The sequence below is a fragment of the Streptomyces sp. MS06 genome, from assembly GCF_047200655.1.
Classification (GTDB): domain Bacteria; phylum Actinomycetota; class Actinomycetes; order Streptomycetales; family Streptomycetaceae; genus Streptomyces.
Map to the genome: position 1 here is coordinate 1 of NZ_JBJZOJ010000063.1, position 46624 is coordinate 46624.

34 protein-coding genes and 1 pseudogene are annotated in these 46624 nt (G+C 73.1%); 26 read left to right on the plus strand and 9 right to left on the minus strand.

All coding sequences use genetic code 11. The features are described 5' to 3' along the window. Nucleotides 1-1192 (minus strand): cytochrome b/b6 domain-containing protein (locus ACL02U_RS26905; protein WP_412793544.1); only part of this gene is annotated, 1192 nt, incomplete at its 3' end. 404 nt (nucleotides 1193-1596) lie between these two features. Between ACL02U_RS26905 and leuS the strand changes: the two genes are divergently transcribed. The 8 genes from leuS (at nucleotide 1597) to ACL02U_RS26945 (ending at nucleotide 13261) form a co-directional block, all read left to right on the plus strand. Continuing rightward, on the plus strand, nucleotides 1597-4518 hold the full coding sequence (leuS, locus tag ACL02U_RS26910) for a leucine--tRNA ligase (RefSeq protein WP_412793545.1): 2922 nt from the start codon (nucleotides 1597-1599) through the stop codon (nucleotides 4516-4518). Nucleotides 4519-4752: 234 nt separating this feature from the next. Beyond that, nucleotides 4753-5574, plus strand: a complete 822-nt coding sequence (locus ACL02U_RS26915) for a hypothetical protein (protein WP_412793546.1) — start codon at nucleotides 4753-4755, stop codon at nucleotides 5572-5574. A gap of 72 nt (nucleotides 5575-5646) precedes the next feature. Beyond that, nucleotides 5647-6492 carry a DegV family protein gene (locus ACL02U_RS26920; protein WP_412793547.1) on the plus strand — a complete coding sequence of 282 codons (846 nt, stop codon included), beginning with the start codon at nucleotides 5647-5649 and terminating at the stop codon, nucleotides 6490-6492. Nucleotides 6493-7383: 891 nt separating this feature from the next. Continuing rightward, nucleotides 7384-8328, plus strand: a complete 945-nt coding sequence (locus ACL02U_RS26925) for a helix-hairpin-helix domain-containing protein (protein ID WP_412793575.1) — start codon at nucleotides 7384-7386, stop codon at nucleotides 8326-8328. Between the two features lie 179 nt (nucleotides 8329-8507). After that, entirely contained in the window at nucleotides 8508-11165 is a 2658-nt protein-coding gene (locus tag ACL02U_RS26930) for a ComEC/Rec2 family competence protein (protein ID WP_412793576.1), read from the plus strand. 24 nt (nucleotides 11166-11189) lie between these two features. Continuing rightward, nucleotides 11190-11435 carry a hypothetical protein gene (locus ACL02U_RS26935; RefSeq protein WP_412793548.1) on the plus strand — a complete coding sequence of 82 codons (246 nt, stop codon included), beginning with the start codon at nucleotides 11190-11192 and terminating at the stop codon, nucleotides 11433-11435. A gap of 266 nt (nucleotides 11436-11701) precedes the next feature. Beyond that, nucleotides 11702-12691 carry a DNA polymerase III subunit delta gene (gene holA / locus ACL02U_RS26940; protein WP_412793549.1) on the plus strand — a complete coding sequence of 330 codons (990 nt, stop codon included), beginning with the start codon at nucleotides 11702-11704 and terminating at the stop codon, nucleotides 12689-12691. 174 nt (nucleotides 12692-12865) lie between these two features. Further along, the gene (locus ACL02U_RS26945) at nucleotides 12866-13261 is read left to right on the plus strand and encodes a nuclear transport factor 2 family protein (protein WP_412793550.1); all 396 of its coding nucleotides are present in this window, start codon (nucleotides 12866-12868) and stop codon (nucleotides 13259-13261) included. A 387-nt stretch (nucleotides 13262-13648) separates the two neighbouring features. Here ACL02U_RS26945 and rpsT read toward each other — a convergent pair whose 3' ends face one another. After that, complete coding sequence (rpsT, locus tag ACL02U_RS26950; RefSeq protein WP_412793551.1) at nucleotides 13649-13915, minus strand: 30S ribosomal protein S20; 267 nt, start codon at nucleotides 13913-13915, stop codon at nucleotides 13649-13651. 229 nt (nucleotides 13916-14144) lie between these two features. Between rpsT and lepA the strand changes: the two genes are divergently transcribed. From lepA to hemW, 4 genes are all read left to right on the plus strand, one after another. Beyond that, nucleotides 14145-16019 (plus strand): translation elongation factor 4, encoded by a 1875-nt coding sequence (gene lepA / locus ACL02U_RS26955; RefSeq protein WP_412793552.1) that lies wholly within the window; start codon nucleotides 14145-14147, stop codon nucleotides 16017-16019. 281 nt (nucleotides 16020-16300) lie between these two features. Further along, complete coding sequence (locus ACL02U_RS26960) at nucleotides 16301-18175, plus strand: AMP-dependent synthetase/ligase (protein ID WP_412793553.1); 1875 nt, start codon at nucleotides 16301-16303, stop codon at nucleotides 18173-18175. Nucleotides 18176-18438: 263 nt separating this feature from the next. Further along, nucleotides 18439-20493 (plus strand): SpoIIE family protein phosphatase, encoded by a 2055-nt coding sequence (locus ACL02U_RS26965; RefSeq protein WP_412793554.1) that lies wholly within the window; start codon nucleotides 18439-18441, stop codon nucleotides 20491-20493. 264 nt (nucleotides 20494-20757) lie between these two features. Beyond that, nucleotides 20758-21990, plus strand: a complete 1233-nt coding sequence (hemW, locus tag ACL02U_RS26970; protein ID WP_412793555.1) for a radical SAM family heme chaperone HemW — start codon at nucleotides 20758-20760, stop codon at nucleotides 21988-21990. 13 nt (nucleotides 21991-22003) lie between these two features. Here the strand turns inward: hemW and ACL02U_RS26975 are convergent, their stop codons facing one another. Together ACL02U_RS26975 and ACL02U_RS26980 are read right to left on the minus strand one after the other, a co-directional pair. Next, nucleotides 22004-22804, minus strand: coding sequence for a DUF3097 domain-containing protein (locus tag ACL02U_RS26975; protein WP_412793556.1), 801 nt, complete (start codon nucleotides 22802-22804; stop codon nucleotides 22004-22006). 153 nt (nucleotides 22805-22957) lie between these two features. After that, nucleotides 22958-23701 (minus strand): MBL fold metallo-hydrolase, encoded by a 744-nt coding sequence (locus ACL02U_RS26980; RefSeq protein ID WP_412793557.1) that lies wholly within the window; start codon nucleotides 23699-23701, stop codon nucleotides 22958-22960. Nucleotides 23702-23920: 219 nt separating this feature from the next. Between ACL02U_RS26980 and hrcA the strand changes: the two genes are divergently transcribed. From hrcA to ACL02U_RS27025, 9 genes are all read left to right on the plus strand, one after another. Further along, a complete protein-coding gene (gene hrcA / locus ACL02U_RS26985; protein ID WP_412793558.1) occupies nucleotides 23921-24937 on the plus strand; it encodes a heat-inducible transcriptional repressor HrcA in 1017 nt (338 codons plus the stop codon). Beyond that, nucleotides 24938-26080, plus strand: coding sequence for a molecular chaperone DnaJ (gene dnaJ / locus ACL02U_RS26990; protein WP_412793559.1), 1143 nt, complete (start codon nucleotides 24938-24940; stop codon nucleotides 26078-26080). Between the two features lie 318 nt (nucleotides 26081-26398). Further along, the gene (locus tag ACL02U_RS26995) at nucleotides 26399-27517 is read left to right on the plus strand and encodes a nitronate monooxygenase (RefSeq protein ID WP_412793560.1); all 1119 of its coding nucleotides are present in this window, start codon (nucleotides 26399-26401) and stop codon (nucleotides 27515-27517) included. After that, nucleotides 27514-28254, plus strand: coding sequence for a 16S rRNA (uracil(1498)-N(3))-methyltransferase (locus ACL02U_RS27000; RefSeq protein ID WP_412793561.1), 741 nt, complete (start codon nucleotides 27514-27516; stop codon nucleotides 28252-28254). The genes ACL02U_RS26995 and ACL02U_RS27000 overlap by 4 nt, the downstream gene beginning before the upstream one ends. Nucleotides 28255-28420: 166 nt before the next feature. Continuing rightward, nucleotides 28421-28957, plus strand: a complete 537-nt coding sequence (locus tag ACL02U_RS27005; protein ID WP_412793562.1) for a hypothetical protein — start codon at nucleotides 28421-28423, stop codon at nucleotides 28955-28957. Between the two features lie 83 nt (nucleotides 28958-29040). Further along, the gene (locus tag ACL02U_RS27010) at nucleotides 29041-32265 is read left to right on the plus strand and encodes a S41 family peptidase (protein ID WP_412793563.1); all 3225 of its coding nucleotides are present in this window, start codon (nucleotides 29041-29043) and stop codon (nucleotides 32263-32265) included. A 284-nt stretch (nucleotides 32266-32549) separates the two neighbouring features. Beyond that, nucleotides 32550-32903 carry a histidine triad nucleotide-binding protein gene (locus tag ACL02U_RS27015; protein ID WP_412793564.1) on the plus strand — a complete coding sequence of 118 codons (354 nt, stop codon included), beginning with the start codon at nucleotides 32550-32552 and terminating at the stop codon, nucleotides 32901-32903. A gap of 6 nt (nucleotides 32904-32909) precedes the next feature. Continuing rightward, nucleotides 32910-33815 (plus strand): ribonuclease Z, encoded by a 906-nt coding sequence (locus tag ACL02U_RS27020; protein WP_412793565.1) that lies wholly within the window; start codon nucleotides 32910-32912, stop codon nucleotides 33813-33815. A gap of 20 nt (nucleotides 33816-33835) precedes the next feature. After that, the gene (locus ACL02U_RS27025) at nucleotides 33836-34828 is read left to right on the plus strand and encodes an adenosine deaminase (RefSeq protein ID WP_412793566.1); all 993 of its coding nucleotides are present in this window, start codon (nucleotides 33836-33838) and stop codon (nucleotides 34826-34828) included. A gap of 98 nt (nucleotides 34829-34926) precedes the next feature. On the opposite strand, the gene ACL02U_RS27030 is transcribed toward ACL02U_RS27025, so the two are convergent. Further along, on the minus strand, nucleotides 34927-36168 hold the full coding sequence (locus tag ACL02U_RS27030) for an MFS transporter (RefSeq protein WP_412793567.1): 1242 nt from the start codon (nucleotides 36166-36168) through the stop codon (nucleotides 34927-34929). 252 nt (nucleotides 36169-36420) lie between these two features. Here ACL02U_RS27030 and ACL02U_RS27035 point away from each other — a divergent pair. Together ACL02U_RS27035 and ACL02U_RS27040 are read left to right on the plus strand one after the other, a co-directional pair. After that, a pseudogene (locus tag ACL02U_RS27035) lies at nucleotides 36421-36582 on the plus strand (glucarate dehydratase); the annotation flags it as partial. 332 nt (nucleotides 36583-36914) lie between these two features. Next, the gene (locus ACL02U_RS27040) at nucleotides 36915-37976 is read left to right on the plus strand and encodes a PfkB family carbohydrate kinase (RefSeq protein ID WP_412793577.1); all 1062 of its coding nucleotides are present in this window, start codon (nucleotides 36915-36917) and stop codon (nucleotides 37974-37976) included. A 105-nt stretch (nucleotides 37977-38081) separates the two neighbouring features. Here the strand turns inward: ACL02U_RS27040 and era are convergent, their stop codons facing one another. Next, nucleotides 38082-39077: a GTPase Era gene (gene era / locus ACL02U_RS27045; protein ID WP_412793568.1), complete on the minus strand. Its 996-nt coding sequence runs from the start codon at nucleotides 39075-39077 to the stop codon at nucleotides 38082-38084. Nucleotides 39078-39240: 163 nt separating this feature from the next. Here era and ACL02U_RS27050 point away from each other — a divergent pair, with 163 nt between their 5' ends. Continuing rightward, nucleotides 39241-40554: an ammonium transporter gene (locus tag ACL02U_RS27050; protein ID WP_412793569.1), complete on the plus strand. Its 1314-nt coding sequence runs from the start codon at nucleotides 39241-39243 to the stop codon at nucleotides 40552-40554. Continuing rightward, the gene (locus tag ACL02U_RS27055; protein ID WP_412793570.1) at nucleotides 40551-40889 is read left to right on the plus strand and encodes a P-II family nitrogen regulator; all 339 of its coding nucleotides are present in this window, start codon (nucleotides 40551-40553) and stop codon (nucleotides 40887-40889) included. Before ACL02U_RS27050 ends, ACL02U_RS27055 begins: the two co-directional genes overlap by 4 nt. A 291-nt stretch (nucleotides 40890-41180) precedes the next feature. Here the strand turns inward: ACL02U_RS27055 and ACL02U_RS27060 are convergent, their stop codons facing one another. The 3 genes from ACL02U_RS27060 to mycP form a co-directional block, all read right to left on the minus strand. Further along, nucleotides 41181-41534 carry a cytidine deaminase gene (locus ACL02U_RS27060; protein ID WP_412793571.1) on the minus strand — a complete coding sequence of 118 codons (354 nt, stop codon included), beginning with the start codon at nucleotides 41532-41534 and terminating at the stop codon, nucleotides 41181-41183. A gap of 165 nt (nucleotides 41535-41699) precedes the next feature. Next, nucleotides 41700-42233 (minus strand): hypothetical protein, encoded by a 534-nt coding sequence (locus ACL02U_RS27065; protein WP_412793572.1) that lies wholly within the window; start codon nucleotides 42231-42233, stop codon nucleotides 41700-41702. After that, nucleotides 42230-43540, minus strand: a complete 1311-nt coding sequence (gene mycP, locus ACL02U_RS27070) for a type VII secretion-associated serine protease mycosin (RefSeq protein WP_412793573.1) — start codon at nucleotides 43538-43540, stop codon at nucleotides 42230-42232. The genes ACL02U_RS27065 and mycP overlap by 4 nt, the downstream gene beginning before the upstream one ends. Before the next feature lie 1233 nt (nucleotides 43541-44773). Here mycP and ACL02U_RS27075 point away from each other — a divergent pair. Beyond that, on the plus strand, nucleotides 44774-46624 hold a 1851-nt coding region (locus ACL02U_RS27075), incomplete at its 3' end, for a DUF6531 domain-containing protein (protein ID WP_412793574.1).

The following is a 46624-nucleotide window of genomic DNA, read 5'->3' on the forward strand; positions in this document are numbered from 1 at the left end:
CGGTGTCGGTCAGTGGGTCGTAGGTGGGGGTGGTGTGTCCGGTGTCGGTCAGTGGGTCGTAGGCCGGAGTGGTGTGCGCGGTGTCCGTGAGCGGGTCGTAGGCCGACGGGCGCGCCTCGCCGACCGGGGGCGGGGACGGTATCGGCCAGGTGCCCGAGGTGCTGCCGCTGTCGTCGACGCGCGGCAGCGCCTCGGTGGCCTGGAGATTCCCGGACGGATCCAGGCGCCCGGTCTGCCCGGCCGTGTACGCCTGCCCGGGGGAGACGGCCCGGTAGGCCGCTGCGAAACCGCCCGCCTGCTCCTGACCGCTGCGCTGCCCGCCGGTGCCGTACGGCTCCCCGGCGTCGTACCGGGGAGCCCGGCCGGCTGCCCCGCCGCGGCGGCCCGCGCCGCCCCGCCCCGCGGACGCGGCCCCCGCCGCCCCGGCGCGGTCCGTCTCGGCGTACTCGCCCTCCTCACGGTCCTCGCGCACCTCGGTGCCCAGCAGCGCCGCCAACCGGTCGGCGACCTTCCGCTTGAACGGGCGCGGCGCGGCCCGCAGGGCGAGCGCCGCCACCACGGCGACCAGGCACAGCTCGTACGACACCATGAAGAAGGTCTTCGCCGCGCGCCCCGCGAACAGGCCGTGGACCAGCGCCGCGCACCAGGCCGGGTAGGCCAGCATGTGCATCGCCCGCCAGCGGGCGGCGACCGGCGCGGGGGAGGCGAAGTGGTTCCGCAGCGCGCCGGTGACACCCACGAAGATCATCAGCAGTGCGGCCAGGGAGCCGCAGCCGATCAGGAAGGCGCTGCCGCGCGCCGAGCCGGCCTGATAGTCGTCGCCGCCGGTCAGGACGAGCCAGAACGGGATCAGCGCGGCGCCCCAGCCGGTGTGGTCCAGCGCCAGTTTCACTCCGACGTGGACCAGCAGGAACGCGATCGACGCGACGGCTGTCACCCGGTGGATCCCCTGCGCCAGGATCCGCTGGCGGATGTTGAGCAGCAGTCGGTCCTGGGCGACGAGTCCCCAGATCACCGAGCAGCTGAGCGACACGAGCGACAGGACGCCCGCGCCGAAGTTCAGGAAGCCCTGCAGCCAGTTGCCCCCGAACACCACCACGAGGGGTATCAGGAGCAGGACGACGGCCGACGCCACCCCGTAGGCCGACCGGCCCGGCAGGGGAAGCGAAGTGTTACTACGACGAGGGTTCATGGGGGCAACTCCGAGCAGTTTCGGGAAAGCGGTCCCGCCGCCGCACTCTAGGTGGCGCCATACCGGTGGGTAGGCAGTTTCAGTTATTGCGTTGTTATCAACGGACTGTATAAGTGGCGTAATGTCCTTTAGCAGTCGGTACGCGAAGTAACCGTGGGTGGCCTCCGGTGTGCTTGCCGTGTCACCAAGGCGTACGGAAGAGCGTCGCGGCTTGCTCAAGTGCTGCGGTACCCTAGCGCCATGCGTGCCGTACGCCTTCTGCTTAGCGAGCCGCGCTGATCAGTGCCGACCACCGGTGAGATCGTGGTCGGAATCGGCGCGGCGTCCCCTCCTGTGCGAGGGGATTTTTCGTTTCTTGAGTGTCACAGCCGCTGGCAGAGACGACCGATGGAGCCTTGAGGATCATGAGCGAGACGAACCCCGCCGCCACCGCACCCACGCCGGCAGAGGTCGCGCCGCACCGCTACACGGCCGCCATGGCCGCCGACATCGAGGCGCGCTGGCAGGACTTCTGGGATGCGGAGGGCACCTACGCCGCTCCCAACCCCGAAGGGGATCTCGCCGGTGACCCGGAGACGGTCGCCAAGCCCAAGAAGTTCATCATGGACATGTTTCCGTACCCCTCCGGTGCGGGCCTGCACGTGGGCCATCCCCTGGGCTACATCGCCACCGACGTCTTCGCCCGCTTCCAGCGGATGACCGGCCACAACGTCCTGCACACCCTGGGCTTCGACGCCTTCGGCCTCCCCGCAGAGCAGTACGCGGTGCAGACCGGCACGCACCCGAGGGTGTCGACAGAGGCCAACATCGGCAACATGAAGTCCCAGCTGCGCCGGCTGGGCCTGGGCCACGACAAGCGCCGGTCGTTCGCCACGATCGACCCGGACTACTACAAGTGGACCCAGTGGATCTTCCTGCAGATCTTCAACTCCTGGTACGACGGCGAGGCGGACAGGGCACGACCGATCTCCGAGCTGATCGCCCAGTTCGCCTCGGGTGAGCGTGCGGTTCCGGGCACCACCCGCGCCTGGCACGAACTGGACGCCGCCGAGCGCGCCGGCGTGCTGGGCCGCTACCGCCTGGCCTACGCCTCCGACGCACCCGTCAACTGGTGCCCCGGCCTGGGCACGGTGCTGGCCAACGAGGAGGTCACCGCCGAGGGCCGCTCGGAACGCGGCAACTTCCCGGTCTTCAAGGCCGAGCTGCGCCAGTGGAACATGCGCATCACCGCCTACGCCGACCGGCTGCTGGAGGACCTGGAGGAGCTGGACTGGCCCGAGGCCATCAAGCTGCAGCAGCGCAACTGGATCGGGCGGTCCGAGGGCGCCCGGGTCGACTTCCCGATCGACGGCGAGCGCATCACGGTCTTCACCACCCGTCCCGACACCCTGTTCGGCGCGACCTACATGGTGCTGGCCCCGGAGCACCCGCTGGTCGAGAAGTTCACGCCGGCCGCCTGGCCCGAGGGCACCCACCCGGTGTGGACCGGCGGCCACGCGAGCCCCGCCGAGGCCGTCGCCGCCTACCGTGCCCAGGCCGCCGCCAAGTCCGACGTCGAGCGGCAGGCCGAGGCCAAGGACAAGACCGGTGTCTTCACCGGCGCGTTCGCCACCAACCCGGTCAACGGCGAGCAGATCCCGGTCTTCATCGCCGACTACGTCCTGATGGGCTACGGCACCGGCGCGATCATGGCGGTCCCGGCCCACGACAGCCGCGACTTCGCCTTCGCGCGCGCCTTCGAACTGCCGGTCCGCTGCGTCGTCGCACCCGCCGCGGCGTCCGACGGCGGCTCCGCCGACGGCGCTTCCACCGAAGGGCCCGGCACAGACGCGTCGACCTGGGACGACGCGTTCGTCTCCTACGACGGGAAGATCGTCAACTCGGTCGGCGAGGGCGTCACCCTGGACGGCCTCGGCGTCGTCGAGGCCAAGACGCGCATCACCGAGTGGCTGGAGCGCGAGGGCATCGGCGAGGGCACCGTCAACTTCCGCCTGCGCGACTGGCTGTTCAGCCGCCAGCGCTACTGGGGCGAGCCCTTCCCGATCGTCTACGACGAGGACGGCGTGGCCCACGCCCTGCCCGAGTCGATGCTGCCGCTGGAACTGCCGGAGGTCGAGGACTACTCGCCGCGCACCTTCGACCCGGACGACGCCGACACCCGGCCCGAGACACCCCTGTCGCGCAACGAGGACTGGGTCAACGTCACCCTGGACCTGGGCGACGGCCCGAAGAAGTACCGCCGCGAGACCAACACCATGCCCAACTGGGCCGGTTCCTGCTGGTACGAGCTGCGCTACCTGGACCCGCACAACAGCGAGCGGCTGGTCGACCCCGAGATCGAGCGCTACTGGATGGGACCGCGCGAAGGCCTGCCGCACGGCGGCGTCGACCTGTACGTCGGCGGCGCCGAGCACGCCGTGCTGCACCTGCTGTACGCGCGCTTCTGGTCCAAGGTGCTGTACGACCTGGGGCACGTCTCCTCCGCGGAGCCGTTCCACAAGCTGTTCAACCAGGGCATGATCCAGGCCTACGTCTACCGCGACAGCCGCGGCATCGCGGTGCCCGCCGCCGAGGTGCAGGAGCACGAGGGCACCTTCACCTACCAGGGCGAGAAGGTCACCCGCCTGCTGGGCAAGATGGGCAAGTCGCTGAAGAACGCGGTGACCCCGGACGAGATCTGCGCCGAGTACGGCGCCGACACCCTGCGCCTGTACGAGATGGCCATGGGCCCGCTGGACGTGTCCCGGCCGTGGGACACGCGTGCGGTGGTCGGCCAGTTCCGGCTGCTGCAGCGGCTGTGGCGGAACATCGTCGACGAGGCGACCGGCGAGGCCACCGTCGTCGACACCGCGCCCGACGAGGCGACGCTCCGCGCGCTGCACAAGGCCGTCGACGGGGTACGCCAGGACCTCGAGGGGATGCGGTTCAACACCGCCATCGCCAAGATCACCGAGCTGAACAACCAGCTCACCAAGGCCGCGGGCCCCCTGCCCCGATCCGTGGCGGAAGCACTGGTGCTGCTGATCGCGCCGCTGGCCCCGCACATCGCCGAGGAGCTGTGGAGCAAGCTGGGCCACAGCGGCACCGTCGTCCACCGGGACTTCCCGGTCGCCGACCCCGCGTATGTCGTCGACGAGACCGTTACCTGCGTCGTCCAGATCAAGGGCAAGGTCAAGGCGCGCCTGGAGGTGGCGCCGTCCATCTCCGAGGAGGAACTGGAGAAGGCGGCGCTGAGCGACGAGAAGGTCGTCGCCGCACTGGGCGGGGGCGGCATCCGCAAGGTGATCGTACGGGCGCCGAAGTTGGTGAACATCGTCCCGGCCTAGTCGCGGTCTCGGTCGCGGCCCCGGTCGCGACCGAGACCGAGACCGATACCGCGGCCGCGACGGAGATCGCGGACCGTGCCGCGCGGCACGGTCTCCGGGTCGTCCCCTACGGGCAGGTTCGGGGTTCTCCAGGAACCCCGGGCCCGCCCGTTGCGTTTACCGTGGAGGGGCGGCGGGACGGCGTCGCGGCGTGGCACGGCCGGGTGGGACACCGCCGGACGGAGGAGGAGCACCGTGGAAGCAGTGATCGCAGTCTTCGCCCTGCTCTTCCTCCTCTTCGTGGCCGCCGGCGCCTTCGTCACCGTCAAGGCGGTCGGTGCGGCCCGCCGCGGAGTGGACCGCGCCGTCTCCCAGGCCCGCCGCACGGTGGAGGACCACACCCTGCGCGCCAAGTCCTTCGCCCAGCCGGGCGCCGCGGGCGAGATCGCCCAGCTGCGGCTCCGACTGCGCACCTCGATGCGCGCCACGCAGGACGCGCTGCACGCCGGCGTCGCCGAGGACCGCTCCCTGGAGGAGTCCCTGAGCCTGTTCCAGCGGCTCAGCTCGCACGGACGCGAACTCGACGACGAGCTCAGGCGGCTGGAGTCCGAGCCGGACCGCGCGGCGCTGGCCGACCGGCTGCCCGGGCTGCGTGAGCGCACCGAACGGATCACCCGGTCGGCTGACTCGCTGCGCTGGGCGGCCCGCGACCGCGCCCGCCGGTTCGCCGACGACGACCTCGACGCCCTGAGCACTCAGATCGACACGGAGGCCGGCGCACTCCGCCACTGGACCACCGCCGAGTCCTCGCCCCCGTCCGACCGCTCCGCGGGACCCGGCCACCCCCCGGGGGCCGCCCGGTCCTCGGCCTCCCCGCGGTCCTCGGCATCCCCGCGGCCTCCGGAGTCGACCCCGCCTCCCCCATGGGAAGCGGACACGGCGAGCGGTACCCGGCCCGCGGCCGGCACCTCCTCCACCTCCGGTGAGCAGCCGTCCGCCCGGCCCGCCCTCTCCCCTTCGCGCGGCCGTCCGGCCTACCCGTGGCAGAAGAAGCCCCGTCCCGAGAGCACCACATGATTCGGCCACTCGCGGCCGGGCCGAGCGGGCCCGGACTGCCACCCACCCGCCACTGCAGGTAACCTCCAGCTCATGTCCCGCCATGTCGCGATCGTCACCGATTCAACGGCCTACCTGCCGACACGGACGATGGAGCGCCACGGCATCACCACGGTGCCCCTGACGGTGGTGCTCGGCGACCAGGCCCTCGAGGAGGGCACCGAGATCTCGACCCGCTCCCTCGCCCAGGCCCTGCAGAAGCGACGGTCCGTCACCACCTCGCGCCCCAGCCCCGAGCAGTTCGCCGAGACCTACCGCAGAGTCGCCGAGTCCGGCGCCGACGCAATCGTCTCCCTCCATCTGTCGGCCGAACTGTCCGGCACCTACGACGCGGCAGTCGCCGCCGCCCGCGAGGCCCCGGTGCCGGTGCGGGTGGTCGACACCGGCATGGTCGCCATGGCGCTCGGCTTCTGCGCACTCGCCGCCGCCGAGACGGCGGAGGCCGGCGGCACGGCCGACGAAGCAGTGACCGCCGCGGAGAAACGGGCGGCGGGCACCTCCGCCTACTTCTACGTCGACACCCTCGACTACCTGCGCCGCGGTGGCCGGATCGGCGCCGCCCGGGCCCTGCTCGGCTCGGCACTTGCCGTCAAGCCGCTGCTGCAGTTGGAGGGTGGCCGGATCGAGCCCCTGGAGAAGGTGCGCACGGCTTCCAGGGCGATCGCCCGCCTGGAGGAACTCGTGGCCGACCGCGCGGGCAGCGCCCCCGTCGACATTGCCGTGCACCATCTCGCCGCAGCCGACCGCGCGGGTGCCCTCGCGGACCGGCTGCGGGCACGCGTGCCGGGACTGGCCGACCTGCATGTGAGCGAGGTCGGCGCGGTGATCGGGGCGCACACCGGTCCGGGGCTGCTGGGGGCCGTGGTGTCCTCCCGGTGAGCGGTGCCTGCGGTGCCCGCGGCGGCGCGGATGAGCCTTCCGGGTGACGTGGTTATCCACAATCAGGCGGTTCTCCACGGAAATTGAGCGAGATCAACGCGGATCGGTGTGCTGCCGGATCCTCGTCGTATGGCACTTCGATCCCATCCGCACGAGGGGGCGGCGAGCGCAACGGGCCGACTCCCCGGCTCCCACCGCCGCCCGAGTCACCGGCCGGTGCCCGTCTTCGGCCTCGTCCGCAGTGTCCGCAGCCGCCGAGACCGTCACACGCAGGCCGAGGCGCTCCGGCGGCGCGCCGGCACCCTCTTCCCCCATCCGCCCGCCGGGTCAGGCGAGTCGGGCACCGATCCGCCCGAAGGGGTGGACTCCGGTCCGCCGGGCGGCGGCTCCGGCCACGGGGATGCACGGAGCGGGCAGGGCCGCCGCCGGAGGGCTGCCGCCGCAGGCGGGGGCGCTGCCGCCGTGGTGCCCGACAGCGGCGCTGCTTCCCCGGCCCGGACGGCGGAGGCCTCCGGTTCCACGGCGGCCCACGGTTCAAAGGTGGCCTCCGGCCCAGCGGCTGCCCACGGCCCAGTGGCGTCTTCCGGCCCGGCGGCGGCCCCCGGTGCCGAGCTCCTTGACCCGGCTCCGCCGGGCAGCCCACCCGCCTCCGATTCGTGCGCGAGCGGTTCAGCCGGTTCAGCGCGTTCACCCGGTTCCGACGGCTCGGCCGGGTCGTGCGGTTCCACTGGTTCAAGTGGTCTGGCTGGTTCCGCCAGTTCCGCCAGTTCTGCCGGTTCCGCCAGTTCCGCCGGTTTGGGTGGTTCGGTCGGTTCGGCCGCTCCCGGGCACTCCTCGGGAAACGCGTCTCCGCTCGGCTCGCACGCGGGACGAGCGGGCCCTCGCGGCCCGATCCCGGAGGGTCCGTCCTGCCCTGATCCGAGCCCCGGGCACGCACCGGTGCGCGCCCCCGACGCAGGGGGTTCCGCTCCCTCCGAGACGGGCTCGGCGGGTTCCACGGACCTCGGGCCCGAGCGCACGGGTGTCCTCCTCGCACGTGAACCGGACCGCGCCGGATCCGGGGACTGGTGCGCGCGGGCCGGAACGGCGCTGCGGGAGAGGTTGCCGGTGTGGCTGCAGACGCGGTGCGGTCTGGACCGTCGCAGCGTCCTCGCACTGACCGCGCTGCTCGTCCTCGCCGCGGTGTTCGCGGCACAGCACTTCTGGTCCGGCCGGACCGAACCGGTGCCGGCACCCGAGGTGGTCCGCGCCGCCGCCCCCTACGCGGCGGCCGAGTCCGGGGACCGGGGCGAGGCGCACCGGACCGGGGAGCCGGACAGGTCGGCGCCCGGTCCACCGGTGCAGCGGACCCGGGCGGGCGCCGGCGGGACCGGTGCCGCGGCCGAGATCGTCGTGGACGTCGGCGGCAAGGTGCGCAAGCCGGGCATCCACCGCCTGCCCGCGGGCGCGCGGGTCGACGACGCGCTGCGTGCCGCCGGAGGCGTACGGCCCGGCACGGACGTCACCGGACTCAACCGGGCCCGCTTCCTCGTGGACGGCGAGCAGGTCCTCGTGGGGGAGACGGCGTTCCCGCAGGGGTCGGGTCCGGCACCCGGCACCTCCGTGGGCGGAGCGGCGGGCGGTGTCCCCGGGGCCGCGCCCGCCGTGCCGGTGTCCCTCAGCACGTCCACCGCCGATCAGCTCGACACCCTCCCCGGCGTGGGCCCGGTGCTGGCGCGTCACATCATCGACTACCGCCTGCGGCACGGCGGATTCCGCTCGGTGGACGAGCTGCGCGAGGTGGACGGCATCGGCGCGCGGCGCTTCGCCGACCTGCGGAACCTGGTGCGGCCATGAGCACACCGCAGGAGTCCGCGGCTCCCGGCCGGGGGAGGAGGCGGCCCGTGACCGGCCGGGGCACGAGCCCGGTACCCCGGCTGCCGGTCCGGCGCCTCGCGGTGCACGAGCCGGCCCCGGAGCCGCCGACGGACCGGCCGGTCCGTCCGGTCGAGGGCGGCGGGGCCGAGGGCGCGGCCATGAGCCTCCCCGCCCACGAGGGGCGCGCCGGCGCCGGCACGCCGGCCGCCGACGCGGCCGCCGATACCGATCCGGGGCGGGGCGAGGCACCCCCGAGTCGCCTTGCCGTGCACGCCGAGGCCGGCGGGCGCCTGGGGGCCGCCCATCCCCGCCAGGAAGCGCCCGTGGACCTGCGGCTCGTGCCGCCGGCGCTGGCCGCCTGGGTGACGGCGGCGTGGGCACTGGACGCACCGCCGGCGCGGATCGCTCTCCTGGTACTCGTCTGCCTTGCCGCGGCCGCCGCGCTGCTGTCGGCCGGACGGTACCGCCGCCCGGCCGGTCCGCGGGCGGCGGCGCGGGCGGCGCGGCGCGCGGCGTGGCGGGGGGCGACGTTCGCGGCGGTACTGCTCTGCGCGGCGGCGGCCGCCGCCTCGGCCGGGCTGCACGGCGCCGACCTGCGGCGCGGGCCGGTGCCCGAGCTGGCCCGGCGGTACGCCACTGTGACCGCCGAGGTGGAACTGACGTCGGACCCCCGGCTCAGCCGACCCCGTGTCACCGGCGACCATGCCGCACCGGTGTCCGTGGTGCTGCGGGCCGACCTGAGGGAGGTCGGCCGTCCGACGGGGAGGCCGGTGCGCACGCGCGCCCCGGTGCTGGTGATCGTGTCCCCGCCCGCGGCAGACGGCGGCACGGTGCCGAACGGCGGCGGGGCGGAGCGTTCGCCGTGGCGGCGGCTGCTGCCGTCGACACGGTTGCGGGTGACCGGGCGGCTGTCGCCGGCGGTGGCCGGTGGCGACCGGATCGCGGCCGTGCTGAGGCTGCGTGACCGGGCGGCACCGGCGGTGCTGGCGGGGCCGTCGGCGGTGCAGCGCCTCGCCGGGCGTTTGCGGGCAGGGCTGCGCGACGCCACCGGCGGGCTGCCCGCGGACCAGCGGGCGCTGCTGCCCGGGCTGGTCGTCGGGGACACCGCGAGGATCACGCCGGAACTCGGCGAAGCCTTCAGGGCGACCGATCTGACGCATGTCCTGGCCGTCTCCGGGAGCAACCTCACCGTCGTCCTGGCGCTGCTCCTGGGACCGCCCGGACTCGCCGCGCGTGCGGAGCGCCGGGGGCTCGCGCCCCGTCTCGGTCTGCCCCTGCGGACCACCGCGCTGCTCGGGGCGGTGCTCATGCTCGCGTTCGTGGTGGTGTGCAGACCCGATCCGAGCGTGCTGCGGGCGGCGGCCTGCGCGGGGGTCGTCCTGCTCGCGCTGGCGACCGGCCGACGCCGGGCGCTCGTGCCGGCCCTGGCCGCGGCCGTGCTGCTGCTGGTGCTGTACGACCCCTGGCTGGCGCGCAGCTACGGCTTCCTGCTGTCCGTACTGGCCACGGCGGCGCTCCTGGGGCCGGCGCCGGTGTGGAGCGCGGCGCTGCGGCGGCGCGGGCTGCCGCCGAGACTGGCGGAGGCGCTGGCCGCGGCCGGTGCCGCGCAGGCGGCGTGCGCGCCGGTCGTCGCCTTACTGTCCGCCCGGGTGAGCCTGGTCGCGGTGCCGTGCAACCTGCTCGCCGAACCGGCGGTCGCGCCGGCGACGGTGCTGGGTTTCGCCGCGCTGGCGGCGGCACCGGTGGCGATGCCGTGCGCACGGGCGCTGGCGTGGTGCGCCGGCTGGCCCGCCGGCTGGGTCGCCGAGGTGGCCAGGGCGGGGGCCGCGCTGCCCGGAGCGGGAGTGGACTGGCCGGGCAGTTGGGCCGGGGCGGCGCTGCTCGCCCTCGTGACGGTGCTGGTCGCGGTCGCCGGGCGGTGGCTGCTGCGGCGACCCTGGCTGTGCGGCGCCTGCGGTCTGCTGCTGGTGCTGGTGGCGGTGCGCCCGACGCCGCTGACCCGGGTGCTGACCGGCTGGCCGCCGCCGGACTGGCGCCTGGTGATGTGCGACGTCGGCCAGGGCGACGCGGTGGTGCTGGCGGCGGGCCCCGGCACCGGCGTGGTCGTGGACGCGGGCCCCGACCCGGGGCGCGTGGACCGCTGCCTGCGCGGTCTGGGCATCACCCGGATTCCGCTGGTCGTGCTGACGCACTTCCACGCGGATCACGTCGCCGGGCTGCCCGGCGTGCTCCGCGGCAGGGCGGTGGGAGCGATCGAGACCACTCGCCTCGAAGCCCCGGCGGGGCAGGCGGCGTTCGTCGGGCGGGAGGCGGCCCGGCGACACGTTCCGCTGGTCCGGGCCGCGGCCGGCGAGCGGCGTCACGTCGCGGACGTGGGCTGGCAGGTGCTGTGGCCGCCCGCCGGTTCCCGGCCCGGGGCCCGGACCGGGCTGCCCGCGCCGGAGATCGACGGCCCCAACGACGCCAGCGTCACGCTGCTCGTCCGGGTGGGCGGACTGCGCCTCCTGCTGCTCGGGGACCTTGAACCGCCGGCTCAGCGGGCCCTGCTGCATTCCCCCGCTGCGGGGCTGCTGGGAGCGGTGGACGTGCTGAAGGTGGCGCATCATGGCTCGGCTCGACAGGACCCGGACCTGATACGCCTGTCGGCTCCGCGGGTGGCGCTGATCTCCTGTGGAGAGGACAACCCGTACGGTCACCCCGCGCCCGGCACGATCGCGGTGCTGCGCGGACTGGGCGCGGCGGTGCTGCGGACCGACCGGGACGGCGCGCTGGCCGTCGCCGGGAGCGGTGCGCGGCTGCGGGTGGCGACCCGTTGAAGTGAGGTGCCGGAGAATGGCGTCGTGAGCGATGTGCGACATGTGCTGGTACTGCCCGACCGCGATGCCGCGGAGGAGGTCGTGGAGGCGCTCGGGGAGAGGTTCGGCCTCACCGAGGAGCCTCAGGTGGTGCGGGATGCGCTGGCCGGTGAGGACGACGCGGAGGACGCGCAGTGGCTCGTCGTGCTCCGGGACGAGGAGGCACGCCTGGACACCGGGGAGCTCGACGTGTTCGCGGGGGAGTGGGACGGGTGGCGCGAGGAACCCTAGGCCGGCCCGGCGGACGGGACGGGACGGGACGAGCCGCGCACCCGGGTCACGCCGCTGCGCCCCCGCGGCGTGACCCGCATCCGTAGCCCGCACCCGCACCCGCACCCGCACCCAGGCCCGCGCCCGCAATCGGGCCCGGCGCCCCGCACGAGCCCGAGCCGCCACCGGCCGCCGCGCGACAGTCCTCGCGCCTCGCGCCCCGCGCCGGTGTCGGGGCGCCCCGCGGCCGGACGGCGTTGTCAGTGGCACGTGGGATGCTTCTCCCGATGGCCAGGAAGACTGCGAACGATGACCCGCTCGCCCCGGTGACCCTTGCCGTGGGCCAGGAGGACCTCCTGCTCGACCGCGCCGTGCAGGAGGTGGTGGCGGCCGCGAAGGCCGCCGACGCCGACACCGACGTGCGGGACCTCCCCCCGGACCAGCTGCAGCCCGGCACGCTCGCCGAGCTGACCAGCCCGTCGCTGTTCGCCGAGCGCAAGGTGGTGGTCGTCCGCAGCGCGCAGGACCTGTCGGCCGACACCGTCAAGGACGTCAAGGCCTATCTCGGCGCGCCCGTCGAGGAGATCACGCTCGTGCTGGTGCACGCGGGCGGCGCCAAGGGCAAGGGGCTGCTCGACGCGGCGCGGAAGGCGGGGGCCAGGGAGGTCGCCTGCCCGAAGATGACCAGGCCCGCCGACCGGCTGGCCTTCGTCCGCCAGGAGTTCCGCACCGCCGGGCGTTCCGCCGCGCCCGAGGCCTGCCAGGCGCTGGTCGACGCCATCGGCAGCGACCTGCGCGAGCTGGCGTCCGCGGTCTCGCAACTGGTCGCCGATGTCGAGGGCACCATCGACGAGGCCGTCGTCGGGAGGTACTACACCGGCCGTGCCGAGGCGTCCAGCTTCACCGTCGCCGACCGGGCGGTGGAGGGCCGCGCCGCCGAGGCGCTGGAAGCGCTGCGCTGGTCCCTGGCGACCGGTGTGGCACCCGTCCTGATCACCAGCGCCCTCGCGCAGGGCGTGCGGGCCATCGGCAAGCTGTCCGCCGCGCGCGGGGGGCGCCCCGCCGACCTCGCGCGGGAGCTGGGCATGCCGCCGTGGAAGATCGACCGGGTGCGGCAGCAGATGAGGGGCTGGACGCCGGACGGGGTCGCGGTCGCACTGCGCGCCGTGGCCGAGGCGGACGCCGGCGTCAAGGGCGGCGGCGACGACCCGGAGTACGCCCTGGAGAAGGCCGTCGTCACCATCGCCCGCGCGGCGCGGTCCCGGGGCCGCGGCTAGGACTGGTTCGGCCGGCCATGCTGCTGACCGGGGAGCGAGCGTGTCCAAGACGAGCGTGAGCAACGAGACCGGCTGGAGTGCCAGGAGCCCCTAGATCGACTGGCCTGCTCCGTGCAGGGGCGGAGAATCGAAGTGTCAGCCATATCGCCGAAACGCTGGAGAGGGGCGATCGTCATGGCTGAACACCCGCACGCGACACTCATCCGCAAGGGCTACGACGCCTTTTCGCGAGGGGACATGGACACCCTGCGCACGCTGTTCACAGCCGACTGCGCGCAGCACGTGCCCGGCAGCAGCCCGCTCTCGGGCGACTTCAAGGGACAGGACGCGATCATCGAGATGTACGGCCGGCTCTTCCAGGAGACGGACGGCACGATGCGCGCCGAGTTGAAGGACGTCTTCGTCGACGGCCGGGGCCACGCGGTCGCCCTGCACCACGCCACCGCGGAACGCAAGGGCAGGCGGTACGACAGCGACGAGGTGATCGTCTTCCGGATCGTCGGGGACAAGGTCTCCGATCTGGACCAATGCAACCGGGACATCGAGACGGCCGACGCCTTCTGGTCCTGAGGCGCCACCACGGCCCGCCCGCGACACCGCTCCGGCCCGCGTGATACGGCCACCGGGCGGGGGCGAGCTGCGCACCCCGCCCCCTGGGACGCCGCCGCGCCGCGGGGGGCGGCGGCACCGCGGTCCGGGCGGAGCGGCACCGCGGTGCCGCCGGGCGGTGATCGTGGCCCGGAGCGGGCCACGGGCACGCCGAAGGCCCCGCCGCCCGCCCCGGGCAGGGGTGGGCGGCGGGGCCTGTCGGTTCACGCCGGTGAGCTCGTCCCCGCGTGGCGAACGCAGGCCGCGGACAAGCTCGGGGTTGCCGGTCGGGGGCGGATGAGAGAGGGCCCGCCCTGGGTCCTTCCGGCGTTCAAGTCGGAGTCGGAGTGAGCCGTGCGGCCCGCCGACTCAGCCCTTGACGGCAGCGACCTTCTGAGCCAGCGCCGACTTCTTGTTGGCGGCCTGGTTCTTGTGGATGACGCCCTTGGAGGCGGCCTTGTCCAGCAGACGCGCGGCGGCGCGCTGGTACTCGACGGCCTTCTCGGTGTCACCCGCGGCGGCGGCCTCACGGGCCTTGCGGATCGCGGTCTTGAGCGACGACTTGACGGCCTTGTTGCGCAGGCGCGCCTTCTCGTTGGTCTTGATCCGCTTGATCTGGGACTTGATGTTCGCCACGAAAGAGCCTTTTCAGGTTCTGGCACGGGCCCGTGAGGTCCCGTGCCGGTGATTTCTTGAGGGTGCACCCCATGATGAGAGGGCATGAGGCACAGCCCCCCACCTTAGCAGCGGGGCCGAGAGTGGCCCAAACCGGTCGGTGGTCCCGGCCCGTGGGACCATGGAGGCTGCGTATCGCTCCGACCCGAGACCGCAGACGCTGCGAACCCCTCAAGAATCAGGACCCTGCGTGCCCGCGACCCCTAACCATGTGCCCGAGCCGAGCCGCACCGACCCGGCTCTGATCCGCAATTTCTGCATCATCGCGCACATCGACCACGGCAAGTCCACGCTCGCCGACCGGATGCTCCAGCTGACCGGTGTGGTCGAGCAGCGGCAGATGCGTGCTCAGTACCTCGACCGGATGGACATCGAGCGCGAGCGCGGCATCACGATCAAGTCCCAGGCGGTGCGCCTGCCCTGGGCCCCGTCCACGGGCCCCGGCCAGGGCAGTACGCACATCCTCAACATGATCGACACACCGGGGCACGTCGACTTCACGTACGAGGTGTCCCGGTCCCTCGCCGCCTGCGAGGGGACCATTCTCCTCGTCGACGCCGCGCAGGGCATCGAGGCGCAGACCCTCGCCAACCTGTATCTGGCGATGGAGAACGACCTCACGATCATCCCCGTGCTCAACAAGATCGACCTGCCCGCGGCGCAGCCGGAGAAGTTCTCCGAGGAGCTCGCCAACCTCGTGGGCTGCGAGCCCGACGACGTGCTCAAGGTGTCCGCCAAGACCGGGCTCGGCGTCGAGGCCCTGCTCGACAAGGTCGTCGGGGAGGTCCCGGCCCCGGTCGGCGTCGCCGACGCGCCCGCCCGCGCGATGATCTTCGACTCGGTCTACGACTCCTACCGCGGTGTGGTGACGTACGTCCGTGTCATCGACGGTCAGCTCAACAAGCGCGAGCGGATCCGGATGATGTCCACCGGCGCCACGCACGAACTGCTGGAGATCGGCACCAACTCGCCGGAGATGCTCCCGGCCGACGGTCTCGGCGTCGGCGAGGTGGGCTACCTGATCACCGGTGTGAAGGACGTGCGCCAGTCCAAGGTGGGTGACACCGTCACCAGCCAGTCCAAGGGAGCCGAGGAGCCGCTCGGCGGCTACAAGGACCCCAAGCCCATGGTCTTCTCCGGGCTGTACCCGCTGGACGGCTCCGACTACCCGGAGCTGCGCGAGGCGCTGGACAAGCTGCAGCTCAACGATGCCGCGCTGGTCTACGAGCCGGAGACCTCCGCCGCCCTCGGCTTCGGTTTCCGCGTCGGCTTCCTGGGCCTGCTGCACCTGGACGTGATCCGGGAGCGGCTGGAGCGGGAGTTCGGGCTCGACCTGATCGCCACCGCGCCGAACGTGGTCTACCGCGTGATCATGGAGGACGGCACCGAGCACACGGTGACCAACCCGAGCGAGTTCCCCGAGGGGAAGATCGGGGAGGTGTACGAGCCGGTCGTCCGGGCGACGCTGCTGGCCCCGACGGAGTTCATCGGCGCGATCATGGAGCTGTGCCAGACCCGGCGGGGCTCCCTCCTCGGCATGGACTACCTGTCCGAGGACCGGGTCGAGATCCGCTACACGCTTCCCCTCGCGGAGATCGTCTTCGACTTCTTCGACCAGCTCAAGTCGAAGACCCGCGGGTACGCCTCGCTGGACTACGAGCCCACCGGCGAGCAGGCCAGCTCGCTGGTGAAGGTGGACATCCTGCTGCACGGCGACAAGGTGGACGCCTTCTCGGCGATCACCCACAAGGACCAGGCCTACCAGTACGGTGTGCGGCTGGTCGCCAAGCTCAGGGAGCTGATCCCGCGGCAGAGCTTCGAGGTGCCGGTCCAGGCCGCCATCGGGTCCCGGGTCATCGCCCGCGAGACCATCCGCGCGATCCGCAAGGACGTCCTCGCCAAGTGCTACGGCGGTGACATCTCCCGCAAGCGGAAGCTGCTGGAGAAGCAGAAGGAGGGCAAGAAGCGGATGAAGATGGTGGGTTCCGTGGAGGTCCCGCAGGAGGCCTTCATCGCCGTTCTCTCCAGCGACGACGGCGCCGCATCGGCCAAGGGCAAGAAGTAGCCGGGGCCGGGGCCGGCCCACCGGCCGGAACCGGCTGCGAACGGGGGTCCGCCGCGCGGAAGCGCGGCGGACCCCCGCGCCTTCCCGCCCCGGCGCTGTGGAGGAAGAGACAGGGCGCGGCCCCTTACGCCGTGGCCGGATGCCCCTTACTCTGATCCCTGCTCGATAGTTACTCGCGAGTTAAACAAGGAGTCTCGCGGGTAGGAACCAGCCGCACCGAGCCAGCCGAGCAGAGCTGGCCGCACGAGCCAGCCGCACTGCCGCGGGCCCCGGAGGATGTCGTGACCGACGCACAGACACTGATCGAGAACCGTCCGCCGTCCGTTGCGGGCCTCTTCCTGGACCGCGTGGCGGCCACCCCGGACGCCGAGGCCTACCGCTACCCGGTGCCGGCGGCCGCGGGGGAGGGCCCCGACGAGTGGAGGTCGCTCAGCTGGGCGCAGGCCGCCGAGCGGGTCTACGCGATCGCGGCCGGTCTGATCGAGCTGGGTGTGCAGCCGGAGCAGCGGGTGGCGCTCGCCTCCGCCACCCGGGTCGAGTGGATTCTCGCCGACCTCGGGATCATGTGCGCCGGCGCGGCCACCACGACGATCTACCCGCAGACCAACGCCGACGAGTCGCAGTTCATCCTCTCCGACTCGGAGAGCCGGGTGCTGATCGCGGAGAACGCGGAGCAGCTGGCCAAGGCGCAGGAGAAGCGGGCCGAGCTGCCCGAGCTGACCCATGTCGTCGTCATCGACGCGGCCGGTGTCGAGCCCGCCGACGACGTGCTCTCCCTCGCCGAGCTGGAGCGCCGGGGCGCCGCCCGGCTGGAGAAGGATCCCGACCTGGTCAGGGAGCGGGTCGCCAAGATCACCAAGGACCAGCTCGCCACCCTGATCTACACCTCCGGCACCACCGGCCGCCCCAAGGGCGTGCGGCTGCCGCACGACAGCTGGTCGTACATGGCGAAGGCGATCGCGGCGACCGGACTGGTCACCGCCGAGGACGTGCAGTACCTGTGGCTGCCGCTCGCGCACGTCTTCGGCAAGGTGCTCACCTCCGGCCAGATCGAGGTCGGGCACGTCACCGCGGTCGACGGCCGCGTCGACAAGATCATCGAGAATCTGCCGGTCGTGCAGCCGACGTACATGGCGGCCGTCCCGCGCATCTTCGAGAAGGTCTACAACGGGGTCGCGGCCAAGGCGAAGGCCGGAGGCGGCGCCAAGTACAAGATCTTCCAGTGGGCCGCGGGCGTCGCCCGCGAGTACGCCAAGGCGGCCCAGGAGAGCTTCCGCCGCACCGGCACCGCCGCCGTGCCGTTCTCCCTGGGCGCCAAGCACAAGGTCGCGGACGTCCTCGTCTACAGCAAGATCCGCGAGGCCTTCGGCGGCAACCTCCGGGCCTGCGTCTCGGGCTCCGCCGCCCTCGCGCCCGAGATCGGCTACTTCTTCTCCGGCGCCGGCATCCACATCCTGGAGGGCTACGGCCTCACCGAGTCCTCCGCGGCCTCCTTCGTCAACCCCGGTGAGGCCTACCGCACCGGCACCGTCGGCAAGCCGCTGCCCGGCACCGAGGTCCGCATCGCCGAGGACGGCGAGATCCTGCTGCGCGGCCCGGGCATCATGCAGGGCTACCACAAGCTGCCCGAGAAGACCGGCGAGGTCCTGGAGTCGGACGGCTGGTTCCACACCGGCGACATCGGTGAGCTCTCGCCGGACGGCTACCTGCGGATCACCGACCGCAAGAAGGACCTCATCAAGACGTCCGGCGGCAAGTACATCGCCCCCGCCGAGGTGGAGGGGCAGTTCAAGGCCATCTGCCCGTACGTCTCCAACATCCTGGTGCACGGTGCCGACCGGAACTTCTGCACCGCGCTGATCGCCCTGGACGAGGCCGCTCTGCTCGACTGGGCGAAGGAGAACGGGCTGGAGGGCAGGTCCTACGCGGAGGTCGTCGCCGCGCCGGCCACCGTGGAACTGGTCGAGGGCTACGTCACCCGGCTCAACGAGGGCCTCCAGCGCTGGCAGACGGTCAAGAAGTTCCGGCTGCTGCCGCGGGACCTCGACGTGGAGCACGGTGAGATCACGCCGAGCCTGAAGCTGAAGCGACCGGTGGTGGAGCGCGAGTACCGGCACCTGATCGACGAGATGTACGCCGGGGCGCGCGAGGCCTGACCCGCCCACGGGACCGCCGGGGCAGGCCGCCGCCCCGCCGCTTCCGGTTCCGGTGCCGCCCCGCCCCGCCGCGCCGGGGCGGCACGGCACGCCCCCCGATGTTCGCATCGGGGCGACTTCGCGTCGGACTGCGACCGCACGCGGTACGGGATCCGCAGACTTGGCGACCCACTTCGGTAACTCCCCGCTTATGGACGCGGTCGTTCTGTCACCCTGTCGGCAGCGACCGAGAGCCATTCGTCCGACGTGTTCGGGAGTTGCCGATGGGGGTCCTTCCGACCCAGCGGGAGACCGCTTCCGATGTCTGCGAGGCCGCTCCGCCCGGTACGGAGCATGCGGCGGCGTACGGCGGCGGCGCCCGTACGCGTGCCACGCTGCCCGGCGGCCCCGTCGCCCCCGGCTCCGCCCGCGCGCTGGTCCGTGCCGCCCTGCAGCGCTGGGCCGAGCTGGGCCCGCCCGGCGCGCAGCACCTCACCGACCGGCTCACCGCGGACGCGATGCTCGTCACCAGCGAACTCGTCACCAACGCCGTCGTCCACGCCGGCACCGACGTGGAGCTGCTGTGCGAGCTGGCGGCCGCCGGCACCGTCACCATCGAGGTCTCCGACCGGCACCCGTCCCGCGCCCCCCGCGACGACCCCGCCCCGCGCCAGCCGTACGAGCCCCCCGAGTACGGCCGCGGACTGCGCCTGGTCTCCGCGCTGGCCCAGGCATGGGGCGTCACCTACCGCCGGGGCGCCAAGACCGTGTGGGCCCGGCTGCCCGCGGAGGACGAGGACCGCCGCCACCAGGACCACCACGAGAACCACCACGAGAACCACCACCGGGACCACCACCAGAACGGTGGCCGCCGCAGCGGCCACCGCGGGGGCGGCGGCCGCCCGGAGGCGGACCGCCTCGACGGCCTGTCCGGCCCGGTCGCCGACTACGCGTGCGGCCCGGACGACGAGCACGCCCTCGGCGCCGCCCTGCACCTCGCCGGGGTGCTCGCGCCGGAACCGCGGACGGCGGATCGGGAGGGGGACTGGCTCGGCCGGGGCGCGCTCTCCTTCCTCGCCGAGGCCTCCGACCTGCTCGCCGGGCAGCTCGACGAGGACCTGGTCGCCGCCCTCACCGGGCAGCTGCTCGTGCCGCGCCTGGCCGACTGGTGCGCGGTGTGGCTGGAGGACGAGATCAGCGGCCGCGGCCACCGCGGCGGTGCCGGCCCGGACGGGCCCCGCCTCGCGCGGGTCTGGCACGGCAGCGAGAACCTCACCGAGCAGTTGCGCCGGGTACTGGAGAAGGCGCCGCCGTGCCCCGCCGACGGGCCGGGCTGCGGACCCGACCCGTACCCGTGGCCGGGGGCCGCCTTCGGCGTCCGCGGGTCGCACGGCGCGGCGCTGGCGTACCGCCTGGTCGCGGGCGGCCGCCCGCTGGGCACCCTGGTCATCGGCCGGGCCGGGCTGCTGCGCTTCCCCGACGAGGTCACCGGGCTGGTGGAGGACCTCAGCCGCCGGGTGGCGCTCGCCATCGGGGCCGCCCGCCAGTACGCCCGGCAGGCGACCATCAGCGCCGTGCTGCAGCGCGGGCTGCTGCCCGGCGCGGTCGCCGAGATCCCCGGCATGCGCAGCGCCCTCGTCTACGAGCCCCGCGAGAAGGGCGGACCCAGCGGCGACTTCTACGACCTGTTCCCGGTCGGCGGCGGCCGCTGGTGCTTCGCCGTCGGCGACGTGCAGGGCAAGGGTCCCGAGGCCGCCGTCGTGATCGGGCTGGCCCGGCCCTGGCTCCGGCTGCTGGCCCGGGAGGGCTACGGCGTCGCCGACGTCCTGGACCGGCTCAACCAGCTCCTCCTCGACGACGCCACGGAGACCGCGGACGCCGCCGCCCGGGCCTTCGCCGGCCCCGTCGGCCCGGTCGACGGCCCGCAGACCCGCTTCCTCTCCCTGCTGTACGGGGAGCTGACCCCGTTCGACGGCGGTGTCCGCTGCACCCTCGCCTGCGCCGGACACCCCCTGCCGCTGCTCCTCGGCCCCGACGGGGCCGTCCGCCCGGTCGCCCGCCCGCAGACCCTGCTCGGTGTCGTCGAGGACGAGACGTACACCAGCGAGACCGTCGAGCTGCGGCCCGGCGACAGCCTGCTGTGCGTCACCGACGGGGTGACGGAGCGGCGCTCCGGGTCCCGCCAGCTCGACGACGGGGACGGGCTGGCGCGGGCCCTCGCCGGATGCGCGGGACTGAGCGCGGAGCTGATCGCCGAGCGCATCCGGCGACTGGTGCACGACTTCGGCGGGCAGCCGCCGGAGGACGACCTGGCGCTGCTGGTGCTCCAGGCGGAGTAGGCCCACCGCTCAGCCCCGCCGCACACCGGCCACCCCCGGGGCGCCGTACGGTCAGCGGCGCGGAGCCCGCAGGACGGGGCACCGTGCGGCTCCCGCCGTGCGGCTCCCCCCGTGCGGCTCCCCCCGTTCCCTCCGCACAGCTGCCTCCGTACGGCCGGACGGCTCCCGCCGGACGGGAGGAGGCCCGCCGGCTGCCGGGCGCCGGCCGCCGGGCACCGGCCGGCGGACGCGGTGCCGGACACGCGGTGCTGGACAATGGAAGGCATGCCTTCCGCACTCCCCGACGGCGAGCCCGTCCCCGGCGACGGTGCGCTGCCCCCGCAGGCGCTCGCCGCGGCCGCCGACCGCCCCCTCGGGTTCTACCTGCACGTCCCCTACTGCGCGACCCGCTGCGGTTACTGCGACTTCAACACCTACACCGCCACCGAACTGCGCGGCTCGGGCGGCGTGCTGGCCTCCCGGGACAACTACGCCGGCACGCTCGTCGACGAGGTGCGCCTCGCCCGCAAAGTCCTCGGCGACGATCCGCGGGAGGTCCGCACCGTGTTCGTCGGCGGCGGCACGCCGACCCTGCTGGCCGCCGGCGACCTGGTGCGGATGCTGGACGCGATCCGCGAGGAGTTCGGCCTGGCCGCGGACGCGGAGATCACCACGGAGGCCAACCCCGAGTCCGTCGACCCGGCCTACCTGGCCGCCCTGCGGGACGGCGGCTTCAACCGGATCTCCTTCGGGATGCAGAGCGCCCGGCGGCACGTCCTGAAGGTGCTGGACCGCACCCACACCCCGGGCCGCCCCGAGGCCTGCGTCGCGGAGGCCAGGGCCGCCGGCTTCGGCCACGTCAACCTCGACCTCATCTACGGCACCCCGGGTGAGTCCGACGACGACTGGCGGGCCTCCCTGGACGCCGCGATCGGAGCCGGCCCCGACCACGTCAGCGCCTACGCCCTGATCGTCGAGGAGGGCACGCAGCTCGCCCGCCGGATCCGCCGGGGCGAGATCCCCGCGACCGACGACGACGTGCACGCCGACCGCTACCTGATCGCCGAGGACGCCCTGTCGGCGGCGGGCTACGACTGGTACGAGGTGTCCAACTGGGCCACCTCGGCGGCGGGCCGCTGCCTGCACAACGAGCTGTACTGGCGGGGCGCCGACTGGTGGGGCGCGGGCCCGGGCGCGCACAGCCACGTCGGCGGCGTCCGCTGGTGGAACGTGAAGCACCCCGGTGCCTACGCGGCCGCCCTCGCCGAGGGCCGTTCCCCCGGAGCGGGCCGCGAGGTCCTGTCGGACGAGGACCGCCGCGTCGAGCGGATCCTGCTGGAGCTGCGGCTGCGGGAGGGCGTGCCGCTGGAGCTGCTGCGGGCGCCGGGGCGCGCGGCCTCCCGGCGGGCACTGGCGGACGGGCTCCTGCAGCAGGAGCCGTACGCGGAGGGGCGGGCGGTGCTGACCCTGCGGGGGCGTCTGCTGGCGGACGCGGTGGTGCGGGACCTGGTGGACTGAGGGGCCGCGGGAATCAGGGAACGGTCACGTGGTCGATGAGACGCTCGACACAGCCCAGCAGCTCCGGCTCCAGGTCCCGGTACGACCCCACCCGCTCCAGGATGGCCCGCCACACCGCGCCGGTGTTCTCCGGCCAGCCCAGCGCCCGGCACACGCCCGTCTTCCAGTCCTGCCCGCGCGGCACCTCGGGCCAGGCGGCGATACCGAGGGAAGCGGGCTTCACGGCCTGCCAGACGTCCACGTACGGGTGACCCACCACGAGTGCGTGGTCACTCGTCACGGCCTCGGCGATCCGCCACTCCTTCGTGCCCGGCACCAGGTGGTCCACCAGGACGCCGAGCCGGGCGTCCGGGCCGGGGGAGAAGGACTCGACGATCGCGGGGAGGTCGTCGACGCCCTCCAGGTACTCCACCACCACGCCCTCGATGCGCAGGTCGTCGCCCCACACCTTCTCGACCAGTTCCGCGTCGTGCCGGCCCTCGACGAAGATGCGGCCGGCCCGGGCCACCCGCGCACGGGCGCCGGGGACGGCGACCGAACCGGAGGCGGTGCGGGAGGGCCGCACCGGTTCCGAGGACGGCCTGACGAGCGTCACCACACGGCCCTCCAGCAGGAACCCGCGCGGCTCCATCGGGAACACCCGGTGCTTGCCGAACCGGTCCTCCAGGGTCACCGTGCCCGCCTCGCAGCGGATCACCGCGCCGCAGAAGCCGGTGCCGGGCTCCTCCACCACCAGTCCGGGCTCCGCCGGCACCTCGGGGGCCGGTCGGGTCTTCTTCCACGGCGGCGTGAGGTCGGGCGAGTACGCCCGCACGCGTGGGCCCGAAGGGCCTTCCTTGGAAGGGGGGTGGTGGGAGACGGGAAAACCGGGCCGGCCCGAAGGGCCTTCCTTGGAAGGGGGGTGGTGGGAGACGGGTGGGCACATTCGAACGACGATAGGAGAAACCCTCCCCGGAACCCCGCGACGTCAGCGCGACACGCCGAAGCGCGTCGCCAGCGAGTCCCGTTGCGCCCTGACGAACCCGGCGTCCACCACCGCGCCGTGGCCCGGCACGTACCGTGCGTCCTCCCCGCCCAGCGCCAGCAGCCGGTCGAGGGCGTCCGGCCAGCGGGAGGGCACCGCGTCGGGTCCCGCCTGCGGCTCGCCGGACTCCTCGACCAGGTCCCCGCAGAACACCACCTCCGGGCCGCCGGAGACGTCGCCCGGGACGAGGACCGCCAGGTCGTGGGCCGTGTGACCGGGCCCCACGTTCGCCAGCAGCACCTGCCGGCCGCCGCCCAGGTCGAGCGTCCACTCCCCGGAAACCGCGTGGCGCACCCGGGGCAGCGCGTCGGACGCCTCCTCGGCCGCTGCCGCGTCCAGGCCGTTCGCCACCGCGTCCGCGCGCAGTTCCTCGCGGTCGCGTGCCTGGGAGAGCACCGCGTCCACGCCGACCGCCGCGTACACCTCGGCGCCCGCGAAGGCGGCCGCCCCGAAGACGTGGTCGAAGTGCGGATGGGTGAGGGCGAGGCGCGTCACCCGGTGACCGGTGCGGGCCTCGGCTGCCGCGCGCAGCCGTGCGCCCTCCGCGAGGCTCGACCCCGCGTCGATCAGCAGCACCGCGCTTCCGCCGACGACCAGTCCGGCCGTGCAGTCCCAGCGCGGCAGCCGCCAGCGCCCGACACCGGCGGCAAGCTGCTCCCAGCCCGCCGCTTCCCAGGTGATCGTCATACTCTGACGCTAGGCGCTCAGCCGCGACCGCCGCGACCCCGCCCGCCCCGCCCAGGGCCCCCGTCCCGCCGCCGGGCTGTGCGGGCGTGCGCTCCACCGGCCCCCGGCCTTGCCCGCTGCGTACCCCACCGCCGTAGACTGGGCCGGGGAGGTTTGGCACTCGGACGCACAGAGTGCCAGGCGGTGCACCGAGGGGAACGACTTCCGGAGGAGGGCGCGATGCTGAGTGAACGCAGGCTTCAGGTGCTGCGCGCCATCGTCCAGGACTACGTCGGCACCGAGGAGCCGGTGGGCTCCAAGGCGCTCACCGAGCGGCACAGCCTCGGCGTGTCCCCGGCCACGGTCCGCAACGACATGGCGGCCCTGGAGGACGAGGGGTTCATCGCCCAGCCGCACACCAGTGCCGGGCGGATCCCCACCGACAAGGGCTACCGGCTGTTCGTCGACAAGCTGGCCGGCGTCAAGCCGATGACCGCGCCCGAGCGGCGCGCCATCCAGAACTTCCTCGACGGCGCCGTCGACCTCGACGACGTGGTGGCCCGTACGGTGCGGCTGCTCGCGCAGCTCACCCGCCAGGTCGCCGTCGTGCAGTACCCGTCGCTGACCCGCTCGACGGTCCGGCACGTGGAACTGCTCTCCCTCGGCCCCGCACGGCTGATGCTGGTGTTGATCACCGACACCGGCCGGGTCGAGCAGCGGGTGGTGGACTGCCCGGTGCCGTTCGGCGACGCCTCGCTGGCGGATCTGCGGGCGCGCCTCAACAGCAGGGTCGCGGGGCGCCGGTTCACCGATGTGCCGACGCTGCTGGAGGACCTCCCGGAGGCCTTCGAGGCCGAGGACCGCGGTACGGTCTCGATGGTGCTCTCCACCCTGCTGGAGACGCTCGTCGAGGAGAACGAGGAGCGGTTGATGATCGGCGGCACCGCCAATCTCACCCGCTTCGGACATGACTTTCCTCTCGTGATCCGACCCGTGCTGGAGGCCCTGGAGGAGCAGGTCGTGCTCCTCAAACTCCTCGGTGAGGCGAAGGATCCGGGTGTGACCGTCCGGATCGGTCACGAGAACGCCCACGAAGGACTCAACTCCACGTCCGTCGTGTCGGTCGGCTACGGTTCGGGCGGCGAGGCAGTAGCCAAGCTCGGCGTGGTCGGACCGACCCGCATGGACTACCCCGGAACGATGGGAGCGGTACGCGCAGTGGCACGGTACGTCGGACAGATCCTGGCGGAGTCTTAAGTGGCCACGGACTACTACGCCGTACTCGGCGTGCGCCGCGACGCGTCGCAGGATGAGATCAAGAAGGCGTTCCGCCGGCTCGCCCGCGAGCTGCACCCGGACGTCAATCCCGATCCGAAGACGCAGGAGCGGTTCAAGGAGATCAACGCCGCCTACGAGGTGTTGTCGGACCCGCAGAAGAAGCAGGTCTACGACCTCGGCGGCGACCCGCTGTCGCAGCAGGCCGGCGGTGCCGGCGCGGGCGGTGGGTTCGGTGCGGGGGGCTTCGGCAACTTCTCCGACATCATGGACGCCTTCTTCGGGACGGCGTCCCAGCGGGGCCCGCGCTCGCGCACCCGGCGCGGCCAGGACGCCATGATCCGGCTGGAGATCGAGCTCGACGAGGCGGCCTTCGGCACCACCAAGGAACTCCAGGTCGACACCGCGATCGTCTGCTCCACCTGCAGCGGCGAGGGCGCGGCTCCCGGTACCTCGGCCCAGACCTGCGACATGTGCCGCGGACGCGGCGAGGTGTCCCAGGTGACCCGGTCCTTCCTGGGCCAGGTCATGACCTCGCGTCCCTGCCCCCAGTGCCAGGGCTTCGGCACGGTCGTCCCGAACCCGTGCCCGGAGTGCGCCGGCGACGGGCGGATCCGCTCCCGCCGCACCCTCACCGTCAAGATCCCGGCCGGTGTGGACAACGGCACCCGCATCCAGCTGGCCGGCGAGGGCGAGGTCGGTCCCGGCGGCGGTCCGGCGGGCGACCTGTACGTCGAGATCCACGAACTGCCGCACTCGGTGTTCCAGCGCCGCGGCGACGACCTGCACTGCACGGTCACCATCCCGATGACGGCGGCGGCCCTCGGCACCAAGGTGCCGCTGGAGACGCTCGACGGCATGGAGGAGGTCGACATCCGGCCGAGCACCCAGTCCGGCCAGTCGATCCCGCTGCACGACCGGGGCATCACCCACCTGCGCGGCGGCGGCCGGGGCGACCTCATCGTGCACGTCGAGGTGCAGACCCCGGGCAAGCTCGATCCCGAGCAGGAGCGCCTGCTGCGCGAGCTGGCCAAACTGCGCGGTGAGGAGCGGCCCCAGGGCCAGTTCCAGCCGGGGCAGCAGGGGCTGTTCTCGCGGCTGAAGGACGCCTTCAACGGGCGGTGACCCGCCCGGGCCCGGTCCCACCCGCGCGGAACCGGGCCCACCCCCCCCCGTAAGTCCGGTCCACCCGCCCGGGGGTCCGGTCCCTGCAGCCCGCGGGTACGGCCGTCCCCGGTCGGGCGACCGGCGCAGCCCGGTGCCACCACCCCCGCGGGCCCCCCGCCCCACCGCTCCCCGGCGTGGGCGGACACCGCCTCCGTGGCGGCTCTCCCGGGTCCGTCCGGTCCCGTCGGCGGGGCCTCGCCGGACCGGAAACACCTGGCATGTGCCAAGGGGAAGACTCGATTCGGACTTGTACGGAGGACGTGACAACATGCCGTCATGTCCTCCGCGCTGACCGGTCTTCTCCCCCACCCGATCGTGCAGGCGCCCATGGCGGGCGGCGTCTCCGTGCCGCAGCTCACCGCCGCCGTCTCCGAGGCCGGCGGCCTCGGTTTCCTCGCGGCCGGCTACAAGACCGCCGACGGCATGTACCAGGAGATCAAGCAACTGCGCGGACTGACCGGCCGCCCCTTCGGCGTCAACGTCTTCATGCCGCAGCCGGAACCCCCCGGCGCCGGCGCGGCCACCTCGGCCACGGCCGGCGCCGCGCCCCTCGACGCCGGCGCCGTCGAGCTGTACGCCCAGCAGTTGGCGGGTGAGGCCGCCTGGTACGGGACCCGGCTCGGCGACCCCGACAGCGGCCACGACGACGGCTACGACGCCAAGCTCGCCCTGCTGCGCGACGATCCGGTACCGGTCGTCTCCTTCCACTTCGGGGTGCCCACCGCGGACGAGGTCGAGGCCCTGCACCGGGTCGGCACCCTCGTCCTGGCCACCGCCACCACCGCCGAGGAGGCGCTCGCGGTGCAGCGTGCCGGTGCGGACGCGGTCGTCGCGCAGGGGGTCGAGGCGGGCGGCCACCAGGGCACCCACCGCGACCTGCCGGAGAACGACGGCGCCGGCATCGGTCTGCTGTCCCTCGTCGCGCAGGTCCGCGAGACGGTGACCCTTCCGATCATCGCCGCCGGAGGCATCATGCGCGGCGGACAGATCGCCGCCGTCCTGGCCGCGGGCGCCGTCGCCGCCCAACTGGGCACGGCCTTCCTCGCCACCCCCGAGTCGGGGGCCGGGCCACTGCACAAGCAGGCGCTGTCCAACCCCCTGTTCACGCACACCGAGCTGACCCGCGCGTTCTCCGGCCGCCCGGCCCGCGGGCTGGTCAACCGGTTCCTGCGGGAGCACGGCCGGTACGCCCCGGCCGCCTACCCGGAGGTCCACCACCTCACCGCACCGCTGCGCAAGGCGGCGGCCAAGGCGGGCGACGCGCAGGGCATGGCGCTGTGGGCCGGGCAGGGCCACCGGATGGCCCGGGAACTGCCCGCCGGGCGGCTCGTGGAGGTGCTGGCCGCCGAACTCGACGCCGCGCGGACAGCGTTGTCGCAGGGCGGTGCGCGGTGACCGCGCCGGTGTTCGTCGTGGACCGGCTGCCCGACGGCGACCGGACCGGGTTCGTGCTGGACGGCCCCGAGGGGCGGCACGCCGTCTCGGTGAAGCGGCTCCGGCCCGGGGAGGCCGTGGTGCTGACCGACGGCGCGGGCCGCTGGGCCGAGGGCGAGGTGAGCGGCACCGAGGGCAAGGACCGGCTGATCGTCGACCTGGCCGGGGTGCGCGAGGAACCGCCGGCGTCCCCCCGCATCACCGTCGTGCAGGCGCTGCCCAAGGGCGACCGCGGTGAACTGGCCGTCGAGACGATGACCGAGGTCGGCGTCGACACGATCGTGCCCTGGTCCGCGGCCCGCTGCGTCACCCAGTGGCGGGGCGAGCGCGGGCTGAAGGCGCTCGGCAAGTGGCGCTCCACCGCGCGGGAGGCGGGCAAGCAGTCCCGCCGGGTGCGCTTCCCGGAGGTCGCGGACGCGGCGACCACCCGGCAGGTCGGCGCCCTGCTCGCCGAGGCCGACTTCGCCGCCGTGCTGCACGAGAGCGGCGACCGTCCGCTGGCCACCGCCGATCTGCCCGCCTGCGGTGGCATCGTGCTGGTCGTCGGGCCCGAAGGCGGCGTCTCACCGGAGGAGTTGGCCCTGTTCACCGAGGCCGGGGCGCTGCCGTACCGGCTGGGGCGCACCGTGCTGCGCACGTCGACCGCCGGCACGGCGGCCGTCGCCCTGCTCCTCGGCCGCACCGGCCGCTGGTCCTGACCGCCCGCAGGAATCCGGGTCCGACGTCCGGGTCCGGTGCCCGGGGCCGACGTCGGGGTCAGGTGTCCAGCACCGGTGTCCGGGTCCGGTGTCCGCGTTCCGGCCCGTGTGGAAGTGGCCGTAAGCCGTCTGGTCCGCCCGCCGGGGCGGTGGCAGGCTGCCGTCCGTGAGAGCAGCGAGCCGCGTGAGGCGGCGGGCGCGTGCAGCGGCGGCGGCCGCACTCGCGGTGCTGGCCGCCGGCACCGTCGCGGGGTGCGAGCCGGGCGGAGTGAGCACCGCCGCGGTGGCGTTCACCACCGACCAGGTCGCGACGAAGGAGCTGAACCGGCAGCACGTCGGTGTGCGCCGGCTCGACTGCACCGCCGGCTACGGCAGCCACGGCGCGACGCCCTCCGCCGGGCAGAGCAGCGTCGCCACCGTCGACTGCCGGGGCAGGACGGACGACGGGGCGGCCATCACCGTCACCGGCCGGGTGACCCGCGCGGTGTCCGGGTCCTGCGTGCGCGGGGAACTCGTGGGCACCGTCGGCGGCAAGGAGTTGTTCCACGCCCGCGGGCTCGGGGACTGCGACGGCAGGACCCCGTCCCCCGTCGGCGCGGCGCCCACCGGAGCGCAGCGGGGCCGGCCGACCGTCACGGTCACCGTCACCCGGACGGTCTGGTGCCGTACCGACGCGCACTGTCGTCCCGTGCAGGGAAAGTGAACACGCCACCGGTGGGACGGGCGGGACGGTACAAGTGATCCTCTCCTCTGTGCAGGGGCGGTCGGGCTGCATAGGGTGACCGGGTGACACAGTCGCCAGCCTCCTACCTCCGGTTTCCGCATCCGCACGACGACTTGGTGGCCTTCACCGCCGAGGACGACGTCTGGCTCGCGCCCCTCGAAGGCGGCCGGGCCTGGCGGGTCAGCGCCGACAACGTGCCGGTGACCCAGCCCCGGATCTCCCCCGACGGCGCCACCCTCGCCTGGACCTCCACCCGGGACGGCGCGCCCGAGGTGCACGTCGCCCCGACCGGCGGCGGGCCGTCCCGCCGGCTGACCCACTGGGGGAACGCCAGGACCCAGGTCCGCGGCTGGACCCCGGACGGACGGGTCCTCGCCCTGACCACCCACGGCCAGGCCTCCCTGCGCCGCACCTGGGCGCACGCCGTCCCGCTCGACGGCGGACCCGCCGAGCGGCTGCCGTACGGGCCCGTCGGCGAGGTCGCCCACGGACCGCACACCGTGCTGCTGTCCGCGCCGATGGGCCGCGAGGCCGCCCACTGGAAGCGCTACCGGGGCGGCACGGCCGGCCGGCTGTGGATCGACCGCGACGGCACCGGCGAGTTCGTCCGGCTGCACGAGGACCTCGACGGCAACATCGAGTACCCGCTGTGGGTGGGGGAGCGGCTCGCCTTCCTCAGCGACCACGAGGGCACCGGTGCGCTGTACTCCTCGCTGCCCGACGGCTCGGACCTCAGGCGCCACACCGCCCTCGGGGACACCGAACACCCCGGCGGGGCCGGCGCCGGCTTCTACGCCCGCCACGCCGCGGGCGACGGCAGCCGCGTCGCCTACTCCTGCGCCGGCGAGCTGTGGCTGCTCGACGACCTCGACGGTGCCGAGCCGCGCCGGCTGGACATCCGCCTCGGCGGTCCGCGCGTCGACCAGCAGCCCGGCCCGATCAACGCCGCCCACTGGTTCGGCTCGGCGTCGCCCGACCACACCGCCCGCGGCAGCGCGGTCTGCGTGCGCGGCTCCGTGCACTGGGTCACCCACCGCTCCGGCCCCGCCCGGGCGCTCGCCGCCCAGCCCGGCGTACGGGCCCGGCGCCCGCGCACCTTCCGCACCGAGGGCGAGGAGTGGGTGGCCTGGGTGACGGACGCGGAGGGCGACGACGCACTGGAGTTCGCGCCGGCCGGCGGTCTCGCACCCGGAGCCACCCCGCGCCGCATCGCCGCGGGCCGGCTCGGCCGGGTCCTGGAACTGGCGATGGCGCCCGACGGCAGCCGGGCCGCCGTCGCCTCGCACGACGGGCGGGTGCTGCTCGTCGAGCGGGAGACCGGCGAGGTCCGGGAGGTCGACCGCAGCGACGACGGCGACGCCTCCGGGCTGGCCTTCTCGCCCGACTCGGGTTGGCTGGTCTGGTCCCACCCGGGCCCGCGCCCGCTCAGCCAGCTCAGACTCGCCAACACCACCGACCTGTCGGTCACCGAGGCGACGCCGCTGCGCTTCCAGGACTACGCCCCCGCCTTCACCGCCGACGGCAGGCACCTGGCGTTCCTGTCCGCCCGCTCCTTCGACCCGGTCTACGACGAGCACGTCTTCGACCTGGCCTTCGTGGAGGGCTCCCGGCCCTACCTGATCACGCTCGCCGCGACCACGCCCTCGCCGTTCGGCCCGCAGCGGCACGGCCGTCCCTCCGACGCGCCCGACAAGGACGAGACCCCCGACAGCGAGGGCACCCCGGCCACCCGCATCGACCTGGACGGGCTCGCCGACCGCATCGTGCCGTTCCCGGTCGAGGCCGCCCGCTACTCCAACCTGCGCGCCGCCAAGGACGGCGTGCTGTGGCTGCGCCACCCCGTGCACGGCGTCCTCGGCGCCTCCCGTGCCACCCCCGACGCCCCGGACCCCGACACCGAACTGGAGCGCTACGACCTCGTCCAGCAGCGCATCGAGCATCTCGCCGCCGACGCCGACCACTTCGAGGTCAGCGGCGACGGCAAGCGGCTGCTGCTGTGGACGGACGGCCGGCTGAAGGTCGTGCCCAGCGACCGGCGGGCCTCCGGCGACGACGACAGCGACACCAACATCACCGTCGACCTGGGCCGGGTCCGCCACCTCCTCGATCCCGCGGCCGAATGGCGGCAGATGTACGAGGAGACCGGACGGGTCATGCGGGACAACTTCTGGCGCGCGGACATGGGCGGCGTCGACTGGAACGCTGTGCTGGACCGCTACCGGCCGGTGCTGGACCGGGTCGCCACCCACGACGACCTGGTGGACCTGCTGTGGGAGGTGCACGGCGAACTCGGCACCTCGCACGCCTACGTCTCGCCGCGCGGCGGCCACGGCGGCGGAACCCGCCAGGGCCTGCTCGGCGCGGACGTGTCCCGGCACGAGGACGGCAGCTGGCGCGTCGACCGGGTGCTGCCCGCGGAGACCTCCGATCCCGAGGCCCGCTCCCCGCTCGCCGCGCCCGGTGTCGCGATCCGTGCCGGCGACGCGATCGTGGCGGTGGGCGGCCACCCGGTCGATCCGGTCACCGGACCGGGACCGCTGCTGGTCGGCACGGCGGGCAAACCGGTCGAGCTGACCGTCCTGCCGTCCGGCGGCGGCGAGGCCCGGCACGCCGTCGTCGTCCCGCTCGCCGACGAGGAGCCGCTGCGCTACCACGCCTGGGTCGCCGACCGCCGCGCCCACGTCCACGAGCTGTCCGGCGGGCGGCTCGGCTATCTGCACGTGCCCGACATGGTCGGCTCCGGCTGGGCCCAGCTCCACCGCGACCTGCGGGTCGAGGTGGCCCGGGAGGGCCTGGTGGTGGACGTCCGGGAGAACCGCGGCGGCCACACCTCGCAGCTCGTGGTGGAGAAGCTGGCCCGCCGGATCGTCGGCTGGGACCTGCCGCGCGGCATGCGCCCGGTCAGCTATCCGCAGGACGCGCCGCGCGGACCCGTCGTCGCCGTCGCCAACGAGTTCTCCGGCTCCGACGGCGACATCGTCAACGCGGCGATCAAGGCGCTCGGTATCGGCCCGGTGGTCGGCACCCGCACCTGGGGCGGCGTCATCGGTATCGACAGCCGCTACCGCCTCGTCGACGGCACGCTCGTCACGCAGCCCAAGTACGCCTTCTGGCTGGAGGGTTACGGCTGGGACGTGGAGAACCGCGGCGTGGACCCGGACGTGGAGGTCGTGCAGCGGCCGCAGGACTGGGCCGCCGACCGGGACACGCAGCTCGACGAGGCGGTGCGGCTGGCGCTGGACGCGCTGGCGGACCACCCGGCGAAGGTCCCGCCCGCGCTGCCGTGACCCGCGGCAAGGGCGCCCCCGCCGCGGCGGCGCCCTTGCCGCGGCGCCGGTCCGCACGGCCCGGCCGCGGAGGCCGGTGAGCGGCCGGGGCCGGGAACACCGGGGCGGCGCCGGCGCGCGTTCCGTCGGCGGGCGTTCCACCGGGGCCGCCGCGGCGGGGAACCCGGCCGGTCGGCCGGCCCCACGTCCCGGCGGCCCCGGCGGCCGACGAGCCGCGGGAGTCCGGGCGGTGACCGCTCGATACGATGCCCTCCGTATGATCACCGGCGCACAAGGAGGCCCGCATGGCAGGGGAACCGCAGGACGACTGCCTGTTCTGCAAGGTCGTCGCGGGGACCATCCCGGCGACGATCGTCCGTGAGACGGAGACGACCGTCGCGTTCCGGGACATCAACCCCCAGGCGCCCACGCACGTCCTGGTGATCCCCAAGGCGCACTACCCGAACGCCGCCGAGCTGTCCGTCGCCGCGCCGGAGCTCGCCGCGGACGTGCTGCGCGAGACGCGGGCGGTCGCCGAGGAGGACAAGCTCGACAGCTACCGCGTCGTCTTCAACACCGGCAGCGGTGCCGGGCAGACCGTCTTCCACGCCCACGCGCACGTCCTCGGCGGCCGCGGCATGCAGTGGCCCCCCGGGTAGTGCGCGATGTCCGTGCGTGAACTGGTGGTGCTGGGCACCGCCAGCCAGGTCCCCACCCGGCACCGCAACCACAACGGCTACCTGCTGCGCTGGGACGGCGAGGGCATCCTCTTCGATCCCGGGGAGGGCACCCAGCGGCAGATGCTGCGCGCCGGGGTGGCCGCCCACGACATCGGCCGGATCTGCGTCACGCACTTCCACGGCGACCACTCCCTCGGACTCGCGGGCGTCATCCAGCGGATCAACCTGGACCGGGTCCCGCACCCCGTCACCGCCCACTACCCGCGCTCCGGCCGGCGCTTCTTCGACCGGCTGAGGTACGCCACCGCCTACCGGGAGACGGTGGAGATCGTCGAGGCCCCGGTCGACGCGGACGGCGTCCTGGCGACCACGCCCGGCTACACCCTGCACGCCCGCCGGCTCTCCCACCCCGTGGAGTCCTACGGCTACCGCCTGACCGAGCCCGACGGCCGCCGCATGCTGCCCGACCGGCTCGCCGCGCACGGCATCGCGGGCCCGGACGTCGGCCGCCTCCAGCGTGCGGGCGCGCTGGGGGGCGTGCGCCTGGAGGACGTCAGCGAGGTGCGGCCCGGCCAGCGGTTCGCGTTCATCATGGACACCCGGATGTGCGACGGGGTGCACGCGCTCGCCGAGGGCTGCGACCTGCTGGTCATCGAGTCGACCTTCCTCGACGAGGACGCCGGACTCGCCGCCGAGCACGGTCATCTGACGGCCGGCCAGGCTGCGGCCGCGGCCCGGGACGCGCAGGTGCGGCACCTCGTCCTCACCCACTTCAGCCAGCGCTACTCCGACCCCGCCGAGTTCGAGCGGCAGGCGCGGGCGGCCGGCTTCCGGGGCGAGCTGACCGTGGCGCACGACCTGCTGCGGGTGCCGGTGCCGAAACGTCGGTAACGTCCCCGTACGATACGTCGATGCCCCTGCCGAAAGCCGAACTGCACCTGCACATCGAGGGCACCCTGGAGCCCGGGCAGGCCTTCGAACTCGCCGCGCGCAACGGTGTCGACCTGCCGTACGCCGACGCGGAGGAGCTCCGCCGGGCCTACCGCTTCGAGGACCTCCAGTCCTTCCTGGACCTCTACTACGCGCTGATGACGGTCCTGCGCACCGAGCGGGACTTCGCCGACCTGGCCGATGCCTACCTGGCCCGCGCCGCGACGCAGGGGGTGCGGCACGCGGAGATCTTCTTCGACCCGCAGGCGCACACCCGGCGCGGCGTCGAGCTGGGCACGGTCGTCGAGGGGCTGTGGCGGGCGCTGGAGCGCAGCGAGGCGGAGCACGGCGTCTCCACCCGTCTCATCATGTGCTTCCTGCGCGACGAGCCGGCGGAGTCGGCGCTCGCGACGCTGGAGGCGGCCGGGCCCCACCTGGACCGGATCACCGCCGTGGGGCTGGACTCCGCGGAGGTCGGCCACCCGCCGGTGAAGTTCCGCGCGGTGTACGAGGCGGCCGCCGCGCTCGGCCTGCGGCGGGTCGCCCACGCCGGCGAGGAGGGCCCGCCGGCGTACATCACCGAGGCGCTGGACGTGCTCGGGGTGGAGCGGATCGACCACGGGCTGCGCAGCCTGGAGGACCCGGCGCTGGTGCGGCGGCTGGTGCGGGAGCGGATCCCGCTGACCCTGTGCCCGCTGTCCAACGTCCGGTTGCGTACGGTGGAGAGCCTCGCCGCCCATCCGCTGCCCGCGATGCTCGACGCCGGGCTGCTGTGCACGGTCAACTCCGACGATCCGGCCTACTTCGGCGGCTACGCGGGCGACAACTTCGACGCCGTGCGCGAGACCCTCGGGTTGGGCGAGGACCGGCTGCGCGAGCTGGCCCGCAACTCCTTCCTGGCCGCCTTCCTGGACGACGACGAGGAGCGGCGGGCGCGGTACCTGGCCGAGGTGGAGGCGTACACGTTCTCCTGACGCCCGCGCACCGGGGTGCCGCCGCCTGACGCCCGCGCGTCCCCGGGTGCCGCCGCGCCCGCGGCCGCCCCTGCGGGTGCCGCGGGCGCTGCCGGAACTCAGTCCACGCCCGGCGCGGTGGCCGCCGCGGCCGTGTCGTAGGCCTGCCGGGCCGGTACGGCCGGTGCCTCCACGGGGATGTCGATCTCCACGACCGCCGCGGGCCGCCGGCCCGTGTGGACGGCGACCGCCGTCATGGGGACCGCGATCAGCAGCAGTCCGCCGCTCAGCAGGGTGCCCATGGCGGGGAATCCGGCCTGCGCGGACAGCACGCTGCCGGTGAGCGGGCCCGCCGCGGTGCCCAGCGCGGAGGCGGAGCCCACGAGTACCGCCCAGCGGCCGCGGGGGTCGAGGGAGGCGGCGAGGCCGATCAGGTAGGACAGCACCACCGGGTACAGGGCGTTCCAGGCGATCTCGCCGGCGGCGAAGGCCGGCAGGGCGGCGGCGGAGGCGCTGAGCGCCACGCAGCCGGCGATGAGTGCGGTGCCGATACCGATCGGCAGCGCCCTGCCCAGCCGCGGGCCGAGCGCGCCCGCGCCGAGCACACCGAGCAGTCCGGCGCCCAGCGCCACCGCGAAGACCGCGCCGACGGCGGACTCGGTCAGGTGGGCCTGCGCCTGGCCGATCCGGTCGCTGACGCCCCACAGGGCGTTCTGCGCGAGGGACCAGCACGGCATGGCGGCCGCGAGCACCAGCCCGGGCACCAGGTGGGGCAGGCGGGAGCGGGGCGCCGTCGCGCGGAGTCGGGCGCCGTCCGGGGCGGCGGTGCGGCCGGGCAGGTGGCGGGTGGCGGGCCAGACCGCGAGCGCGGTCAGGGCGTTCGCGGCGAAGGGTTGCCCGTGCCCGGGGCCGAGGTGGGGCAGCGCCAGGTAGATCGTGCCGGCGAGCGCGGACACGGCGAGCAGGCCGAGGGTGGACGCCCGGTGCGGGTCGCGTTGGGCGGCGATGCGCTGGGCGGCGACCGCGGTGACCGTGCCGGAGCCGAGGCCGCCGAGCACCGCGCCGGCGGCGACGGTGGGCACGGCCCAGGTGAGCGCGGCTCCTCCGTAGCCGAGGGCGGCGAGCAGCAGTCCGGCGCGGGCGGTGGTGCGCGCGCCGATCCGCTCCACCCGGGAGGCCAGCGCGAATCCGGCCGCCGCGGAGCCGAGCAGCAGTGCGCTGCCGATCGCTCCGGCCTGGGTGGCCGTCAGCGGCAGGCCCGCGTCCAGGCGGCCGACCGTCGTGGGGAGCAGATAGGGGGCGAGGTAGCCGGCCGTGAAGAGGGCGACGAGGGGCCGGGCGGCGAGGCGAGGGGCGAGCACGGGCGTTCCCAGGGCATGCGAAAGGAAGCGGGTAGGGGGGAAGAGGGCAGGGATCGCCAGGGCGGCGAGCACAGCCGGGAAAGCAGGAGAATGAGGAGAGAGGCGTCATGAGGTGACGCGGAGGGTGAGAGAGCGGCGACCGTCGACGGACAGGAGCGCGCGGGCAATTTGTATCAAGCGCGCGGGTCCGGAAGAAGCGCGCCGGGTGTGATCTGCGGCACGTTGTGTTTCGGTTGGTGAGGGAGGGGTAGAAGCGCAGCTCCTGGTCTCGGCGTCACCGTCGACCCCCGCAGACCGGAGCGCCTGCACCGACGCTGGCTCGACGACGACGGCACCCTGCGCGACCGCGACGACGCGGCCGCGATGCGCGCCGCCGACCCGGGTTGGTCCGCGCCCGCGGTTCCGCGCTGGTGAACCCGCCGGGCTCCGGCCCCGACGCTCCCGGGCCGGACCCGCCTCCCACCGCCCCACGTCCCACCGCCACCGCCCCGCTTCCCACCGCCCCCCGCCGTCCCCGCCACCGGGCCGGCCGGGTGAGGGACGCCCGCTGTCGGTGCCGTGGTGCACACTGGCGGGAAACGCACCTCGCCAGGGAGCGCACCGTGATCGCCGCCTCCACCCCACCCACCGGGGACCCACCCGCCCCGAAGCGCCCCGCCGGAACACCGCCCACCGGGACGGCATTCCGCGGCAGGGGACCCTCGCCCGTCCCCGGGGGACCGCACGACCGGACCCAGGTCGACCCGCTGGCGGCCCAGCGCGCCGCAGGCGAACCGCCCTGGGACGTCTACCTCACCGGCACCGTCTTCCTGGACATCGTCTTCACCGGTCTCGACTCCGCCCCGGTGCGGGGGACCGAGTCCTGGGCGCGCGGCATGGGCTCCAGCCCCGGCGGCGTCGCCAACATGGCCGCCGCGCTGGCCCGTCTCGGCCTGCGCACCTGCCTCGCCGCAGCCTTCGGCGACGACCACTACGGCGATTACTGCTGGGACGCGCTGGAACAGGGCGAGGGCATCGACCTGACCCCTTCGCGCACGGTCCCCGGCTGGCACTCGCCGGTCACCGTGTCCATGGCCTACGAGGGCGAGCGGACCATGGTCTCCCACGGCCACGAACCGCCCCCCGAGGAACCGGCGCCCGACTGCCCGCCCCTCGCCCGCGCAGCCGTCGCCTCCCTGGTCCCCGGCCGGAGCGCCCCCTGGATCGCCCAGGCCGCGGCCAAGGGCACCCGCGTCTTCGCCGACGTCGGCTGGGACGACACCGGCGCCTGGGACCTGGCCGGTCTGGCCGACCTCCGGCACTGCGAGGCGTTCCTGCCCAACGCGGACGAGGCGATGCGCTACACCGGCACCGACTGCCCGCGCGCCGCCGCGCACGCCCTCACCGAACAGGTGCCGCTCGCCGTGGTCACCCTCGGCGCGGACGGCGCCTACGCGGTGGACCGGCGCACCGGCGAGGCCGCCGAGGTCCCCGCGATCGCGGTGGACACCCTCGACCCCACCGGCGCCGGGGACGTCTTCGTCGCCGGCTTCGTCACCGGCACCCTGGCCGGCTGGCCGCTGGCCGACCGCCTCGCGTTCGCCGGGCTGACCGCCGCGCTGTCCGTGCAGGAGTTCGGCGGCTCGCTGTCCGCGCCCGGCTGGACGGAGATCGCGGCCTGGTGGCGCCGGGTGCAGTCGGTGCCCGGCCAGGACCCGGCCGCCCTGAGCCGGTACGCCTTCCTCGCCGACCTGGTCCCGCCGGAGGTGGCCCGGCCGTGGCCGCTGCGCCGGGCGGTGCCGACGATCGGGTTCCGGCAGTCGGCGTGACCTCCGCCTCCGCCGGCCCTCGCCACCGGTCGAGGTCCCTTGCGGGCCCCGCCCCGCGGCCCGGGCCGGGTGTGCTCGGAAGCCGGGTGCTCGGAAGCCGTGTGCTCAGAAACCCAGCCGGCGGAGCTGCTTCGGGTCCCGCTGCCAGTCCTTGGCCACCTTCACATGCAGGTCCAGGAAGACCGGCGTGCCCAGCAGCGCCTCGATGTGCTTGCGCGACTTCATGCCGACCTCCTTCAGGCGCCTGCCCTTGGGGCCGATGATGATGCCCTTCTGGCTCGGCCGCTCGATGAAGACGTTCGCGTGGATGTCCAGCAGCGGCTTGTCCGCCGGGCGGTCCTCCCGCGGCAGCATCTCCTCCACGACCACCGCGATGGAGTGCGGCAGCTCGTCCCGCACCCCCTCCAGCGCGGCCTCCCGGATCAGCTCGGCCACCATGACCTGCTCCGGCTCGTCCGTCAGATCGCCCTCGGGGTAGAGCGCGGGGCCCGGCGGCAGCAGCGGGATCAGCAGGTCGGCCAGGAGCCGCACCTGCTTGTCCCCGACCGCCGACACCGGCACGATCTCCGCCCACTCGATGCCCAGTTCCTTGCCGAGCTGGTCGATCGCGATGAGCTGCTCGGCGAGCGCCTTGGGCTCCACCAGGTCCGTCTTGGTGACGACCGCGACCTTCGGCGTCTTGCGGATCCCCGCCAGTTCCTTGGCGATGTACCGGTCACCGGGCCCGATCTTCTGGTCGGCGGGCAGACAGAACCCGATCACGTCGACCTCGGCCCACGTGGTGCGCACCACGTCGTTGAGCCGCTCCCCGAGCAGCGTGCGCGGCTTGTGCAGCCCGGGGGTGTCGACCAGGATCAGCTGCGCGTCCGGCCGGTGCACGATCCCCCGGACGGTGTGCCGGGTGGTCTGCGGCCGGTTGGAGGTGATCGCCACCTTCTGCCCGACCAGAGCGTTCGTGAGGGTCGACTTGCCCGCGTTGGGGCGGCCGACGAAGCAGGCGAAACCGGCCCGGTGCTCCCCTCCGCCCTCCACGGGACGGGAGGCGCCCCCCTCCTCGGCCGGCTGCTGGGATGACTGGGTACGCACGCTCATGCCGCCCATTCTCCCTGATCCCCGGGGCCCCGCCGCACCACGGTCCCGCGGCACCGCGAGCGTGAGGATTCGGAAACCCGCAGGCAACGAAACGTCGCGGAAACATACCCGTACGCAACCGGAAACGCGCGCCGGTGACCCTCGGACGAGCCCCCGCACCGATGGAGACCCCGTGACGACCCTCGCCGCAGCGCGCATCGACACCGGCGACACCGCCTGGCTGCTCGCCGCCACCGCCCTCGTCCTCCTCATGACCCCGGGACTCGCCCTCTTCTACGGCGGCATGGTCCGCACGAAGAGCGTCCTCAACATGCTGATGATGAGCTTCGTGTCGATCGCCCTGGTCACGGTGGTGTGGCTGGCGGCCGGCTACTCCCTCGCCTTCGACGACGACGCCGCGGCCGGACTCATCGGCGGACTGCACCACGCCGGAATGGCCGGCCTCGGCCCGGACAGTGTCCAGGGCACGGTGCCGAGCCTGCTGTTCGCCACCTTCCAGCTCACCTTCGCGATCATCACCGCGGCACTGGTCAGCGGCGCGATCGCGGACCGGGCGAAGTTCTCGGCCTGGCTGGTGTTCGTCCCGGTGTGGGCACTGCTCGTATACGTGCCGGTGACCCACTGGGTGTGGGGCCCCGGCGGATGGATCCTCGACAAGCTCGGCGCGCTCGACTTCGCGGGCGGCCTGCCCGTGGAGATCACCTCCGGTGCCTCCGGGCTCGCGCTCTGCCTGGTCCTCGGCCCGCGGCTCGGTTTCAAGCGGGACGCGATGCGCCCGCACAACCTGCCGATGGTCGTCCTCGGTGCCGGCCTGCTCTGGTTCGGCTGGTTCGGCTTCAACGCGGGCTCCGCCCTGGGCGCCAACGGCCTCGCCGCCGCCGCCTTCCTCAACACCCTCGCCGCGGGCTGCACCGGCCTGCTCGGCTGGCTCTTCGTCGAGCAGAAGCGCGACGGCCACCCCACCACGCTCGGCGCGGCCTCCGGCGCGGTCGCCGGACTGGTCGCCATCACGCCCTCCTGCGGCGTGGTCTCCCTGCTCGGCGCGCTGGTCGTCGGCCTCGCCGCCGGCGTCCTGTGCTCCTACGCGGTCGGCTGGAAGTTCAAGCTCAACTACGACGACTCCCTCGACGTCGTCGGCGTCCACCTGGTCGGAGGCATCGTCGGCACCCTCCTCATCGGCCTGTTCGCGGTCAAGGCGATGACGGGCGGCACCGAGGGCCTGCTCTACGGCGGAGGCGTCGCCCAGCTCGGCAAGCAACTGCTGGCCGTGGCCGTCGTCGCCGCCTACACGTTCGCCGTCACCTACGGAATCGGCAAGCTGATCGACGCCACCATGGGCTTCCGGGCCGACGAGGAGCAGGAGCAGACCGGACTGGACCTTACGGTGCACGCCGAGACGGCATACGATCACGGCGTCCTGGGCCACGGCGCCCCGGTCAGCTCCTCCGTCCTGCCCACCGCGCAGAAGGTCAAGACCCAGGCATGAAGCTCATCACCGCTATCGTCAAGCCGCACCGACTCGACGAGGTCAAGACCGCTCTCCAGGAGCTGGGTGTGCACGGCCTGACCGTCACCGAGGCCAGCGGCTACGGCCGCCAGCGCGGCCACACCGAGGTGTACCGCGGTGCCGAGTACCGGGTCGACCTGGTGCCCAAGGTCCGCATCGAGGTCGTGGTGGAGGACGCGGCGGCCGACGAGGTCATCGACGCCGTGGTGCGCGCCGCGCAGACCGGCAAGATCGGCGACGGCAAGGTGTGGGCGCTGCCCGTCGAGACCGTCGTACGGGTCCGCACCGGCGAACGCGGCCCGGACGCGCTCTGAGCCGAGCCGAGCCCGGTACGGCGGCCCGCCCCGCCGAGCACCGTACCGCCCCGCCGAGCACCGTACCGCCCCGCCGACCACCGGACCGCCCGCCGACCGCCGGACCGTCCGCCGACCGCCGGACGTCCGGCCTCCGAGGGCGGCGCCGCAGGCCGGGCCGGCGTCACCGGGGCGTCACGCACACCGCGTGGACGTGTGCACGGCGTGGACGTGCAGGCGCCCCGGACACCGTGCAGCCGTAGCCCCGGACACCGCGTGGCTGCCGGCCGACGGCAGCCGCGGGAGGCCGGATCAGCCGGCCGACAGCGTCGACCGCACCTCTCCGTCCGGCCCGGCCACCAGCACCGGCGTCCCGGTGCCGCCCAGATCACGCACCGCGGCCAGGTCCTCGGCCGAGGCCGACTCCGCCTCGGTCACCACCGCCGCCGCCTCCAGCGACTTCGCGCCGGACGCCACCGCCATGGCGACGGCCGTGCGCAGCGCGCTCAACTTCAGCGAATCCAGGGCGACGGTGCCCGCGACATAGGTGCGTCCGGTCTCGTCGCGGACGGCGGCACCCTCCGGTACACCGTTGCGAGCCCGGGCCGAACGGGCCAGAGTGACGATCTTGCGGTCCTCGGGATCGAGCGCGCTGCTGTCAGTCATGCCCCGAGCATACGGAGACGGTTCAGGCCCGGGGTGCACCGGTCTTCTGCCGCAGAACTCGGAGCCTGCCGGACGCGTCTCCGGCTGTGACCGGCAGGGTCCGCCGGACCCGGCGATGCGATCGATGCCTTCGCCGACCTGATCGTTCCCACGGCTCAGTGCGGCTCAAGGCCCTTGGGACGGTGGCGGGCTGGCGGCTTGTCGGATCGCGCTGATGACGGTCGACAGTTCAGTCGCTGAGTAGCTGCGTACGTTGGGCAGGGATATGGGAGTGCCGATGCTGATGAAGTTCTGATGGGGGTTGTGCCGGGCGGCTGAGACAACCGCGCTGTGGAGATTCGGTCCCACTGCGATGATCAGTCCGCATTTGCGTTGCACGAGGCTGTTGACGTATGGCAGGGAGGCCGACTGGTCGCTCTGAGGGACTTCGATGCGCTGTGCGTTGACGTCGGAGCCTGAAGCTGATTGCTGCAAGGCTGACCAGACAGGTTGGGCCATCGTCGCGTCACGTTGATCATTGATCAGACAGGCACGGAAGTTTTGTGAGACATTGCTGGCGACCACTTTCGGAATGTGAGGACCGGCCAACAGTGTCACGGTGAGCCACGCCAGAAGGCCGGTGACGGCCAGTGTGCCCGCGATAGCCGAGAGGCGACGGCCACTCGGACGACATGAGTGTTGCCTGAAGGAAAGCTTCACCTGGGCGCTCCGGAATTGGTTCTTGGCGGTCTGCCGTCTGTCCGGTCGGGAGTGGAGCGCCGTTGCGCTCGGCTCTTCCGTTTCCGCTTTCCGGGTTTGCCAGCGGGGCGTGGCCTGCCGAGTGGCGCCGAACGCGGACCTGACTCCTTGGCGGAACCTCCCCTGCGGTGTCGGACGACGACCCCGGCCGATGCGACAGCGAGAGCCGCTGCCCCGCCAAGGCCGAGAGCGGTCGTCCAGCCCGCACGAGTGTCCGTGTGGTGAGTGCCGGCCGGAACGGCAGAGAGGAGAGGGTTGGTGGCGTTTCCGCTGACGCTTGTGGGTGCACGCAGGGCTGCCAAAGGATCGATCAGGCCGTAGCCGTACTGGTCGTCGCGGCCACTGCCACCAGGCCGTCGTGCCGTACTGATCAGGCGGCGGATGCTCTGGCCCGCAGTCAGGCGAGGGTCGGCGGAACGGACCAGCGCGGCTGCTGCGGAGACGTAGGCGGCTGCGTAACTGGTGCCGTCTGCCTTGACGTACTGACCTCGGTTGTTGGTGGAGTAGATGTCGGTTGCCGGTGCGGCGAGCGTGGACGCGGGTCCGGATTCGCTCACAGGCCAGAAGTGACCGCTGGAGTCGGTGCCGGTGACGTCGATGACCCCGGGGAAGGCGGCCGGGTACATGGCCGGGTCGCCGTTTTGGCCCTGGTTGCCAGCGGAAGCGACGATGACCGCGTCTCTGGCGAGTGCGTAATCGACGGCTGTGCGCAGCAGGGGGTCGGGCGTGGTCATTCCTGTGGATATATTGATGACTTGTGCATGATGGTCGGCGGCGTATTTGATGCCTTCCGCTATGGCGGCAGGTGTTGCTGCTTCATTGGTGGAAACGCGGACGGGGAGGACTTTGGATTTCGGTGCGAGTCCGGTCATTCCGTTTCCGTCGTTTGCTCTGCCGGTTCCTGCGATAATGCCGGCTATAGCAGTTCCGTGTGAATCATCGGATATGTCTGTCTGACCGTTATCCCGTGGATCTCCGATGAATCCTGCGCCGCTGAGCACCTGGCCCTTGAGGTCGGGGTGGGTGGCGTCCACTCCGCTGTCGATGACAGCTACGGTGACGCCTTCCCCCTGCGTCACGTGCCATGCCTTGGCCGCTTGAAGCAGTTGAAGGGGCCACTCGGACCGGCCGATAGAAACCGCCTCGGCGGATGCGCCGACCGTGAGCGTCAATATTCCGGAAAGTGCGACCATTAGCGCCAGTCGGCCGGCAATCAACAGCGGGGTTGGCGCGGGTCGCTTGCCGCTCGGGCCTCGTGTGAACAGCACCTGCAACTCCCATCGGTTCGGACGTCCCGTACGGCACGCGCGGTGCGCGCACGGAATCCCGTCAGGTTTTACCACATTCCCTAGCAAGGGCCGACACTGCTGAGCAGTCGGCCGGACCGCTTCAGATTCAGTGGCGAGTGATGAAGCGGTGGTCAAGGCCTGCAAATCGGGCTGGAAAATATCGGCAAAGGTCGCACGGATATATCGGGTGCAAGGGTGTGTGATCGCATCAAGTTGCCGTATCTATTTGGCGATAAAGATCTTTTCATCTTCCGGAGTCGCAGGTACAACTTCCGGGCCGTGCCCTCACCAGGGGCCATTCCGTGTCGTGCGTGTGGGGGTTCTGCAATGATTCGCTGGCCAAATGGCCTGATGTCCGGTATCGGCAGAGGGGCGCCGTTCATTTCCTCTCTCGCGACGAACACGCGACGTTCCTGGTCACGAGGAGTAGCGGTGATCCTCAGCGCCGTGCTCCTCATGGTCGTGGCGACGGAGTCGGCCGGTGCCGTCATTCAGGAGCAGGTCCGGGTCGCGCGGTCCGCGGTACTTCCCCATCAGCGCAGAGGTACCGCGGCCGGCTTGTCCCACCAGACCGGCTCCGCGCTTACCGGGGAAGGGCCGACGCTCGCCGGGGGCGGGACGCCAAGGCCGGCGGCGGTGAAAGGCGCACTGCCTGCTGACCGGTCATCGAAGCAGTCTCTGCTGAAGCCGTCGACCTCGTTCAGCGGACCGAAGGCGACACTCGAAGGTACGAGGATGACACCGCCGCCGGCGGAGCCGGCGGGGCAGCATCACGGGCAGGCATCTGTCCGTTCATCCCTCGCCGGTGGGGACCCCGACCTTCCTGGTCCGGTGACCAGCGGGTCCGAGCTCATTCAGGGGAGGAATGCCACCACCTCGGTCTTCCAGAACCCCGACGGCACCCGCACTGCTCGCGTCTACAGCCGTCCTGTCCACTACCGGGCGGCCGACGGCTCCTGGGCCGACATCGACACCACGCTCGTTCAGAGTTCCGCGGGCGACTGGCACGAGAGGGCAGACACGCCGGCTGCTCGCTTCGCGGCGAGTGGCGACGACTCGATGCTGGTGACGTACGGACCTGGTGACGGTGAACAGGTCGGCTACGGCCTCCAGGGGGCAGCAGCCGTCCCGGGCAAGGCATCAGGAAACTCGGTCACCTATTCGGGAATCGCTGACCAGTCGGACGTGACGTATCAGGCGACCGGTTCGGGTGTGAAGGAAACACTGACGCTGCACTCCGCCTCGGCACCCACTTCCTGGGTCTTCCCACTGCACCTGACAGGTCTGTCCGCATCGCTGAATCAGGACGGCAGCGTGGTGTTCCGGGACGCTCGCGGCGCGGTGCGTGAAACGATCCCGCACGGTTTCATGGAGGACTCCCGCCTCGGCGACATCTCCGGTGAGGGGGCGGTCTCCACCGGCGTCACCTACTCCCTGACCACCACGTCCAACGGTGAGCCGGCACTGGCGGTGTCGCTTGACGCCTCGTGGCTGCACGACAAGGCGCGAGTGTTCCCCGTCAAGGTTGACCCCACGAACCTCAAGGTCTCTTCGAGCACCTATGTGGAGACGCCGTATGACATCAACTTCTCCACAGCCGACACCCTGAAGGTCGGCTCGTACGATGGCGGCACCCACAAGGCCAACAGCTACCTGCTGTTCTCGTCGTTCGGTTCGACGTTCAAGAACGACTACATCGAGAAGGCCTCGCTTTATCTCGACGACGTGTGGTCCGGCGGCTGTACCGCCGAACCCGTCTACGTCCGCCCCATCACCAGTTCCTGGAACGCCGGGAGCATCGCCGACTACCCCGGCCTGTCTTACGGGTCGTCGATCGGGTCGGCCAGTTTCTACGGCGGCTCCAGTTGTGGTGGCGCTTCATGGCACGGCATCGACATCGGCGACAACCCGAGCGCCGCCGGTGTCAAGCTGCTCGAGGGGTGGGCACACGGGGGCACCAACAGGGGCCTCGCGCTGACCGCCAATACGTCCGTGGTGGCCGCCTGGAAGCAGTTCGCCTCGCTCCACTCCTCCTATCCGCCGTACCTGTCGGTGACCTACAGCCCCTACGGTGCGGACTACTCGATCCCCAATCAGACGTACACCGAACCGACGCAGAGCACCACCGGCTCCATGAAGGTGACGCTGACCAACCGCGGCACCGCCTCGTGGTCCACCTCCACCACCCAACTGGCCACCGATGTCTACACCACATCCTGGTCGAAGATCATCACCAACGCCACCAAGACGTCGGTGCCGAGCTCGGTGAGCCCCAACTCGACTATCACGATGACCGGCACGCTGCCGACGCTGGCGCCCGGCCAGTACTACGTCTGCTGGGACGTGCTCACCGGCGGAACCTCGTTCTACTCGACCTACGACGTGCCGATGAAGTGCACGGAGATCACGTCCGCTGACACGCCGCCGCAGATCGACTCGGCCTCGCCCCCGACGAATGCCGTACTCGGTTCCCTCACTCCGCAACTGTTCGTGACCGGCCACGACCCGGACAACTATCCCGGTAGCGGACTGACCTACGACTTCAAGATCTACTCCAACCCTGCTTCCGGCTCCCCTTCCCTGGCTGCGGACTCCGGTTGGGTGAACACCACGCAGTGGACTGTTCCAGTGGGCGACCTGGCCTGGGACCAGGCCTACTACTGGATTGTGGCCGACAACGACGGCGACGCGCAGAGCGGCTGGTCGCGACCTGCCTACTTCTCCACTTCCGTACCGCAGCCGCTCATCACCTCGCATCTGGGATCGGCCACCCGGAGCGATGGCGGACGCGCGTTCGACCCGTACGTGGGCGACTACACCACGGCCGCTACGGACGCTGCCGTCTCCACCGCCGGCCCAGCGTTGGACGTCTCACGCACTTACAACTCGCTCGACCCGCGCAGCTCGCTTCTGTTCGGTGCCGGCTGGTCGTCCCGCTACGACATGAGCGTTCAGCCTGACGACGACAACTCCGGGTCCGTAGTGGTCACCCATGCGGACGGCCGGCAGGAGCGGTTCGGCCGGAACAGCTTTGAGCTGCACGAGATCGCCGGCGTCGGCGAT

Excerpts from the sequence above, each read along its gene's own strand:
- leuS (WP_412793545.1), top strand. The coding sequence starts at position 1,597 with ATGAGCGAGACGAACCCCGCCGCCACCGCACCCACGCCGGCAGAGGTC.
- ACL02U_RS26920 (WP_412793547.1), top strand. The coding sequence starts at position 5,647 with ATGTCCCGCCATGTCGCGATCGTCACCGATTCAACGGCCTACCTGCCG.
- ACL02U_RS26930 (WP_412793576.1), top strand. The coding sequence starts at position 8,508 with ATGAGCCTCCCCGCCCACGAGGGGCGCGCCGGCGCCGGCACGCCGGCC.
- holA (WP_412793549.1), top strand. The coding sequence starts at position 11,702 with ATGGCCAGGAAGACTGCGAACGATGACCCGCTCGCCCCGGTGACCCTT.
- ACL02U_RS26945 (WP_412793550.1), top strand. The coding sequence starts at position 12,866 with ATGGCTGAACACCCGCACGCGACACTCATCCGCAAGGGCTACGACGCC.
- ACL02U_RS26965 (WP_412793554.1), top strand. The coding sequence starts at position 18,439 with ATGGGGGTCCTTCCGACCCAGCGGGAGACCGCTTCCGATGTCTGCGAG.
- hemW (WP_412793555.1), top strand. The coding sequence starts at position 20,758 with ATGCCTTCCGCACTCCCCGACGGCGAGCCCGTCCCCGGCGACGGTGCG.
- ACL02U_RS26980 (WP_412793557.1), bottom strand. The coding sequence starts at position 23,701 with ATGACGATCACCTGGGAAGCGGCGGGCTGGGAGCAGCTTGCCGCCGGT.
- hrcA (WP_412793558.1), top strand. The coding sequence starts at position 23,921 with ATGCTGAGTGAACGCAGGCTTCAGGTGCTGCGCGCCATCGTCCAGGAC.
- ACL02U_RS26995 (WP_412793560.1), top strand. The coding sequence starts at position 26,399 with ATGTCCTCCGCGCTGACCGGTCTTCTCCCCCACCCGATCGTGCAGGCG.
- ACL02U_RS27015 (WP_412793564.1), top strand. The coding sequence starts at position 32,550 with ATGGCAGGGGAACCGCAGGACGACTGCCTGTTCTGCAAGGTCGTCGCG.
- ACL02U_RS27020 (WP_412793565.1), top strand. The coding sequence starts at position 32,910 with ATGTCCGTGCGTGAACTGGTGGTGCTGGGCACCGCCAGCCAGGTCCCC.
- ACL02U_RS27025 (WP_412793566.1), top strand. The coding sequence starts at position 33,836 with ATGCCCCTGCCGAAAGCCGAACTGCACCTGCACATCGAGGGCACCCTG.
- era (WP_412793568.1), bottom strand. The coding sequence starts at position 39,077 with ATGGGCGGCATGAGCGTGCGTACCCAGTCATCCCAGCAGCCGGCCGAG.
- ACL02U_RS27055 (WP_412793570.1), top strand. The coding sequence starts at position 40,551 with ATGAAGCTCATCACCGCTATCGTCAAGCCGCACCGACTCGACGAGGTC.
- ACL02U_RS27060 (WP_412793571.1), bottom strand. The coding sequence starts at position 41,534 with ATGACTGACAGCAGCGCGCTCGATCCCGAGGACCGCAAGATCGTCACT.